The following is a 57,671-nucleotide window of genomic DNA, read 5'->3' on the forward strand; positions in this document are numbered from 1 at the left end:
CCTTTTACAGAAGGATTCCTTCGCAATCTATCAGATGCTACTCAGCAATTTGCCGATGCTATCCGCCATGCCATTCGGATCCGCACATTGCCCAGACTTAGTCCTGCTGCCATTTATATCAGTGGTGGTTTGGACTCGAGGCTGTTAGCCTTTGCTGCCACCAATCCAGAATCTGTGCTAGGTATTAACCTCTATGACGTACCGAATCGTGAAGCCAGATTGGCAAAGGAACTGTGCGAAGCCGCTCACGTGAAATATGTTGGCTTTGCTAGAGAGGCTGACTACTACCCAAAATGGATGAAGTTAGGAGTTAGCGTGTCAGGAGCTATGTGGTCGTTAGAAGATAACCATTTTCTCGGCACGCTGGATCTACTCGCTGAACGTGGAGTTCAGACCGTTTTCTCGGCCTGTGTTGCCGACTTGTTGTACAAAGGCGATGCTCTAGAGCGACAGCACTACAAGTTATTGGGCAAAGATTTACCGTTCTGGCACTATAAGTCGCAACGAGATGATTACCAACTTCCTTATTCCAATTTTCAGCCGCGCGATGCCCCTCCACAGTTTAGAGCGCAAATTGCGGAACGCTTTGAGCGCTGGTTTGCCAATACCCCAACTCAGCTACGCTCGGATCTCGATCGCTTGAGAGTAGAAGATCGTCGGGTGCGACCGCTTTGCTATCCTTCTGCTATGTCAGGACAAGCTATGTTCCGAGCCTTTCCTTACGACTCTTTTATGTCAGATCGATCGCTAGTCGATCTCTATAGCCGCATTCCCGCTGCTTGGAAACTGAATGGTCGGCTTTGGGGCAAGGTGGTTGCAGAAATTTGTGGGAATGAAATTGTTGATGCCAACTATGGATGGCGACCTGGAGCCTCTAATCCCGAAAAGTTCTTTGTTTTTGTCAGAAGTTGGGTGTTACGCCGACTAAACAAGACTGCCAAGGGGGGCGAGCAGCAGCTAGCAACAGAAGGCTCCTGGCCTAATCTTGGGTGGTATGTGTTGCACAGTCCCATCCTCAAGCAAATGTGGCATGATGCTCCGCATAGCGATCGCTCGCTGCTCGGCGAACTATGGGGTAGCGATCCCTGGCAAATTTCCCTAGAAGACTGGGCAAAGCAACCCTATGACTTTTTTCGGCTGGCTACACTGCTTACCCATTGGTCTGTTAGGCGTGAGAGCCGATATTGATATCTGTGCGATTCTCCATAATAGTTAGTCGTCCCTGAAAAAAGAAAAATCAAACGGAAGCAGGAGAGAAGTGGATAGGATTGTCGGCGAAGAATCGAAGGAGCTTGCGCAGGTTAAAACCGTACCAGCCAGTAAGGCATTAGCTACCCTAAAAACCTGTCCGGATCGCCCGTATTGAATTTTGGTCAGACGACGGTAAGCTTGAAAAGCGCTATAAGAGATCGATCGCAGCTTCAAACTCCTCTAAAGCCTGTACGCTCCCTACTTGCCAAGATCTTTCTACTGCAACAGGAATAAGCTGTGTAAGGGGAATGCCCGGAAAAGTGGGGCTAGTATCGGATTGAATATATTGCCCATCTTGAAGTAGATAGATTGCGAGCTTACCATTGCCATATATCCATACTTCCGGTACAGCGATCACCGCGTAGGTATCGATAGTCGTTTTGGAAGTGACATCGATTTCGATCGCGAGATCTGGAGGTGGATCGCCGTGTTCGAGGTGACGACGACCGATTATGCACTGATAATTGAGGATGTAGAAGCACGCATCTGGTTCTATCCCTGCCGTACGATCGCGCTTAAAAGTAGTGGAGCCAAACGGTTCGTACTTTTTTCCTGCCTTTCTTAGCAGGAGTTTGACTAGATCTGAGACTAAATCTTTTGGCTGGTTGACTGACAAATCTCTGTAAGGGCGGGTTTAGTAAGCAATCAAACGCTTTCAATACAAAGCTTTTCGGCAAAACCCGCCCCTACGATAATCTGGGCTTTTCAGGACTTTTGTCAGTCAACGAGATCTTTTGGTCTTTCATGTTCGGGGAGGGGAACCATAATTTCTAAATTACTCTGGTAGTAGGCAATGCGAGCGGCACGCTTTTCTCCTAACTCCTGTAGAATCGCTTCAAATTCTTCCCAACTGACATGGGGAATTGTAACGACACTCCCTGGTGCGAGGTGCATTTGACTAATTGGTTTAAAAACAGGAGTTGTCGGAGTCATTTTATTAATCGATTAGGGAAATAATACATAGTCAAGTTTATTGCGGATTATTGCGGTGCCCTGAGCAAATCAAATACTTGCTCGGCCATCAAGTCTAAAGAGATATCTGGTAGGGTAGGTAGGCGATCGCTCCCTTGACACAAGGTAACACGCAGATCGGGGAATAGCACCATAATTACCTGCTCGGACGAATCGATTAACCATCCAAGTTGCGTTCCCTCCCGCATACATGTTTGGATTTTAGCGATTAACTTGGTTGTGCTCTGCTCTGGAGACAGGATTTCGATTGTCCAGTCGGGTGCGCCCGCGATCGCTGTATTTTCTAAAGGAATGCGATCGCGGTGAACGATCGTAATGTCAGGGACGACTGAACTGTTGCTGAGAGTGCAGCGAAGTTCTGGAAATGCTTCATAGGGCGAATTTAGCCGATCTATCAGTGCAGTTAGGCGCTTTTGCAACATACTATGATGAAGTGTAGGCATAGTTTTTTGCTCGGCTTTTCCCTCTACAAATTCCCAGGCTGGCGATTCCTCAATCCTAGGAAGCCTCAGAAAATCTTGCAGTGTAAGTTGCTCTGTAGTAAGCATAGTGTAAGGGCATAGGCAATGAGGTGAATCTGGTTGACTGACCAATCTCTGTAAGGGCGGGTTTAGTAAGCAATCAAACGCTTTCAATACAAAGCTTTTCGGCAAAAACCGCCCCTACAATAATCTGGGCTTTTCAGGACTTTTGGCAGTCAATGAGGAGGTGAATGTATCCACCTCATTACTTAATGTTACACCGTAAATTTGTCGGCAATGCGCTGCATGGCTTCTTCCACGTTTTCGCGACTATTGAATGCTGAGATGCGGAAATAGCCTTCGCCCGCTGCTCCAAACCCAGAACCAGGCGTTCCCACCACATTACAACTGCTCAATAGCTTATCAAAGAAATCCCAACTAGATAGTCCATTGGGAGTTTTAACCCAGACGTAGGGGGCGTTAACACCGCCATAAACTGCTATGCCTGCGGCGGTTAACTTCTCGCGGATAATTCTGGCATTCTCCATGTAGAAGCCAATTAGTTCCTTCACCTGTACCTGACCTGCTTCAGAATATACGGCTTCGGCTCCGCGTTGAACGATATACGAAACACCGTTGAACTTGGTAGATTGACGGCGATTCCACAGATTCCACAATTCCACATCCGAACCGTCAGCAGCTTTTGCCGTTAGTTTTTTGGGTACGACCGTGAAGGCGCAGCGCGTGCCGGTAAAGCCAGCATTTTTGGAGAAGGAACGGAACTCGATCGCGCAATCCCTCGCTCCCTCTATTTCATAAATCGAATGGGGAAGATTGGGATCGGTTATGAATGCTTCGTAAGCGGTATCGAAGAAAATGATGGAGCCATGCGCTCTGGCATAGTCTACCCAGGCTTTGAGATGTTCCTTAGTGGCAGTAGCACCTGTAGGATTATTGGGAAAGCAGAGATAAATTAGATCCACTTTCTGACTGGGAATCTCGGCGGTGAAGTTATTGTCGGCAGTAATCGGCAAATATACCAAACCGCCGTATTCGCCGCGCTCGTTAGTATCGCCCGTATGTCCCGCCATCACATTGGTATCGACATAAACTGGGTAAACGGGATCGGTAACCGCGATCGCGTTATCATCCCCAAAAATATCAAGGATATTGCCGCAGTCGCACTTAGAGCCATCGGAGATAAAGATTTCTGAAGCATCCACATCGCAGCCCCGCGCTTGGAAGTCATGGGCAGCAATTTTTTCGCGCAACCAGGCATAGCCCTGTTCGGGGCCGTAACCCTTAAATGTATCGCGATTGCCCATATCGGCAATGGCTTGAATCATGGCATCGCGGCAAGCACTGGGTAACGGCTCCGTCACATCGCCAATCCCCAGTCGAATAATTTTGGCATCGGGGTGGGCAGCGGCAAAGGCATTAACCCGTCGGGCAATTTCAGGAAATAGGTAGCCAGCTTTGAGTTTGAGGTAGTTGTTGTTAATGGTTGCCATAATTGCAGAACGTTAAATATTAGGGAATTTTATCCGATATAGCCATAGACAGATCTGTTAGGACAGGGGGTGTGGGGGCGCAGCCCCCACGCAGGGGTGGAACCCCTGCACCCCGTCCTAAGCCTGTTGGCTATAGCTATACATTGCCTGGCGACTGAAGGCGCGGCTACACAAACAAAGTCCGCCTAAGCGGACTCAGGAAGCTTTTGGCAAAACGATGAGATACTTCATGGTACTTGCCAAGCCCTAGCATGATACGTATCGGGATCGGTATAGATATCTTGCCACATAATGCCTACATCGCCGTTGCTTTCGCGATCGTGCGAATGACCGGACTCGTGGCCTTCTCGATCTCGATGAGTATGGATATGCTCGTGGGAATGATGGGAATGCTCGCGATCGCCTTCTCGATCGTGGCTGTGTTCGTGGCTGTGTTCGTGACTGTGGTGATGAGCATGGGAATGGGATTCCCCATGATGGTGATGGTGATGACCCGAATCGCCATGACTGGATAGTGCTGCCAGTCGGAACTTGCACATCTCGCAGTTCATCTTGACTTCGCCCTGCTGCGCTTCGATTTCGCGATCGCGCAGAATTTCAAACAAAATCGGATCTATTCCAATCTCATCTAGATTTACAATCTCTAATAAATCTGAATGGGAAATATATTCCGATCGCATCCGCTCGCTGACTGCAAAAATCTTCTTCACCAGCGCGCCAGTAAACAGGAAGTATGGCAGCACGATAATGCGTTTGGGTTGGTAGAACATGGCGCGACGGAAGCCTTCTTCTAAGCGCGGATGGGTAATGCCTATAAAACAAACTTCTACTGTCTTATAGCCACTGCCTTCCCACAGAATCCGCGCCAATTTACATACATCGCTGTTGGCATCGGGATCGCTGGAGCCGCGCCCCACAAAGAGAATTACCGTATCCTCTCGACTGATGCGATCGGGATTGCGATCGCTGCGATCGAAGGTGGCGAGGCGATCGCGCCACAACTCGACGAGTAAAGGTGTAATTCCCAGATGCCTGCCGTAGCGATATTTAATTTCGGGGTGCTGTTGGCGGATGCGATCTAACTCGTTGGTAACGTCAAATTTGCTGTGACGGGCGGCAAACAACAGTAACGGTAGTGCTGTCATTTCCGTATAACCTGCTGCCAGGCATTGCTCCACGCCCTCGGCAATGCTCGGTTCGGTTAGCTCCAGGAAACAAGGAATAACTGGGCGACTGCGATCGAAGTCTTGGTAGGCCGAGGCAAAATCTAAAAACATCTGTCTACCGTCAGCATCCCTTGTGCCATGACCGATTAGCAGTAATGGCTGCGGTTGAATGACAGGGGTGTTAATAGAATTTAGCGGTAAAGTATTGACGGAACTTTCTAACATAAACTCAAAACTCCTTTCTCGTGCAACGCGAGAAATAGAGCGATCCAACAAGATCCTGCGAGCATTCCGACTATTACGGCTGCGGCACAGTGTTGGGGTTGCACCAAACTTTCCCCACAGGCTTGCAAATCACAGTGTGCTTATTGAGCATACACCGCTAAGTATGCAAAAACCTGAAATTAATCGTTAAGGTCATGCCAAGAAACGACTATCGACAGCTTGGTTAGAAGCCAGCAGGTGGTCGATCGCCTCACTTGGCAGTGGCTTGCTAAAATAATAGCCTTGACCGCGATCGCAGTTTAATTCCCGCAGGATGGCTAATTGATTGGCAGTTTCAATTCCCTCAGCTGTAATGCCCAGATTTAGGGCTTTAGCAAAAGCAATAATGGCATGAACGATGGCGGTGTCTTCGGGATTACTACCAAGTCCGTTTACAAAACCGCGATCGATCTTGAGGGTGTCTACGGGAAATTGCTTTAAGTAATTTAAGGCAGAAAAACCAGTACCAAAATCATCAATGGCCAATTGCACTCCCAGGTCGTTTAGTTTGCGGAGTAAGTCAAGATTGGCATCTGTATTTCTCAGGATCGCGCTTTCTGTGATTTCCAACTTCAAACTACCTGGCTCCAAATTCTGCTCTTGCAGGATCGCAGCAATTTTATCTTCTAATTGAGATTGCTGAAACTGTTTGGCTGAGAGATTCACGCCTACAACTAGAGGTGGGTCGCTGGGATATTGCAAATGCCAAACTCGCAACTGTTTGCAGGCTTGCTCTAAGATCCACTGTCCCAATGGCATAATTAGTCCCGTTTCCTCTGCCAAAGGGATAAAATCTAGAGGTGGCACTAAGCCGCGTAGCGGATGCTGCCAGCGCACCAGTGCTTCTACCTCAACAATCTTGCCAGTATCTAAATGTATTACTGGCTGGTAGTAAACCCTAAATTCCTGGCGTTCGAGCGCTCGACGCAGATCGGCTTCCAAGAGCAACTGCTGTCGTGCCTGGGATGCCATATTGAGATTGAAGACCTGATGGGTAGCTTTACCATTTTTCTTGGCTGCATACATTGCCGCATCGGCATCGCGGAGAAAGTCATCTGGACGACTGCGATCGCCCGTACTGATGGCTATGCCAATACTAGCCGAAATAAATATTTCATGGTCTTCTAAACTGAAAGGTAACTCCAGTTGTTTCGCAATCCTCCGGGCAACTGAGGTGGCATCCTCCATATCCTGGATGTTCTCAAGCAAAATCGTGAATTCATCACCTCCCAACCGTGCCAAGGTGTCCTCATCTCGCAAGCAGCTATCTAAGCGTTCGCTCACTAGCACGAGCAGGCGATCGCCTGCTTTATGGCCGAAACTATCGTTGATTAGTTTAAATCCATCCAGATCTAGAAATAGCACGGCGATCGTATTCGGACTGCGCTGAGCGCGTACTAATGCCCGACGCAAGCGATCCTCAAACAAAGGGCGATTGGGTAGGTTGGTGAGAGGATCGTGAAATGCTTGATACGTAAGCTTGGAAATCTGCACTTGCAACTGCTTTGCTAGATAGTTAATCGCTTTTCCCAGTTCCTGCAGTTCTTGAATATTGCTAGATGGTACCAGTCTGTTGTAGTTGCCGTGAATGATGTCCTGAGTAGTATCAACCATTGATTCTAGCGGCTGGGCAATGTCGCGAGCCAGCAGCAACTCAACCAGTAAAAGTACCATTAATAATCCCATCAATCCAAGTAGCTCGAGCGTTTTGCGCTGGTTGGCCGCCGAGACTAAATCTTGGGTAGAAATTAAAGCTAGCAGCAACCCACCATTATCTAGTTCTTGAGCAACAGCGTGGAAGTTATATTTAGATAAAATTTTATTAATGTCTTCTAGCTGGTTCAGAGTAAATTTGGACTGTTTTAGCAAGTTCATCACCTCTGGCTGAACAGAGGTAATATTGGCTAAACTGCCATCCTGAAATAATGCTAAATCGACAGGATCTTTCCCCTTATAAGATTCGAGGTCTTCGCCGTTTAATAGAGAGCCAATTATAACTACACCCGCGATCCCGTGCACTCCTTTGACTGGGGCTGAGGCAACTACTGCCAGTCCTTCCTTGCTGACAAAAGTACTGATTTTCGTTAGACCTGTTAAAGAATCATCAATTAAAGACGAAGGACTATTGTTGCCGCTATTGCTCAGGAGTAATAAATTACGCTGTTGGTCATCATATACTTTGACAAAGTCTATGCCTAGCTTAATTTTTAAGGGTAATAGAAGTTGAGTTAGTTGCCTCGTGTCTTTGTTTTCGATCGAGGTAGCAAGGTTGGGTTCTTCTGCTAGTAGCTCTACAAATAGTGCTTTAGCTTTCTTGCGATCTTGCAGGCGCTGCAATATGCCCTGCAGTACGAGCGAGCCTTTTTGTTCGGTCAGGAGTTTTATTTGCCAGTGAGTAGCAATGTCTTCGACCAGGCTGATGCCAACCGAGCCTGCTGCTACCAATACAATCACAGGCGCAAGCAACCTCGCGCGCAGCCGCCTAGGGCGTAGCTTTGCTATTAACGCCTGCATATCCATATTTCTCTACGATTTGTCTTCCTTCGGGACCGACAGCGAAATTAACAAAGCTTTGCAACTCTGGGGCTGGATTGCGTCGATGAACTAGTCCCAAGGTTAGATACCACGGGTACTTACCCCCAGCTACCGTATCGACGCTGGGTAACGTGCCATCTAGACTGAGAACCTCGACATGCTGCGGATCCAGGATTTGCATTAACCCTAAGGAAGAATACCCAAAAGCATAGGGGGTACTGTCGAGGGACTCCACCATATCCTTAGCTTTAGATAGAACAATGGTTTGTACCTGCACTGGACGGTTTTGCATAAATGGTAAAAGCCCTAATTTTCGTGCTGATTCGCCTGGGTCTCGATCCAGGACGATAATCGGGGCATTCTGACCGCCCAACTGCTGCCAGTTTGTCAACTTACCTGCATAAATATCCTGAATTTGGGTTGTGGAAAAATTTTTGGTTGGTACTGGTTTGTGCGCGACAAATGCGATCGCATCGCGAGCAAAGGGCTGGTAGACGATCGCTTCTTTGGACTCAGCTTTAGATAGCGGTCGATTGACAACTGCTAGATCCAGCTTTTCTTGAATCACCCCTTTAATGGCACCACCTGAGTTAGTCCCTGACTCAAACTGGAGTTGAGAATTGGGGTGTTTCTGGGTATAGACTTCGGCTAATTTCTTTACTATTGGTATAGCCGTACCCGAACCCGATACTCGAAATACGGTTATTTGTGAAGTTTTCGAGGGAGAATCAAATAATTGTTGGGATGTTTGCAAGCTTGGACTGGGCGTACAACTAACCAAACCCCACGTTAGAAATACTGCAAATATTGAAAGAGGTTTCAGCGATCGCGATTTCATTAGTAAATGTTGGCAAGTTGAATACAGCAGTAATCATTTATAGCTATAGCCAACAGGCTGAGGACGGGGTGCAGGGATTTCACCCCTGCGTGAGGGCGCAGCCCCCACACCCCCCTGTCCTAACAGATCTAGATCTGTCTATGGCTATAAGACGCTTAACGTGAGGTCTGGCGAACTGACGTAAGCTCGGGGTTCGTTTAGTAACGACACGCCCAGAAACGGGGTGTTTTTCCCGATTCCTAATTAAGATTACCCAGAAGTTACCGTTTGTTTAACCGCCAGTTGCCTCCCTATCCCTTCCCAAATAAGAAATCGCCCTAGCAAACCCAGAATGCGGTCGGCAGGGCAATTCGGAGAGATCGGATCTATCTGAATTTATTCGCGTTGTTGCTCGATCTCGGCAAAAGCTTGCTCGAAGTCCGTATGCGTAATGCGCAGATCCTTGATGTCGCCGTTGGGGGCGAGTTGATGGCGACGAATGGCAGAAATCGCGGCGCGATTGCTCAAAAATGCTAGATCTGCGCCGTTCCAATCTTCCGTACGCTCGGCCCATCGATCTAAATCTAGATCCTCTGCCAAAGGGCGATCGCGATTGTGTACCGACAGAATGCTGCGACGACCCTCGGCATTGGGCAGATCGACTTTCATGTGCAGTTCGATCCGTCCCGATCGCAAGAGTGCCGGATCGAGGGATTCCTTCCGGTTGGTTGCCGCTACTAAGAGGATGCCCTCAGAAGACTTCACGCCATCCAGTTCCGTCAGCAGTTGTCCGATCGTGCGATCGCTGACCCCACTGTCACCCTGATAGCTACCTCTAGCGGGGGCGAGGGTATCGATTTCGTCAATAAAAATAACGCAAGGGGAAGCTTGTCTGGCCTGGGCAAATAACTGTCTGATCGCCTGTTCCGATGCGCCTACCCATTTGGTGAGTAACTCTGGTCCGGCGATCGCGATAAAGTTGGCCTTGGCTTCGGTGGCGACTGCCTTTGCCAGTAGGGTTTTGCCAGTACCGGGTGGGCCGTAGAGCAGGATGCCTCTGGGCGCGCGGGCGCGCGTGTGGGCGTACAGTTCCGGCGACAATAATGCCCCTGCTACCGCCTCCTGCAGGGTTTGCTTCACCTGCTCTAAGCCACCGATTTCCGACCACTCCACTTGAGGTGACTGGATTTGTAGCGATCGCAGCACCGCTGGCTTCACTTGCGTGAGGGCATGGTCGAAGTCTTCCTTCGTTACCTGTAGATCGTCGGGAACTTGTGATAGATCGGGTACCTGTCGCTGGAGCGCTTTATAGGCCGCCACCTGACACAAGCCTTTAATATCCGCACCGACAAACCCCAACGCTCGATCTGATAGCTCGTCAATACTCACATCTGGGGCTAGCGGCATATTACGGGTATGAATTGCCAGAATCTCCTTTCTAGCTTGCCGATCTGGAACGGGGAAAAGGATCTCGCGATCGAAACGACCGGGACGGCGTAGGGCTGGATCGATGGCATCGGGACGGTTAGTTGCGGCCAGCACGATCGTGCCCTTGCTAGCGGAAAATCCATCCATTAACCCCAGCATCTGCGCCACCAGGCGTTTTTCTACCTCGCCTTCCACATTGGCGCGGTTGGGTACTAGTGCGTCGATTTCATCGATAAAAATCAAACAAGGCGCGGATTTTGCCGCTTTTTCAAATACCTGGCGCAGTTTGCCTTCGGCTTCGCCGTAGTACTTGCCAATAATTTCTGGCCCTACAATCGATATGTAGTTAACGCCCAGAACATTAGCTAGCGATCGCGCCGTCAGGGTTTTGCCCGTTCCCGGTGGCCCCATGAGGAGGATGCCCTTAGGCGGCTCAAGGCCGAGTTTTGCGAGGATATCGGGGCGTTTGAGCGGAATTTCGACTAGATCGCGCAGTTGAGCTAGCATGTTGCCCAATCCGCCTACGGTTTGTTCGAGGCTGACGGGAGGCGCTTTAGGATCGGGTGGAGTTACAGTGGGAGTGCTGCTGGTGGCTTCGCTGTCGTTGTTCGTATAGGCAGGGCGAGGCATATTGCCGCGACGGGGAATACTGCTGAGCGGACGGCTAGAAATATGGACGTTGGTTCTCACTTCACCTGACTCCGTTTTGGCATCGATCTTCTGCGCGAGGTCGATTAGCTGATCGAGATTCAATAGCTGTTTGACTTCGTCTACGATGGACTCTAGCCCTTTAACTTCAAATGAAATGTCCTTTTTGTCGTCGCTCATGATGCATTTCCCGCCAGAAAGTTAGTTTGCCTTAGTACTCATACTATCCTCTCAATCGGAATTTGGCACTAAGCAAGCGATCGCTTGGGTAAAACCGAGATCGAGAACGAAAAAGCAACTAAGCTAAGGTTTCATTGTTCGTTACAGCTAGAGACTGCAAGCACTGCATACCTTTTTGGTATGCGGTAGTAATTGCTAGCCTAAGACTAAAGCATTTAACTAATTTGTCAATCAATGATTTGACTTAGCATTTTTGTACGACTAACCTTAAAGAGAATTATCCAGAATTTCTCAAGCATCTTCGCAAAAGTTCAGATCGCCGCAATTGAGAAGTGCAACGAAATGATTTAGCTTGCCTGTCTTCTACGTGCAGTCCTCAAAAGATGATGAATTCTAAACCGTTAGGTTTATCCCTGTTATTCCAGCTTTTAATTGGTGCAATCGGGGCGATCGCGCCGACACATGCCGCTGAACAATGCCAAGCTTTCGAAGTAGTTGGGGGCAATGGCACTACTCAGATAAAAACTGTCACGCCGCCTAGCGTTCCGTTTATCCCGTTCGTACCCTTTGTCAGCTACGGTAACAACTGGAATACTGATTTTGCCGTTCCTGGCGGCAGATCCTTCAAACGCTATCTGGTAACCATAACACCCGAAAGCAATGTCACCTATGGCATTGAACTCAATCTAAAATACAGCAACAACACCTTCGACCAGTTTTACAAGCAAACGACTGATATCAAAGCTGGCGAAACGCTAAAACTTTCTGCTACTCCTCGTTCTAGCTCCCAACCGTACCAGGTAAATGCCTTAATTGGCGGCATAGACAATGCGATCGGTACTACCTACCAACTAACTGTTTATGGCTGTAATTAAGCTGGCGATCGCCGCGATCGAGAAGTGCGACGAGTAGCTCCGTATGGGGTAATCCCAAAAAGTTAAGCCTGCTACCTGCATGGAGTGGGCATCACCTATAATTATTAAATAAATGTATACAAACAACTATCCAGCAAATTCTATGCACTAAGCAGCGCGAGTTCTTAGTGTCAGTTTGCAGGCTCAATCCACAACATACCTGACAGCAAATTATTTAAGTGTCCTCACACATGCAACAACCTAACCAGAACTCCATAAATATCCCAGGGCCATCATGGCTTGTAGAAGAGCGCGATGCCTGTGGGGTTGGTTTTATTGCGGATAGAGGGGGTCGTGCCAGCCACGATCTCGTTGTCAAAGCCATCAAGGCGCTGACCTGTATGGAGCACCGTGGGGGGTGTAGCGCCGATCGCGATACTGGTGATGGTGCCGGTATTATGACGGGTATTCCCTGGGAGCTTTTACAGGCATCGATTCCAGGTATAGACCCAGCCATATGCGCGGTGGGCAATATATTTCTGCCGCAACAAGAGGATCGTGCTGCCATTTGTCGCGAAATTACCGAGCGCTGCGCTGCCGAAGAAGGTTTAACCGTCGTGGGTTGGCGGCAGGTGCCAGTGCAACCGCAGGTTTTAGGTTCCCAAGCACGGGAAACCTGTCCCCATATGGAGCAGGTGGTGTTTCAAGCCACAACTCTGCGCGGTGAAGCTTTAGAACGAGCGCTCTACATTACCCGTCGCCGCATTAAAATTGAGATCAGGCGACTGCATCCCACCTGGCACGCGACATTTTATATTTCGTCTCTCTCTAACCACACGATTATTTACAAGGGTTTAGTGCGATCGGCTGTGCTGGGAGAGTTTTACCAGGACTTGCTCGATCCCGCCTACGTCACAAATTTTACCCTTTACCACCGCCGCTTTAGCACCAACACGATGCCGAAGTGGCCGCTAGCTCAACCCATGCGCTTCCTGGGGCATAACGGCGAAATTAATACATTGCTCGGTAATATTAATTGGTTTATGGCGAGGGAAGGCGATCTAGCTCATCCTAACTGGGGCGATCGCATCCCAGATATCGTTCCCGTGCTCAAATCCAACGAAAGCGATTCCGCCGCTCTCGATCATATCTTCGAACTACTGATCGAAACCGGACGCAGTCCATTGGAAAGCTTGATGATTCTGGTGCCAGAAGCCTACGATCGGCAGCCGGATCTCGAAGGGCACCAGGAAATTGTTGATTTCTACGACTATTACAGCGGCTTGCAGGAAGCTTGGGATGGCCCCGCTCTTCTCGCATTCAGCGATGGCAAAGTTGTAGGCGCGGGTCTCGATCGCAATGGATTGCGTCCGGCTCGCTACACGATTACGTGCGATGGCATGGTGATTGTTGGCTCTGAAGCAGGTACGGTGGATATCCCTGAGTCGGAGATCGTCGAGAAGGGTAAACTCGGCCCCGGTCAAGCATTGGCGGTCGATCTGGTAAATCATGAGATTTTACGCAACTGGGATATCAAGCAACGAGTGGCGGCAGCTCGTCCCTATGGGGCATGGTTAAAAGAATATCGCCAGGAACTGGAACCTCAGCCTTTCTACGGCGAAACTGCGCTTGACGAGCAAAAACTGCTGACCTATCAGACTGCCTTTGGCTACACATCGGAAGATGTGGATATGGTCGTAGAAGCGATGGCACAGGATGGAAAAGAGCCGGTTTTCTGCATGGGCGATGATGCGCCTTTAGCCGTACTTTCTAACAGTCCCCATTTACTGTACGACTACTTCAAGCAGCGGTTCGCCCAGGTAACGAATCCTCCCATCGATCCTCTACGCGAGGGCATGGTGATGTCGCTGGCAATGAACTTGGGGTCGCGCGGCAATTTGCTGGAAGCAAGACCCGAGTACGCTCGACAGCTCAAAATTAATAGCCCTGTTTTGAATGAGAGCGAACTGGCAAAAATCCAGCAAATGGGATTTAAGGCACAAACTCTCGATATTGTTTTTCCCATTGCAGCGGGGCCAAGCGGTCTCAAAATTGCGATCGCTACTCTCTGCGATGCCGCGATCGCAGCGGTCAAGGATGGAGTCGAAATCTTAATCCTCAGCGATCGCGCCCTCGATGCCAATCGCGCCTTCGTGCCGCCCATTCTGGCCGTGGGAGCAGTCCACCACCACCTGATCGCGGCTGGTTTGCGCATGAAAGCTTCGATTGTGGTGGAAACGGCGCAATGCTGGAGCACGCATCATTTTGCTTGTCTGATTGGTTACGGAGCCAGTGCGATTTGTCCCTATCTAGCGCTCGAAACCACCAGGCAGTGGTGGGGCAAGCCTAAAACTCAAATGCAAATGCAGCAGGGCAAAATCAAACATCTCACAGTGGCGCAGGTGCAGGAAAAATATCGTCAGGCAGTGGAAGGGGGCTTGCTCAAGATTCTCTCGAAAATGGGAATTTCTTTGCTATCGAGTTACAATGGCGCGCAGATTTTTGAAGCGATCGGTATTGGCAGTGAAGTAGTCGATCTTTGCCTGCGCGGTACGACTTCGCGCGTCGGTGGAATGGAATTAGATGATATTGCTTCCGAAGTGATTAGCTTCCACAGTCGTGCTTTCCCAGAGTTACAGTCTAAGAAATTAGAAAACTTTGGCTTCGTGCAGTACCGCCCCGGTGGTGAATATCACATGAATAGCCCTGAAATGGCGAAGGCGCTGCATAAAGCCGTGGCGGGAGAAGACTACGATCACTACGAAATCTACAAGCAACAATTGCAAAATCGTCCTCCCACGGCGCTAAGGGATTTGTTGGAATTCAAGAGCGATCGCGCTCCTATCCCTATCGAACAAGTCGAACCCCTCACCGAAATTGTCAAGCGTTTCTGTACGGGAGCGATGTCCCTAGGGGCGCTCAGTCGGGAGGCACATGAAGTGCTGGCGATCGCCATGAATCGCGTGGGTGGCAAGTCTAACTGTGGCGAAGGTGGCGAGGATGCCATTCGCTATCTCAAACTCAACGATGTCGATCCGGAGACGGGGTTATCTCCCACATTCCCGCACCTGAAGGGATTGCAGAATGACGATACCGCTAACTCCGCGATCAAGCAGGTAGCATCGGGGCGATTTGGCGTTACGCCCGCCTACCTGGTGAGTTCCGATCAATTGGAAATCAAAGTCGCTCAGGGGGCAAAACCAGGCGAAGGCGGGCAACTGCCAGGGCCAAAGGTAAGTCCCTACATTGCGATGTTGCGCCATTCCAAGCCGGGCGTACCGCTGATTTCGCCACCGCCTCACCACGACATCTACTCGATTGAAGACCTAGCTCAACTAATCTTTGACCTGCATCAAATCAATCCCACTGCAAAAGTCTCAGTCAAACTAGTTGCTGAAATTGGGATCGGCACGATTGCGGCTGGAGTCGCCAAAGCCAATGCCGATATCATCCAAATTTCCGGTCACGACGGTGGCACGGGCGCTTCGCCACTGAGTTCGATCAAGCACGCTGGCGCGCCCTGGGAGTTGGGTCTCACCGAAGTTCATACGGTTTTGATGCAGAATCAACTGCGCGATCGCGTTCTGTTGCGCGTTGATGGCGGCTTTAAGACGGGTTGGGATGTCGCGATCGCAGCCTTACTGGGCGGTGAAGAGTACGGATTCGGTACCGCTGCCATGATTGCTGAAGGTTGCATTATGGCGCGGGTCTGCCATACGAATAAATGTCCGGTGGGCGTGACCTCTCAGATGGAAAATCTGCGCAAACGGTTCCCCGGCACGCCGGAACACGTAGTCAATTTCCTCTACTTCGTGGCGGAGGAAGTACGAACGATCCTGGCTAAGCTCGGCTATACCTCTTTGGATGAGATTATTGGGCGCTCCGATCTGCTGGTGCAAAGACAGGACGTGAAGCTAGCCAAACTCAAACACCTAAATCTCGATTGCCTGATGCAGTTACCGGATGCAAAAGCCGATCGCAGTTGGCTCCAGCACCCCGAAACAGCCCACGGTAATGGTGCAGTTTTAGACGATCGCATCCTTGCCGATCCAGAAATTCAGGCGGCGATCGCTAACCAAACCGATCTAAGTAAGTCTTATGCGATCGTGAATACCGATCGCTCCGTAGGGGCAAGGGTATCGGGCGCGATCGCGAAACTGTACGGCAACTCCGGTTTGGCGAGTCAGCTTAACCTGGAATTCACGGGTAGTGCGGGCCAGAGCTTCGGTGCGTTTAACTCGCCCGGCATGTACCTCAGCATTACGGGCGAAGCCAATGACTACGTGGGCAAGGGGATGCGTGGCGGTGAAATTGCGATTAAGCTCCTACCGACTGCGCTCTACGATCCTGCCGAGAACGTAATTTTGGGCAATACCTGTCTCTACGGTGCGACAGGTGGTTATCTGCTGGCAAATGGCAGGGCGGGCGAGCGCTTTGGCGTGCGCAACTCCGGCGCGAAGGCAGTAGTTGAGGGCGCTGGCGATCATTGCTGCGAATATATGACTGGCGGTGTCATCGTGGTATTGGGCAAAACCGGACGCAACGTCGGTGCGGGCATGACGGGCGGCATTGCCTACTTCCTCGACGAAGATGGCAGATTCACCGAACGGCTCAGCCAGGAAACGTTCAAGGTGCAGCGCGTCACTACCCAAGCGGGCGAACAGCAACTGAAGGAGTTGATTCAAGCCAGTTGCGATCGCACGGGTAGCGCTAAAGCCAAAGCGATTCTGTCTAACTGGTCGAACTACCTGCCCATGTTCTGGCAAATCGTGCCACCATCAGAGGAGAACAGTCCTGAAGCTAGCGATACAGTTGCAGTAGCTTCAGCCGTATAGTCGTACTACCGTAAATATGATGACTCAATCCGAACGACAAGTAGCGATCGCCGTGGTTCAGGCTGCCCTGAATGCTGATGTGGCTGCGAATGTTGCCAAAATTACGGATCTAGTAATTAAAGCGGCGGAGCAAGGCGCGCAGATAATTCTGCCGCCGGAGTTGTTTGAAGGGCCATACTTTTGTCGCGAAGAAAGGGATACGTTCTTTGACTGGGCGCGATCGGTGGAAAATCATCCCACAATCTTGCATTTTCAAGCACTTGCCCAAAAGCTCAATATCGTAATCCCAATATCCTTTTTTGAGCGCGCCGGACAGGCATACTATAACAGTCTGGCAATGGTGGATGCCGACGGGTCGTTACTTGGCGTTTATCGCAAGAGCCACATTCCTGATGGCCCAGGATATGAAGAAAAGTTCTATTTCCGTCCTGGCAATACGGGTTTCAAGGTGTGGTCAACTGCCTTTTGCCAGCTTGGTGTAGGCATCTGCTGGGATCAATGGTTTCCTGAGTGTGCCAGAGCCATGATGCTAATGGGAGCCGATCTGCTGCTGTATCCCACTGCCATTGGCACGGAGCCATTAGAGCCGGATTTATTTACCAAAGATCCCTGGCAGAGAGCGATGATCGGCCATGCGGTCAGTAATGTCGTGCCCGTGGCTGCGGCTAATCGCATTGGCGTGGAAGGCAACCAGACCTTTTACGGACACTCATTTATTGCTAACCATCGCGGTGATGTGGTCGCAGAACTGGGCGATCGCGAAGAAGGGATAATCCTGGCTCGATTCAATCTGGACCAAATTCGACGCAACCGCGCGTCATTCGGTTTCTTCCGCGATCGCCGTCCCGATCTGTACGATATCTTAACTACAGCCGACGGCAGAGCGTCAGTATAGCTGCGGGAATCGCTTTTGCTGGTAATGCCTGCGCTTGCCGTCAGAGCGATCGCAGGCATTACCCAGATCGGGATTGCCTAGGCAACTTTCTCAACGACTTCTGTCTTTGACTTTTGAGACTGCCTAGGTAACTCGTAGGGTTTTTCTGCTCCCTGCGCTAGGTATGCTGCCAACTGACTTTCGATTTGATCGCGCACAATTTGGCGATATTCCAAGAAATGTTCGTTATGGGCGCAAGCCGCCAGATAATGTTCGGTCACGCGGGGATTATGTTTGATAATACTAAACAAATGATGCCAAAACTTCCAACGGGTTTCGCGCTTGATGCCTTGTCGCCAAATTACCGTGAGGAATGCCTTCACAATTATCCACTCGGGCATTTTAGCTGGCGCTGTCCAACTAGGCCCGCCCATCATTAAAAAGCAGCGATAGGTGCGATCTAAATATTTGACGGGATCGTACAAAGCGCAAAACGCTTCAATATATTCCCTCGCAATGTCTTCGAGGGGTCGAGTGGCAATAAAGTTCATCAAAGTAGTCTGGTTGATGTTGCCATCTGTGTTTTCTCGCAAGCGACCCTCTTTGTGAAGGCGATGCCACAGGGCAGTGTTCGGTAAAGCCTGTAACATGGCGAATGTGGTGGAAGGAATGCCAGCTTGCTCGGCAAACCGGACAATGCGATCGCCTGCTCCTGCTTTTTCACCATCGAAGCCAATAATAAATCCAGCCATCGGACGCAATCCGGCTTTGATAATGCTTTGCACCGCATCGGTGAGGGAACTGCGGGTATTTTGGAACTTCTTCGTCAGTTGGAGACTGTCTTCATCAGGGGTTTCAATCCCCAGAAATACAGCGGCAAATCCACATTCCACCATTAACTCCATCAGTTCTGGATCTTGAGCCAAATCCACTGATGCTTCCGTATCAAAGCGGAAGGGATATTGATGCTCTTTCATCCAGGTTTTCAGTTCGTGCAGCAATAGCTTGACATTGCGCTTGTTCCCAATGAAGTTGTCATCGACCATAAAAATACCCCGTCGCCAGCCTAGCTCGTAGAGACAATCTAGTTCCGCTAGCAATTGTGCTGGAGTTTTGGTACGCGGTTTGCGCCCGTACAGGACGATGATGTCGCAGAACTCGCATTGGAACGGACATCCCCGTGAAAACTGGATCGACATCATATCATAGGCATCAAAATCTAATAAATCGAAGCGTGGGATGGGAGTGCTTGTCACATCTGGTTTTTCTGTAGCCCGAAAAATACCTGAAGTCTCGCCCCGTTGAATTGCCTCGACAAACATCGGTAGCGTAATTTCTCCCTCATCAAGAATGAGAAAATCTGTACCTACTCCTTGCACTTCATGGGGGACTGAAGTCGGATAAGGACCACCTACAGCGACCAACTTACCGCGACGTTTTGCCTCTTTGATTTGGTCGAGCAAATCTTCTTTTTGTACGATCATGGCAGAGAGAATGACTAAATCCGCCCATTCCCATTCTGATTCGGTTACCGCTCGAATATTCCGATCTACCAGCTTAAAATTCCATTCCTGCGGTAAGATTGCTGCAACTGTGACCAATCCTAAAGGCGGCAGCAGAACCTTACGATCTACTAATTCTAAAATCTTTTCATAGGACCAGAATGTTTTAGGAAATATTGGATAGATTAGTAATATATTCATCCGGCTTCCGTACTTATAGTTTGACTTTTAACTCGATTTTTATCAAAGCTAACTTAAGCATTATCACATTCCCACAAATAAAGCTACTTGCCAAGGTAGTATGGCAACATAGCAGTTATGGCAATTATTTCTTCTCACAAAAGCAATAGTAGTAAAGATGACTCCGAGCGGGGTATCGATCGCAAAGTTAACCGGAGCGATCGCAGCGCTCTGGGAACCGAGCTACTGCAAAGCGCTGCCAATCAAGAGGAGAAAATTGCCGAAGCAAGCCCCACATCGATTGAGACTAACATTCGCCCCCAAAGCCTTAGCGATTACATCGGGCAAAAAGATCTCAAAGAATTGCTCCAAATTGCGATCGCCGCCGCCAGATCGCGTCAGTCCGCCCTGGATCACGTGCTGTTTTACGGCTCGGCGGGCTTAGGTAAAACTTCGCTAGCGCTGATTATGGCAGCAGAAATGGGCGTGCAGTGCAAAATTACATCCGCCCCGGCGCTAGAACGCCCGCGCGATGTGGCAGGGTTACTAGTAAGTTTGCAACCCGGCGATATTTTATTCATTGACGAAATTCATCGCCTGCCCCACGTCACTGAGGAAATTCTTTACCCCGCCATGGAGGACTACCGCCTCGACATCACGATTGGTAAAGGGCAAGCAGCACGGATCCGCAGCGTGCAGTTGCAAAGGTTTACCCTGGTTGGAGCCACCACCAGAATTGGAGCATTATCCTCGCCCCTGCGCGATCGCTTTGGGTTCGTGCAGCACCTCCGCTTTTACGAGGTGGACGAACTGGCCGCGATTGTAGAGCGCAGTGCCAAAATTCTCGGCACGCCCCTCGATGAGGCTGGCGCGCTCGCGCTCGCCACCCGCGCTCGCGGTACGCCGCGCATCGCCAACCGCCTCCTGCGGCGGGTGCGCGACTACGCCGAGGTGAAGGCTAATGGCGCAATTACGGGGGCGATCGCCGAAGCTGCCCTAGAGCTATTTAATGTCGATCCGCGCGGTCTGGACTGGATCGATCGCAAGTTGTTGACCGTGATGATTGAAAATTTTAACGGCGGCCCCGTCGGCTTGGAAACGATGGCAGCAGCAACGGGTGAAGATACGCAAACCATAGAAGAAGTTTACGAACCATACCTGTTGCAAATTGGCTACCTCAACCGTACCCCAAGGGGGCGCGTTGCCACCGCTGCAGCCTGGCGGCACCTGGGCTACCCTTCGCAAACAGAATTTAAGTTACAGCCGTAGACAACAAGCTTAGGATGAGGTGCAGCAAGGATATAACCCTATCCGAGCGATCGACTTCAACACCCCTGTACTCACAGACTTGACAAAAACGTATAGCCGTATGCAGATCTGCATACGGCTATAAAACAAATGGCGGGGGACGGATTTGAACCATCGACCTTCGGGTTATGAGCCCGACGAGCTACCAGACTGCTCTACCCCGCGTCAGCTTAGCTAGCATAACACAATACCATCTGCTCTGTACATATTTTTGAAAAATTGTTGCAGTTCTGACTGAAATTGTCCAATGCACAACAAAATTAGAGTTGAAATTTTGTTAGGAGGAGGTGCGGGGGATGCGGCAGTGGTTCTAAAGGAAGCCCCCCAAGACTGCCCTGCCTCCCCTGCGTGGGGCGCAGCCCCCACACCCACCTTAAACCAGACCGCTTAGGGCTTATAGTTAGATTGTTAAAACTTATTTGAGATAGCAAGTATGCAACTGTGGGTGTTGCTATTTAATACAGATCCTGATAATCAGGGGATTTATGCCCGCTGGGAAGGCGGCCAGAATATCGTCCTTGCCTTTACCGATGAAGATGATGCCACGCGCTATAGCCTGATGCTGGAAGCTCAGGATTTTTTGTGCCCGCAGCCCGAACCGATAGACGAAGAGGAATTAAAGGCTTTTTGTGAAGAGGCGGGCTATAGATTAGAGATCGTCCGCGAGGACGACCTGGCACTACCACCCGAGCGCAATCTGGAAGAAACGGACTGGCAATCGCATTCTGAAGATCGAGACGTAAATTCTTTAAAATCTACGGCTCGAAATGATGAAGCCGATGAAATTGAAATTATGCGTCGTCGGTTAGAGGGGTTACTTTAGACCTATGGTAAAAATCCTTTCCCCATCTACCTATAATGGTTGGTTTCATTTTCCCGTGCGCGCGCAACCCCATAACACTGACTACGGTGGTGTAGTTTGGCATGGTGCTTACCTCAGTTGGATGGAATCTGCCAGGGTTGAGTGCTTGCAAGCTGCAGGTATCAGCTTTGCCGATCTAGTGGCTGAGGGGATCGATCTGCCAGTCGTTAATATGTACCTGCGGTATCATGTAGCCGTTAAAATGGGCGAAGCAGTTGATGTGATGACTAGATTAGCACCGCTGGAAAGGCTGCGACTAAACTGGGAATATGAAATTAGAACTACAGGTAAACTGTGCGTATCTGCCCAAGTTAGCCTCGTGGCGATCGATCGCGCTAAAGGTAAAGTCATGCGCTCCATGCCGCCTATCCTGGAAAAGGCACTAGAACGCATAGCGATCGCGCAGTCGAAACAACCCACCTAGCCTGGACGTTAAATCATTGGGGCAAATTTATGTTTGGTAGCTTATTTTCAAAGTCACGATCGGAGCATAGCGATCGCGTCCCACCCGGACAGCATCTCACCAATGGATTTCCCGTATTAACCTATGGCCCGACGCAAAGCGTCGATCCTCAGGCATGGCGATTGCGCGTTTGGGGATTGGCAAAGGAGAAGACTTTTACCTGGGATGACTTGATGAACATGCCCCAGCACGATTTTACGGCTGATTTCCATTGCGTTACCAGTTGGTCTAAACTCGACGTGCAGTGGTGGGGCATCAAAGTGACGGATTTTATGAAACACGTCGAACTCGATCCTAAAGCTTTGCACGTCATGCAGCACTCCTATGGTGGCTATACCACCAACGTTACGCTGGATGATTTCCAACGCGAGGAGAACTTTTTTGCCCACACCCTATTTGGCGAACCGCTACCCGCAGAGCACGGTGGCCCTATGCGCCTTGTCGTACCTCACCTTTATGCCTGGAAAAGTGCTAAATGGATCGAAGGTTTGGAGTTCGCAGATCGAGAAGAATTGGGATTTTGGGAAAGGAACGGGTACCACCGTCGCGGCGAGCCTTGGGCTGAAGAACGTTACAGTTTGTAGTTGGAGCGATCGTTACCTAGGGGAGAACAGATAGATGTTTCCCCTACACAAACAAAGTCCGCCTGCGCGGACTTCAAGTAAACAGGGGGTAACTAAACAGGATTTGGTTATTACTTAAACTTCTACCTCTTCTAACTCCTCTTCTGTTTCATCTACTTCTTCTATCTCTTCCATCTCTTCTTCCTCTTCCTCTTGCGCTAGGGCTTGACGGCGTGCTTCTTCTTCCCTAGCTTTGCGATCTTCCTCGGCATAGTCATACTTAGATGCATCTTTAATGTCAATCTTCCATCCGGTCAATCGCGCTGCTAAACGTACATTCTGACCTTCTTTCCCGATCGCCAGGCTCAATTGGTCGTCCGGCACGAGTACGTGTGCCTGGCGTTCCTCGGCATTAATCAATCTGACTTCTTGAATGCGGGCGGGGCTGAGGGCATTAGCTATATAGGTAGCGGGGTCGGGCGACCACCGGATCACGTCAATCTTCTCACCTCGTAACTCCGCTACCACGGATTGAATCCGCGCGCCCCTAGCACCAATACAAGCACCAACCGGATCGACATCGCGCTCTAGGGTGTCAACGGCAATTTTAGTGCGCGGCCCCACAGCGTAGGAAGCATAGGATGGGGGATTCGCTTCCCTTGCCACTGCCACGATCCTGACAACTTCATCCTCGATCTCCGGCACTTCGTTGGCGAACAGATAAACTACTAAGCCAGCATCCGCACGAGATACCATCAGTTGCGGCCCGCGTCGCGATCCTTCATAGACTTTCTTCAGGTAAACCTTGAGCGTGGAATTAGGACGATAGGGGCGCTCGTTGGGTAATTGTTCGCGCTTTGGTAGCTCTGCCTCTACTTCTGGCTGTCCAAAGCCGCTGCTTACTGCCATAACTACCGAACTATTCTCGAATCGCAGCACTCGCCCCTGGAGTACAGTCCCCTCTAGATCTTGGAATTCTTCTTGAATCAAGCGGCGCTGTTGATCGCGCAGTTTTTGAGCTAATACCTGTTTGGTTTGAATTGCCGCCATCCGACCAAAATCATTTTGTTCGGGCGTGACATCGACTACTACGGTACCGCCTGCCTGCGCTTCTGGCGCTACCTCGCGCACTTCCGCCAATGAAATTTGATGATCGGTGTTATCTACCTCTTCTAAAATTGTCTTCGTGGCCAGGACTCGAAATCCCTCATTTTCGATATCCAGTTCCACGTCAAAGTTCTCAAAATATTCCTCATCAAAGTTAATTTCTTCCGTTCGATAGGTTTTGCGAAATTTCTCGTAGCCCTTAAGCAGTGCTTCGCGCAGAGCATTTTGAACGGCATGTTTGGGCAGATTGCGTTCTTTACTAATCACCTCTACCATATTGCCCAGTCCTGGCAGCTTCAGCATTGACATATTATTTCTATCTCCTGATTAAACTTCTCGATTGATGTCATCAAACAAATATTGGGTAGATTGGGAAACCGTCGAGGTCTTCAACTAAGCTCGACCCCTGTTACCAGTTCCCACGGTATTTCGATTAACTTGCCTTTCTGGCTCAGGGTCAGTAGCTCGGCACTGCGACTTACTAGCTGACCCGTCCAACTTTGCTTGCCAGCGTGGGGCGCACGGGTGCTAGCAGTAACCGTGAATCCCCGAAAAGCCACAAACTCGCGATCGCTTTTGAGCTGCCGATCCGTACCCGGGCTAGATACTTCTAATACATAGGCATGGGGAATAATATCGGCTCGGTCGAGGGCAGGTTCGAGGGCGAGGCTCATGCGTTCGCAGTCTGATAAGCTGGTATCTCCTTCAGGGATGCGAATATCTACGCGCAGTACCGCCGGATTTTTATGCGTGTGGAACACCACATCCACCACTTCTAATCCTAGGGACGGCGCGATCGCTTCAGCGATCTGTAAAATTTGCGGAATCAACGGATGGCTCATATGTACTTGGTATGTACGTGAATGCAAATCAATCCGAGCTAAAAACAGAAAAAGTGGGCTTATTCCCACTTTTCCACAAAACTCCTGCGCAATCTAACTCACAATTAGCTCGATCGCTAGTCAGGGCGCAGATTAATCTCTAGCAGCATTAAGGCAATTGCGATCGCAATTGCTCTAGATATCTCTAGCTTGCTGCGTAGGGTTGATTCATGCTAGCACAACTGTCAATCGTGCATTTTTTGCAGTTCCGGTCTTTCTTCTGGTTCGATCGCGCCCTTAACGGGACAAACTTCCAGGCACACACCACAGTCAATGCAAGTATCGAAGTCGATCCAATACCAGGAAGTACCTTTAATATTAGTCCCTGGCCCTGGATGAATGCAGGCCACCGGACAGGCTGGCACGCAAGCCGCCACACCTTCGCAGATATCAGTTGCAATTGTATAAGCCATATGGTGGTTTGAACGGATGCAGGCAAATAGTTTTCTTAATATAACTTTACCAATTTTGCCGATCTTAAATATAGCCGTAGACAGATCTGTTAGGACAGGGGGTGTGGGGGCTGCGCCCCCACGCAGAGGTTCCACCCCTGCACCCTGTCCTAAGCCTATTGGCAGCTATAGCAAGATTCGCTGGCGATCGCAAATTCCGCCACAATATATATTGGTAATTGTCTAGCTAATCCACTGAGCCATTTGGTCAATAGGCAGAGGAACTTATGCCAAATACCCGCAAAGCTAAAAATATCAAGCAACAAATGCAACAGCAAATGCAGCAGAGTCTAGATGCGCTGAAAGCAGAAGCCCAACGCAAATACGACCAGTCCCTACACCACGCCGAACGAGAACTGAAAAAACAACAACATGCCGCCCGCGAACAACTCGATCGCGCCGACCAATGGGCGCTCGATCGGGTTAACGAAGCCCTGGATAAAGCTACCGCAGAGTTTAACCGCGCCAAAGACAAAGCCAAGCGTAGGTATGACAAAGCGATCGAAGAAGCCCAAGAAAGCTTACAAAAGCAACTAGAACAAACCAGCACCGAAGTCAGCAAACAGATTGGTAAAATGGGCTATCGACTCAAAAAAGCAGCCCGCTCCGCCTGGCACAAACTAATTGATTGATCGGCGCTAAACTTCATATAAGTAAACACAAAGTACCTATGCAGACTCTGCCTGTAAATACAACTAACTCAGCCAATAATGGCGCAACCTCATCTGAGAATGATTTATCGGGCGCGATCGTGCGTCGCAAAACCCGTCCTGTTAAGGTAGGCAGCGTGACAATTGGTGGTGGTTATCCAGTGGTCGTGCAGTCCATGATTAATGAGGATACCCTCGACATTGATGGCTCAGTGGCAGGAATTCGCCGTCTCCACGAAATTGGATGCGAAATTGTGCGCGTTACAGTGCCCAGTCTGGCTCACGCCCACGCTCTGGCAGAAATACGCCAAAAACTAATCGCTACCTATCAAAATGTGCCTTTAGTTGCCGACGTACATCACAATGGCATGAAAATTGCCTTAGAAGTTGCCAAACACGTGGATAAAGTCCGAATTAATCCGGGGCTGTATGTATTTGAGAAACCCAAGAGCGATCGCACCGAATATACAGCCGCCGAGTTTGAGGAAATCGGCGAAAAGATTAAGGAAACTCTCAAGCCATTGGTAATATCCCTACGAGACCAGGGAAAGGCCATGCGCATTGGTGTTAATCACGGTTCTCTAGCCGAACGGATGCTGTTTACCTACGGCGATACGCCGCAGGGCATGGTGGAATCTGCTCTGGAGTTTATTCGCATTTGCGAGGATCTGGATTTCCACAACCTGGTGATTTCCATGAAGGCATCCCGCGTACCTGTAATGATTTCTGCCTATAAGCTCATGGCACAGCGAATGGATGAATTGGGGATGGATTATCCCCTCCATCTCGGCGTAACGGAAGCAGGTGATGGCGAATACGGACGGATTAAATCTACGGCTGGAATTGGCACTCTCTTGGCCCAGGGTATTGGCGACACGATCCGCGTATCCCTCACAGAAGCTCCGGAGAAGGAAATTCCAGTCTGCTACAGTATTTTGCAAGCTTTGGGATTGCGCAAGACGATGGTGGAATACGTGGCTTGCCCATCCTGCGGTCGCACGTTATTTAATCTGGAAGAAGTGTTGCACAAAGTAAGAGAAGCAACGAAACACCTGACGGGTTTGGACATTGCTGTAATGGGCTGTATTGTCAATGGCCCTGGAGAGATGGCAGATGCTGACTATGGCTACGTGGGTAAGACACCTGGATATATTTCTCTCTATCGGGGCAGGGAAGAGATCGAGCGCGTACCCGAAGAGCGAGGCGTAGAAGCGTTAATTGCCCTGATTAAATCCGACGATCGCTGGGTCGATCCGTAGCGAAACGTTAGCCTGCTTCAGCGCTGGGTATAAGGAACTCAAACTCCTGTTGCTTCGCCGACTGTATAAAATTAGTCGTCGACCGCAAATATTTTGGCGATGGGTGAAGCGGAACGTTATTTTGCATTTTGTTAAATAAAACCCTAAATAAGGACGTTATCTAACAAAAGTGTGGATAATAACCCTGATAGTTGATTTATTTTGCAAATAGCAAGGTAACAACCCTCTAGAGGTATTTATCTAGAATTTTGCATAGTAATGTATAGTTATACGTACCGATATCGCCGAATGAGACCGTTGAGATTGTCTGAGTGCGATCGCAGTTAGGCAAGCAAGACGCATCGACTACGTTTTCCAGTACCGAAAACAGATCGGCGATCGCATAGATAAGCAGTTTGAGGTTAGGCAAGCATGACGGGTCTGTTTTCCGCTCAAGTTCGGACAGTGGATTGGGGCGATCGCTAAGGATAAATAATTGTGAAGCGATCGGGGTATAATCGGGTCGAGAAGGGTGTTTAGCCCTTCCCTCCCACACCACCCGGCATGCGGGTCCGCACCGGGCGGTTCATAATCGCCGCGCAAACAAACCTCAAGAAAATCAGGCATAACCCTGGACTTTCATCCAAAGTTCTCGCACTGAAAGCCAACCCTGTAACTGTAACCACTGATTCGTCATTCCCGTATGGGTTGCCAGAGTCTTTGACAAACGCCAATAGCCTTTGCGACTAATGCCGGTCAAAATCGCCTGTCGTTTACTAGTGCCTAGAGCCAGCAGATGTCGGATACGAGTGCGAGGTCTGCGCCACTGTTGACCGTAACACATACGAATTCGTCGCCGCAACCAACCATCCAACTGCTCAATTGGACTGTAATGCTGGGAAATGCCGTAGTAGTTCATCCAACCTCGTAAGTATCGGTTCAACCGTTCCATGCGGTACTCCATTGAAACACCCCAACTACGTGACGTTAAGCCCCGCAGTCGATGTATGAAATCCCGATAGGCTTGGTCTGACCACCAAATCCGAATTCCTCGGAACGTAAATCCCAGAAATTCTAATTTGTCAGTCCTGACCACACGACTTTTCTGCCGATTTACTTTGAGCTTCAGCTTTTGGCTCAGGTATCGGCTGATATTAGCCAACACCCTCTGCCCTGCCCGTCTACTTTTGACCAGAATTACCAAGTCATCCATATAGCGAGCAAAGCGATGTCCTCTTGCCTCTAACTCTTTGTCGAGGTCATCCAACAAGATGTTGGCGAGCAACGGTGACAGTGGCGACCCTTGTGGAGTGCCCCAATCCGTTGCCGCGAAAGTGTGACCGACCATAACTCCCGCTCGCAGATACCGTCCGATTAAACCCAGAAGTACCTTATCGGTTACTTTCCGAGCAATGCGGGACATCAGCATGTCGTGGTCTACATTGTCAAAGAATTTCTCCAAATCAATGTCTACCGCAACTTGATACCCTGCTTTGATGGCGGACTTTACCTGCCGAATTGCTCCGTGGGCAGATCGCTTGGGTCGACTGCCATAGCTTGAGTCCGAAAATCCTGGCTCAAACATTGGCGATAACACTTGTAGAATGGCTTGCTGGATTACCCGGTCTATGACACAAGGTATTCCTAGCTTTCTCTCGCCGCCTCTTGGCTTTGGTATTACTACCTGTCGCACTGGCTGCGGTTGATACGTACCATCCTTCAGGGAAGCGCGAATCTCTGTCCAATGCTCCCTTGCATAGTCGAGGAAATCTCCTATAGTCATACCGTCGATTCCGGCTGCTCCTTGGTTCGATTTCACCCTTCCCCATGCCTGTTGCACATTGTTGCGCTCTAATATTCGCGCCATCAGGTTGTCTAAGGCTGGCTTTATGTCAGCACGCCATCCGTCATCTCCCCCGGTCGGGTTCATCGATGCGTCTGAGTTGTTCATTGCTCCTCCTTATGGCAATTATGTTCTGTCCTTCGTCCTGGATTGGACTACTATGACTTCTGCTGACTTCTGCAAGGCTTGACACCAAGAGTTCCCTCTTAGTGGGCTGTCCTTTTTGCTTTAGGGTTCTGTGGCTTCCTAACCGTTTCCGGCTCTTACCTCATTCAGACTCCCTTTACTCTTAGAACCGCAACCTTACAGACCTCCCCAGATAAGAACGTGAACTGTCCCGCCGCAACCGTGTCATTTACTGTGCCCCTTGAACCAGAGGTTTTGTTGTGTTGTGCCAACTCACCCAGGGGTCTCAGCCTTCTATGACATTTCTGTTCGTCGGCTCGTCGGTTTGCTATCCGGCTTCCTTCAAACACTTCCTCGCGAAAGCATTCTTGCCTTAAGCTAGTAGTGGTCGTCACTCGGATCTGTAAATTGATCATTTGGACGCTGGTTCTCCTACAGGGGACTTTCACCCCATTAGTTCACGCCCATGCTGGGCGTACACAACGCTGTTGCAACGGATGGTATTCAAACTCTGGAAATGACTCGAAAACTTGTGCCGCCGCTGAACAGCAACGTTATTAGGCGATCGCCAGTACCTTGGCAAGATCGGATTCTTGTTGCTCGGCTGAGGCGATCGCGTCGGTGATAATTTGACGGGGGCTGAGACCGCTGCTATAGGCGGCTAACCAGCGCTGGGCATCGTTGCCCTGGGAGAGAATCTTCTGTAGCGGTGCGAGGAAGCAAGCAGTACCTGTTTGACTGGCGATCGCCTGCGACGATTCATACAGTGCGGCAATCCAATCGCGAGCCGCGATCTGTTCGCCCGTTTGCCAATGGACGAGAACCGCATCGAGGCTAGAGCGGGCAACTGCCGACTCGTTGCGATCGGTAATCTCGATCAGTTCCTCGGGCGTGAAGGGGCTGCTACCTGGTGCAATGGGATCGAGTGCGGTTGAGAAATCGCGATCGGACAACAGCGCGAGCAGGCGCATTTCCAATAGAGCGGTAATCGCCAACAATGCCGCAGGATCGAGGACTAAATCGCAAATGCGTAATTCTAAGCGATTGATGGAGTAGGGACGGCGATCGCCGTTGGGACGCACCGATGACCACAGGTGGCGCACGTTTTGCATCGTGCCCAGCCTTAGCTGCTCCTCCGTCCATGCAATAAAATCGTCGTGATTCCGAAACAGCGGCACGTAGGCAGGCGTTTTGGGAAACATTTGCCAGCGCGTGGAATGGAAGCCAGTAACTTTGCCGTTGAGAAAAGGCGATGAAGCGCTAAGCGCCAGGTAGAGCGGAGCTTCGACCCGCACCAAACGGCAAGCTTTAATCAGAGTTTCCGTATCGGGAATGCCGACGTTGATGTGAATGCTGGCGGTTACGACATCGGTACCGTAGGTTTGCTCGATATAACTGTGATAGGGATTGTTGGGATCGGAGCGCTCGAAGCGATCGCTGCCACCCAGTGCCAGCGTACTGCCCGGTGTAATCGTGAAATCGCCCAGCGATCGCAGGTATTTCCGCAAGCGCTGCCGAGGTTCGATCAACGCCAGAAACAAACGTTCGTATTGCGTAAATGGCGCGGTTGTATATTCAACATTGCGGTTGTCCGGTTCGCGCACGAATCCGTCCAGATGCGCCACAATGCGATCGGAAAATCCCCGGATATCTCCAGTCGGCGTGCAGGTATAAACTTCGACTTCAAATCCCTTTGATAAAAGCACGCTCTTTCCTCTATTACTATCAGGACTGATATCAAATCCTGGTTTGTTAACCCCTTTTCTTCGAGTCTGCGCGCGCAGACTTTGTTTGTGTAGCCGAGACTTCTAGTCGCCAGGCAATATTAGGGGTAATTAACGCTTTGGGTGCGTCCATCACCAGGAATCCAGATTCGTGCCGAATCTATTCTTCTTCCACAATCCCAAATACCTCTCTAAAGACTTTCTGCACTTTGTAACCCGAGTCGATCGATTCCAGCGGATCTTTACGGAGACGATGGCGCAGGCAGAGCGTAATCACGCGCTTGATGTCGTCAACCGTCACTTCTGTACGACCTTCGAGGGCGGCGATCGCCTTCGAGGCGCGGTTAGTGACAATGTCACCGCGCAGGCCGTCCACATCGAGATCGGCACAAACCTGAGAAATATTCAGGCGCAGATCCGTGGGGATAGTAACAGAATTAAGTAGCTCCTGTGCCCGCACGATTTGCTCTTGAATCTCTATTTGCTTATCGGAGTAGTGGCTGAGGAATTGCTGGGGATTGCGATCGAAGTCCGTGCGTTGCTCCACGATCTGGACGCGCAATTCGGGCGTTTTAACCGTGCGAATCTCAGCGTGCATGCCAAAGCGGTCTAATAATTGGGGACGCAGTTCGCCTTCTTCGGGGTTGCCGGAACCAACTAAGACAAATCTAGCGGGATGGCGGATCGAGATGCCTTCGCGCTCGACAGTATTCCATCCCGATGCTGCCGAGTCCAGCAATACATCTACGAGGTGATCGTCAAGTAGATTAACCTCATCGATGTAGAGGATGCCGCGATTGGCCTTAGCGAGCAATCCAGGTTCAAATGCCTTTACACCTTCAGAAAGGGCTTTTTCAATATCGATCGTGCCGCAGACGCGATCTTCCGTCGCACCTAACGGTAAATCCACCATCGGCACCTGTTTTTGGGCAATCGGCAAATTGTCGCCCTTCAACAGCCGCTGGCGCACTTCGTCGCTCTGCAGATCCGCATCCGTGGGGTGGCTGTTAAACGGATCGTCGGCAACGATATCAATCTCTGGCAACAGATCGGCGAGGGCGCGAATAGTCGTGGATTTACCCGTGCCGCGATCGCCCATGATCATGACACCACCGATCTTAGGATCGATGATATTGAGCATGAGCGCCAATTTCATTTCCTCTTGCCCCACGATCGCGCTGAAAGGGAACACCGGGCGCTTTTTGACTGATGGCTTAGCCTGAGTGATAGTCAAGGTTTTAATTTCTTCACAATTTTGCAACTAACAGCAATATAGCCTAAAACGCGATCGCCTTGTAGGGGCATCCCTTTGCGCCCACCTTTGCGTCTATTCATCCCAAATCCTGGTTTGTTATAGCCGTATGCAGATTCTGTTAGGACAGGGGGAGTGGGGGCACAGCCCCCACGCAGGGGTGTAACCCCTGCACCCCGTCCTAAGCCTGTTGACTACAGCTATAACTCCTTTTCTTAGAGTCCGCGCAGTCAGACTTTGTTTGTGTAGCCGCGACTTCCAGTCGCCAGACAAACAGGAATAATCGATCCAGATGTGGTATCGCTCCCGAGAGCAGATCGGCAGATCAGCGAATTAATCTTTGCAACAGGGCATCCTGTCCATCTCGAAACCCATCGATATCGCCGCCGCGATTGATAATCGCAAACCACACGCGACCGTGTCTGGATGTCGCGATCGCGCCGCCCAGAGCGCTGACATTAGCCAGGGTTCCGGTTTTAATTACGGAATTGCGGGGGATATAGCGATCGCGCGCCACACCAGGATCCTGTCCCGACACAAAAAACACATCGCCAACCGTCAGGCGTTGGGCTTGCAGGTAGCGATCGATTGCCATAAACATGGCGCAAATCGCGCGGGGCGAAATGCGATTTTCTTCGCCCAGGCCAGAACCGTTCGCAATTTGAACTTCCGCGCTCGGCACGCCTGTAATCTGCACTACCTTTTGGCGCACGGCTGAGGCACCACCCACTGCCCGTGCCAGCATCTCCGCCATGGCGTTATTGCTGTACATGTTCATTTTTTTCAGGATCGTCGCCAATGGCAGGGAAGGGTATTGCACGATTACTTGCATTTGGCCGGGCAGCCTGGACGCTACCTGGACGCTGCCGCGTATGACTACCTGCGATCGCGGCGTGCCACGGGGCAAAGTGTAGTACTGGGTTTCGACTTCCGACGACCAGAGCTGCGAGTCCAGCCCTTGTTTGAGCAAATTGCCAGCGGTGCGGGGATTGCTTTCAAAATTCATATAAAAGCGCCCCACAACAATCAAATTGCCATTTACTTGCCTAATTCCGGCCTGTTTGAGCGCATCGCCCAGCAAGATGGCGTTCTCCCACACAAAAAAGGGATCTTCGCTACCCTGCACGATCAGATCGCCTTGCAGCACGCCATTTTGTAACGTCCCCGTTTTACCAATTATGGTGACAAACTTGTGTTGCGCGCCAAAGGTCTGCAAAGCCGCCAGCGTTGTTGCCACTTTGGTCAAAGAGGCGGCGGGTAATGGTGTAGTGCCCTGATGTCCCGCCAGATAGTTGGTATCGGTTTGCAACCATACGCCTTGACTGCCGCTACCATAGCCTTGCGCTGCCAGGGAACCAACGTATTGCTGCACGATCGCGCTGTAAGCAGAATCTGGATTACCTGCCACTAATACGGGAATATCTACACGATCCTGTTGGAGATCGCTTTGCAATTTATCGTGAGCCTCCTGCCCCGATTTGGTACTAACAGCAGACTCAGCCGCCACCGACGTAACTTTATTGGGCGTGACTAACGAGCAACCAGAAATTGCCGCGATCGCAGCCAGCAAAGTTACGGTTAAGCAAGAGTTGCGCATCACGATCTTGAAGTTAATAGCAAAGGCGATCGCATTGTAATGTCATGTGCCAGTTTTTGCTACCCAGGAAGCTTATAAGCTATTTGGATTTTTATAGCAGAAATGTTATACTGAAATCGCCCATTCACCCCAAGACCGAATTCATGGCATAAAACTAGTTCTAAATACTCGATTCACGATAGTTGGAGGGGTGAGTGCGTTTTCGCTTTAAAGACAAAAAACTGGAAGCCCTTTACACCGAAGAGAAAGATGCTCGCAAATACCCAAATGTAGTTGATGATTTCTTTGAGGTTATGGCGATCGTTGATGCGGCGTTGGACGAACGAGACTTGTATGCCCAGAAGGGATTGCATTTTGAGAAGCTCGCCGGACAACGTGGGAAAAAGGGAGAGCGATCGCTGCGTTTGAATAAGCAGTGGCGGTTAATTGTCACCTTGGAAAAAGACGATGCAGGCTCGTACCTCCAGATCGTCGCTATTGAAGACTATCACTAAATGAGAGAGCTAAGGAAGTGGCAACAATGATTCAAGCATTAACACCAGCAAGAGTTCCGCCCCCAGGAAGGATTTTGAGCCGCGAGTTGGAAGCTCGTGGCTGGACGCAGAAGGATCTAGCTGAAATTACAGGTCGTCCAATTCAAACAATCAATGAGATCGTTCAGGCAAAGAAACAAATTACACCTGATACAGCGTTGGATTTGGGCGAAGCTTTTGGAACTTCTGCCGAGTTTTGGACAAATTTGGAAACGAAATATCGGCTATATCTAGCACGGAAAGACGATCGAGAACGAGAAATTGCCCGTAAAAGCCAGCTTTATAGCTTAGCTCCAATTTCGGAGTTAATTAAGCGAGACTGGATTCAAGCGACGGATAGCCTTGACGATCTGGAAAGGCAAGTCTGCAAATTTTTTGGCATTGATTCGATCGATCGACCTCCTAAACTGGCAATTAATTTTCGCTGTTCGCAAGAGCGCAGTCCTGAAGCGATCGCCCAACTTGCATGGGCGAAGCAAGTTGAGAATCTAGCAAAGCAGCAAACGGTAGGGAATTTCGATCGCAAGCGCTTACAAGCAGCGATTCCGAAGATTCTGGCATGTGCAGAGCATCCAGAAGACTTAGCAAAAGTACCTGACTTATTGCGATCGCTAGGCATCTATTTTGTTATTGTGCCGCATCTCAGTAAGACTTATCTAGATGGCGCTGCGTTCTATTTAGCAAAGCATCCTGTGATAGCGCTGACATTGCGATATGACCGCATAGATTCGTTTTGGTTTACCCTCATGCATGAGTTAGGACATATTGTGGCGGGGCATCAGGGCAGCTATCTAGACGATCTGGGCAATCTTGCCCCAACGGATGAAGAAACGGAAGCCAACCAACTTGCTGCCAACTGGCTAATCGATCCACTTGCATTTCAGGATTTTGTGCGTAAGAACCAACCTCGTTTCTCTCGCAGGGTGATCGAGCAATTTGCCCATAGCCAAAAGCGACATCCTGGCATTATTTTAGGACGCTTGCACAACGACCAACTAGTTCCTCACAAAAACTTGAGAGCATTGCTAGTTAAAATTAGTCTATTGCTAGTTGCAATAGATGGCATACCGTAAGGAATGCATCCATAAAATGAGAGAGTAAGTAAACAAGTTTAAAGGTATATTTCAAACAATTTAGTTCACATTGAGAAGACTTATGGATCTAGCATGGGTAAAGTTCACGTGGTATAAACGCTTAGAATCTTCGACTCTCAAGACATCGGGGAAAGTTATTGCCTTGGCAATAAAATAGAATGCAATCTATAGCGCAGCATAAATAATAGATGGATGCTTAAAGTAACTCCTAATGTGGGCAGGCAATCTCTGCAATTTCTGCAGTTGAGATAGCACTCTATGTTTTAATTGACTCAGGTTTCGCGTCAAAGGTTTGGCATGAACTCGCTGTTTAACATCACCATTGAGGTACTCTACTGGATTCAACTGCGGTGAATAGGAAGGTAAATAAAATAACTCGATCTCCTGGGAGTGCTGCTCTAACCATTGCTGGACGGGGCGCTCTCGGTGGACGGGATGACGATCCACGATCCAAAACAGTTTGGCTGAGCGCTTGTCAATCAACCGTTGCAGAAATTCAATAAATACTGGAGCCGTCAAGGTACAGGTGTAAAGCATAAATTGAATCGTACCTTGATGGCTGATGCTAGCAATGAAATTCAACCTTGTCCGTTCGCGTTTACTGGGACGAAGAGACTGATCAGAATTTTGTGTAAGCGGTCTAGAATCACAAAAACCAAGGAGACCGCAACATGTTAAGAGGCAAACAAGCAACTAATCGTACAGATGAACTACTAGACGAGTTGGTGTCAGAGTGCCATAGCCCCGAGGACATTCTAGGAGAATCGGGCTTACTGAAGCAACTGAGTCAACGACTAATCGAGCGAGCGCTCACGGGAGAGCTGAGCCATCACCTCAAATCAAGCACGCCTAAGGGAGAGGAAGCGGTAGAAGACGAAGTTGTGCGACGCAACAGCCGCAATGGCTACTCGCAGAAGACGGTGCAGTCGCAACAGGGCGAAATGGAGTTGTCGATACCGCGAGACCGTAACGGCGAGTTTGACCCCGTGCTGGTACCGAAACACCAAAGGCGAATAGCAGGACTCGATGAGAAAATCCTGGCTATGTATGCACGGGGATTAAGCACCCGAGACATTAGTGCTCAACTCGAAGAACTCTATGGTGCCAAGATCTCCGCCGCACTCATCAGTGAGGTCACTGATGCAGTTAGCGACGAGGTCAAGGCTTGGCAGTGCCGTCCCCTGGAACCTGTATATCCCATCATTTACCTCGATGCCCTCTACGTGAATATCAAGGTGTCGGGTCGGGTGAGCAAGCGAGCGGTCTATGTCGTCTTGGGTATTACGGTTGAGGGCAACAAAGAATTGCTTGGGCTGTGGATTGGGGAGGTGGAATCCGAAGGCGCTAAGTTCTGGCTCAAGGTGCTGACTGACCTCAAAAACCGTGGGGTCAAGGACATTCTGATTGCCTGTTGCGATGGCTTAGTGGGATTCCCCAGGCGATTGAGGCTGTTTTCCCGCAAACCCAGGTGCAACTATGTATTGTGCATCTGATCCGCAACTGTTTGCGTCATGTGCCCTGGAAAGACGCTAAAGCTGTTGTGGCTGACCTCAAGCCCATTTATCATGCTGCCACTTTGGCAGAAGCCGAAGCTGCGCTTGAGGCTTTTGCCGCCAAGTGGGATCGCCTATACCCCGCGATTAGCCAAATCTGGCTGCGCCATTGGCAGAACATTATCCCCATCTTTGACTATCCCATGGACATCCGCAAAGTCATCTACACTACCAATGCCATTGAATCCCTCAATCGCTCCCTGCGCAAGGTGATTAAAACCAAGGCTGTCTTCCCCGATGAGGAATCTGTCTTCAAGCTCATGTTCTTGGCCATGCATAACATTGCCAAGCGTTGGACTCGCCCCCTTAAAGATTGGAAGGCAGCGTTGTCATATTTTGCTATCCTATTCCCAGGACGTTTAAATTACTGACCTTATTTCTCGCTTACACAAAAATCTGAGCACTCTCGGGACGAATTTCAGGCGGATGTCCCTTGGGGGCGTAGCCTCGCCCCCCATACTCATCAGAACTGAGTCCCGATTCATCTCCCCACTCGATGTCGGCACCTTCTGCTTGCGCTTGGCGCTCAATCGCGGGATATTCTTCCTGTAACCAGCGTTTCACGGCGGCGGGGTCTTGCTCGTAAGCACGTTCGATGGGCTTCTGAGGGCTGTAGCCCCATCGTTGGAGATATTCCCCCACTGTGCGTATCGGCATCTCCACTCCTAATTCTTGCTCGATTAGTGTTTGCACGGCTCGTCTAGTCCACAAGGCGCTCTCGATCTGGTAATCCTCTGGACTATGCCCCTGCAGCATCGCCGCAATGGTTGCTTCCTCTGCCGCACTTAAAGTTCGCCCTTCCCCCACCTCTCGTCCTCGTCTCTGCTGAAACAGGGCTGCTTCTCCATAATCTTGATACGCCCACCACCACTCGCTAATCGTGTTACGATGAATCCCCAGGTACTCACTAGACCTCTTGCAGATTAGGTTGAGGTTGAGTTGCCAAAGAACCCCAAGATAGGAAAATATCAGGACATAGCAATAACGAAAAAGCGTCCTGATGATGAACTATATAATAGCGCAAACCCTACCTGCTGCACACTTTAAGCGTCGATTTGGTATCGAGACTAATACGTTCAAAGCAATTGTGAAAGTGCTTAAACCAGAGTGGCGAGCAACGCCAACACCTGGAGCCAAGCCTAAACTCGGACTAGAAGACCGCATATTGGTTGCCTTCGAGTATTGGCGGGAATATCGCACCTACTTTCACATCGCCACTAGTTGGGGCATCAGCGAGTCTACAGTTTGTCGAATAGTGCATTGGGTAGAGGAGACTTTAATCCGCTCACGTCGCTTTCGACTACCTGGGAAGCGCCAGTTGGTGCGGGGCTTTGGGATACCTACAGTCGCGACGTTGATGTGACTGAAACTCGCATTGAGCGTCCTAAGCGGCACCAACGTGCCTTTTATAGCGGCAAACAGAAAGGGCACACGCTCAAATGTCAACTCATAATTGACGCTCTTACTGGGCAGATTATCTGTACGTTTTTCGGCAAGGGGCGACGGCATGATTTCAAGCTGTTCAAAGCTTCTGGCATCCATTTCCATCCTCAAACCGAGAGTTTGCAGGACAAGGGTTATCAAGGCATCCAGAAACTGCATCTCTACTGCCGCTTACCCCACAAGAAACCGAAAGGTGGTCAGCTTACGCCTGAGCAGAAAGCGTTCAACCGCCAACTTGCGCGCCAACGGGTTGGCATTGAGCATGTTAATCGCCGCTTGAAGATCTTCCGCATCTTATCTGGACGCTATCGCAATCGTCGTCACCGCTTTGGTTTGCGTTGCAATCTAATTGCTGGTCTCTACAATTTTGAACGCTCTCAAGGCTCCTCAGTTGGCTAATTTGCAAGAGGTCTACTGATATCACATACTCGTTTCCCTTGCTCTCGCAGTCGGATCGCTTGCTGACGAAGGTAATTTTGCGTCTCTATCGATAGGTGTCGGCCATCGGGTTTATCCATGTCAAACCTCCTTGTGCCTTTACTTCTATTATCCTATGCTTTCTTTTTCATTGCCGAAGCAATATAGCAATTGTTGGGCCGAATGAAGCAGGGAAGAGTTCAATCCTCAAAGCTCTAGAACATCTAAACCATAACGATTCTTTTTCGCAAAGTGATTTAACTCGTGGTAAAGAGATCCAAGAAAATGATGTAGTAATTGAAGCCTGCTTTCTTCTTGAAGATTGCGATCGTGAAGTACTTTCAGGTTTATATGAAGGTGCCAACATTAGGCAATTTAGGGTTCGCAAGTTGTCTAATGGGCATAGAGAATATGACACTATACCCTCAATACAGCGAGATCCCTCACATCGACATCATTTATTGAGTTGTTTGAAAACAGCTTTAGATAGCACAGAACTCAGCGGGCTAGATATTAACAATAATGAAGAATTCCTTGCAGAGGAAGTAGAAAAGCTGATTTATGAATTAGAAAATACTGATAAAGATCTTGATGGGAATACATTGCAGAAATTAAATGAATTGAAATCTGCTCTTACCTTAGAAAATGAGGAAAAAGGATCGCAAATTCTTAATGACTTATGTTCTGCTATAGATTCTTTAATTGCTAGTGAACAGGACATAGAACCAAATAAAAGGGCACAGGAAATGTTAATTTCGCGAGTTCCCAAAATACTGCTTTTTAGCGAGGATCAGCGTAAATTAGAGTCTACATATAATTTGTCTCACTCTGATTTTTCCCTATCCCCTGCACTCCAAAACCTGACAAATTTAGCAAATTTAGATTTAGCCAACCTTAAAAGTGCTATTTCCAAAAATGACCAAGCTAGGATTGGAACTATTTTAAATAAAGCAAACGATCAAATAACTAGAGTTGTTCAAGGCAAGTGGTCACAGTCAGGAGTTAAAGTCACTTTATCAATCAGTAACAATTATACATTAAATGTTCTTATTGAAGATGAGCGAAGAGACTGTACTAACCTGTACGATCGCAGTGATGGGTTACGCCAATTTGTAGCATTAATAAACTTCCTCGAAGCAGAACATGCCGATCAAAAACCAATCTTGTTAATTGATGAGGCAGAAACTCACCTGCACTATGATGCACAAGCAGATTTAATGAATATGTTTGCGACGCAACAACTAGCATCAAAAATCATATACACAACGCATTCGGCAGGCTGTTTACCTGAAGATTGAAGTGGCCCCAATCGCCTGAACAACTTTGAGGGATCTCTAAGCTCTGAGAAATTGAGATCTCTAATTTCCTCATCAAGTGGTTTTAGGAAATGATTCTCCAGTGGAGACACTACCTGAAAGCCTTTCCCAGTAAACAAGTTCTGGGGTGCGATAATTCAATGCTTGATGCGGACGCTCTTGATTATACCAATTAAACCATTTTCGTACTTCCTTATTCAAATGAATACCATCTTCGAAAGCGATTAAGTAAATCAACTCGTATTTCAGCGATCGCCACAACCGTTCGATGAAAATGTTGTCGTAAAACCGTCCACGCCCATCCATGCTGATTTGCACTCCAGAGGCTTTCAGACATCCTGTAAAGGCATTTGCGGTAAACTGACTGCCTCGATCCGAGTTAAAAATCTCAGGACTGCCATACTGAGCAATTGCCTCCTGCAAGGCTTCAATGCAAAACCTTACTTCTAAGGTGTTTGAAATCCGCCAAGACAAGACTTTCCGACTGTACCAGTCCATCATTGCCACGAGATAGAAATGCCCTTTCAGTACTGGCAAATAGGTGATATCAGTACACCAGACCTGATTGGCGTCGGTAATAGCTAATCCACGCAGCAGATAGGGATATACCTGATGCTCTGGATGTGCCTGGCTTAAACGGGGCTTGGGATAAATCGCTGCTATCCCCAACTGACGCATCAACCGTTGTACCCGTTTGCGATTCACCTCATGACCTTGTTGGCGCAGCACTACGGTCATGCGACGACTACCATAAAATGGTGTTTCTAAGTATTGCTGGTCAATCAGCTTTAACAATCTCAACTCTTCCTCTGTGGGTGCTTGCGGTTGATAGTAGAAGCTGGAACGAGCAATCCCTAGCAATTGGCATTGCCGCACCATACTCAGTTCACAATGGTCAGACACTACCAGGGCTTTGCGTTCTTCAACCCCAACTGTGCTGACCTGTTGGCTAAAAAATCCCGTTCTACCTTCAACTGTCCGATCTGACGATATAACTCGTCAATCTCGGCTTGTTGGCTCTCATCAGCTTTATGCGCCCCACTACTTTTCTCAAACAGGCTAATGGCTTCATCCAGCAACTGTCGTTTCCAGTTGTTAATCAGCGTTGCATGAACTTCATACTGACTTACCAATTCCGAGATGGTCTTCTCGCCCCGAATCGCTTCCAGGGCAACTTTCGCTTTGAATTGCGGATTGTACTGCTTGCGTTTGTTACTCATGAACTACTCCTATCATTATTTTGTGTGGTTCAGAGCTTAACCCCCTGTCCAGTTTTTGGGGTCCACCTCAAGAAAAAGGCGTGGTGTCAGACAAAGAAGTAAAGTTGAGGGACTGCGCCCGATGAATTTAGAGTCCATAGTAAACGAGCAGTCCAAGCACCTAAACGTTAGCGTCCTGTTTTTCGGCTAGACTCCAGCCCAAAGGAGCGGCTACTTTCTCAGCCAGTTCTATGGCATCAAATGGTTTAGAGATGGCAGCCATAATACCCAGGGCGGCATAGTATTCCAGATCGGATTCCTGCACTCTACCCGTCAGCAGGATGACGGGAATCTCCTTAGTGGCAGGGTCATTCTGTAAATATTGAAAGGTGGTCAATCCATCCATACCTGGCATCATTACATCTAATAAAATTACATCAGGTTTTTCTGCCCCCGCGATCGCCAGACCCTCCTGCCCCGAGCTGGCAGTAATGACTTCCCAGCCTGCCACTGTTTCCAAGCAAATCTGTGCCACTTCGCGAATATACTCTTCGTTATCAATTACTAAAACGCGCTTAACCTTTTTGTCCAACATACAATTCCCTCTCCTCAGATTCTTTCTTTGGTTCCGTATTTGTTGGGGATATGCGATCGCGCCCTGCTTTTTTGGCTTGATAGAGAGCCAGATCGGCAGCGAGATATAGAGACTGTAAGTCTAAACCGTCTTCAGGATATTGAGCCACACCAGCACTAAAAGTTACTTGAAACCGATCGCCGCTTGGAGCAGTAAACTTCTCGCTACGCAATGAATTTAGTATAGTAGTTAATCTTTGCACGCCATCCTGTTTAGTCATGCCATACATACCGATCGCAAATTCCTCTCCCCCCCAACGCGCTACTGAATCTTCGCTGCGGAGCGATCGATTTAATAGCTGCCCCACATGACACAATACTAAATCCCCAGCCGCATGACCGTAGAGATCGTTAACCTGTTTGAAGCAGTCCAGATCGAGGATAGCAAAGCATACCGGCTGTTGGTTGCGTTGCGCCAAATGCAAGTACTCTTCCAATGTTTGGGTTGACGTGTGCCGATTCGCGACCTTAGTGAGCGGGTCAATTTCAGCCATGCGTTTGATAAGCTTGATGCGATCCAGGCGATTGATAATGCGGGTAACTAGCTCTGGCCCGACAATCGGCTTGCAGACAAAATCATCGGCACCCACAGCAAATACGGTATTTACGATCTGCGGATCGGTATGGGCAGTCAGGAAGAGAATTGGTAAGCTACTCCAACGCGAGTCGTTCCGCACGATCTGGCATAACTCAATTCCATTTAAATTCGGCATTTCAATATCTAGAATTAGTAGATCTGGGACGTAAGCGTCCAGCAATTCTAATAGTTGGGTGGGATCGCTCAGTGTCACTAACTTCAGCCCCCAAGGCTCCAGGAGAGTTCGCAAAACTGCCAGTACTTTCGGATCGTCATCTACCGCTACAACCCTGGCAGTTAACGATTCCATGCGTCTAAGGATTTGCGAAACGGCATCCAGCACCTGAGCGGGTTGGGCAGGCTTGCGTAGAAAAGTGCGCCCACCTAGCTTTGCTACCTCCAGTCTTTCTGATATATTGCCGCGATCGCTAAACACCAGTACGGGTATGGGAGGAGTACGCTGGCTCAAACTAGAGAGAAGGGACAAACTATCTGCGATCGAGTCGGAAACCGACAGATCTAACAGCACGACACTGGGAGTTTGTCGTTCGATCTTATCCAGAGCGATCGCCAGATTAGTGGCAATATCAACCCTTATTCCCCAAGAGTTACTCTCAAGCGATAATTCCTGCACCGACTGTAAGTCTCGGTCAATTACTAGTAACAAAGGAAGATCGCGATCGCTGAGAGTACTGCCATCGAGAGATGGGTTAACGGAGTCTAACCTATGTTCTGGAGGTAGATCTCGACCGATCTCTAGTCTTAGAGCAGCTACCAGGTTTTGTAACTCTGCTGTTTCGCGCGAGGTAAATATCTTTTTTTTCGTTAAAATTTGTTCGATTTGTCGGGATAGGCGGGAACCTTCATGAAATCCAAACGTCGCCAGCGAACCTGCTAGGGTATGACTTTCCGCGATCGCGCTGGCTAAAACATCCTCAAAATTCCGCGCGCGTTGCTCTAGACCGGCTGCGGCCTTCTCAATGGTCTCGACCTGCTCGCTGACCCTATGTTTAAAGCGCGCCCAAATACTAGATAGACCTGCTTGGATCTGCTGACGTGTAGAGCGATCGGGATTGCTGTCTGTAGCATGTTCGTTAGGGTGTTCCTGGGACTCAAACCCTGCCTGGTTGTCTGCCCCTGCAATGGGTTTGAGGCGATAGCCGATCCCGTAAACTGTTTCGATCAGCTCTCGATCCGCTCCTACTGCTTTTAGCTTGTGGCGCAGTCCTTTAATCTGGGTACGGACTGCCTCTTCGCTGGGGGGTTTCTTATACGACCAAATGTGATCTAGAAGGGCACTACAACTAAAAACACGATGATGGTTGCGCAGAAACACCTCCAGGAGCGAATATTCCTTAGGTGTAAGTTGCAAAGGCCGATCGCCATAGCTTGCAGTACACGTACTGGGATCTAATTTGAGCTCGCCCCACACCAAAACGGGCATTACCGCAGCCCCACCCCGACGCAGTAAAGCCCGAATGCGCGCCACTAATTCCTCAGGATCGAATGGCTTCACAATATAGTCATCGGCACCTGCATCTAAGCCCATTGCCTTATCATGACCGCTGTCGCGACTCGTCAGAAGAACTATTGGCATTCGGTATCCTAGCGATCGCAACTGACGACAAAGATTGATGCCGTCTAGTTTGGGAAGTACGTAGTCCATCAAAACTAGATCGTAGTCAAATGCTTCTACTAGCTCTCTACCAGATTGTCCGTCTACAGCAACTTCTACAGCATAGTTTTGTCTGGAGAGGATAGTTTTGAGCATACTCGCAGTAAATTCGTCATCCTCTACAACCAGAATCTTCATGGACTTTACCAGTAACCTATATGGTCTTTGTAAATGGTACTACTGCTGCCCCATTCACAAAGTAGATCAATAACCAGTTTAAGCCATTTTTATTAAGATCTCGCGGTATGCATAAAACTCAGTGACTCATTGACTGACAAAAGTTTTGAGCAGCCAAGCTCGTCGTAGGGGCGTTTTTTGCCTAAAAGCTCTGTATGCAATCGTTTGCTTACTTGCTAAACCCCCCTTACAGGATTTGCCAGGCAACCAGGCAACCAGGCTATAACAAATTCAAGCACCACGGAATATCCAAAGGCCTTTTAATATATATGCTTCCCGGTGCACTGACTCGGAAAACATAGCAGCCGTTTCTTGATACTTATCTTTGCGAGCCACACTAGAACTGGTGGCAGTAAAAGGGGTTGTGAATAAGGGACAAGCATCCCATTTACTTTCAACTAGAGAATTCAGTTGTCCGCAATAACCACCGCGCCGTCCTTGTGGTGCGTAATGAGCGCATAAACTGCAATTGGATGCCAAAAAATCGATATCACTCATAAAACTACTACTAAGTATTTATCTCCATCCCATTCACTGCTTCCTTATACATGTAGCTAAAAGTAGCTATCAGCAGCTCCTCCCCCTTAAAATAGCTAACGGCTGGGCTTACGATCGCTAGCAATTGAGCATTCACACTTACTTGGCAGGCAGGCTCACCAGCTCTTACATAGTTTAGACATAAACTTTGAGGAAATTGTGAGGAATCTAACCGATCGGTGCAAAACTTTCATAGATGCCTAAGCGGGTGTCAATAATACTTAAAACACTTAAGAAGCGTTATGCCAACTTTACGTGCGCGGCTCGATCGCCTTGGGGAAGTATTTACTCCCCCCCAATGGGCATGTTGGCTGATCGATCGGTTCCAAATTCTAGACGAATGGTATTCGGGTGCATCTGTCGCAGACCCTACGGCAGGCAATGGATCCTTTGCGATCGCGCTTTGCTGCGAAGCTGTCAAACGAGGTTACAGCCTTAACCATCAGAATATTTCAAGGCTATTTCTTGCCGAACGCCAAGCAACGCTAATTGAGGAGTTTAAGCAGAAGTTTTACAACCTGTTCGGTTTATATTTCCCCGAAAAAAACATAGTTTGTACCGATGTAGTACTTTCTCCCCCTTGTTTTACTGTAGATATACTGATAGGTAACCCCCCCTGGATCAATTTTGCCGACCTACCAACAGATTACAAGGAGATCCTGAAACCATACTTTGTAGCAGAAGGTCTGGTGCCGGATAAACGCCAAGTATTGCTAGGGGCATCCAGGATGGATTTGTCAGCGCTGATCTTGAAAGTATGTTTGTCAAGACTTTTAAACAGGAATGGCAAAGGGTTCTTCTTTATCCCATCATCATTATTTTTTGGCGACGACGCGCACCGTGGGTTTCGCTCCTATCTAGCTGGCACGCGCAGCTTTCGGATCGAACAGATCTGGGATTTTGTGGGGGTAAGAGTATTTGATTCCGTCTCAACCGCCTACTGCGCTGCCAGTTTTTATCTCGATCGCGCCCCAAATTTCCCAATTGCATATTTTCGCGGTGACGGCTTAGTGTGGGAGCAATATCATGCAGTTCCCCTCAGCCACCCTAGCGATCCGCTGAGAATATTACAAGTATCCCAGCCATTAGGGTACCCAAAATTATCGCTCTCAAAGTCGAAAGTAGATATCCCTAAAGAACAACAACCTCGTCAGGGAGCTAACACCTGTGGCGCAAATGCAATTTATATCTTTGCGGACAAACCTGCTTTTCTACCTGATGAATTCCTATATCCTTTAGCGACTAAAGAGTTGTTTCATCGATCGCCCGATCGCGCGTATATTGAAGCTCAAAAATGGATATTAATTCCATATAACAGAGCTACTGGGAAGCCACTAACTGCATCTGAGGTGCAGGCATGTGCGGACTTGTGGAGTTATCTGCTAAAGCATCGTTTGCAACTACAGTCTCGTAAAGGAGCCTTACTGGGAGCGCAGATCGCACGAGGTTACTGGTGGTCATTATTGGGTGTGGGAGTCTACTCATTCCTTCCCTACAAAGTTATGTGGGAATCATATGGCGAGAGGATTTTTAACCCTACAATAATTTCTACCTGCGATGGGAAACCGTGGCAGGGGAACCAGGCCATGCATGCCTTTATACCCTGTCGCGATCGCGCACAAGCGGAGGAAATTTTAGCGCAGTTGCAATCTACTGAATTTCAAACAACTTTAACCGAATTAAACGGAGCTGGCAAACGTAACTGGGCGCAACCCGGCAAAATAAAAAAGTTACTTTCTCTCTACTGTTCGCGATCGTAGCGATCCCGTAATAATTTCAAAATCAGGATGTCTGGTATAAACGATTGATTATTGTAAGGAGAATAGATGCTAGAGTTGCCAAAATTTCAAAATAGAAATCTGCTCTTACAGGCTCTTACCCATCGCTCGTACAGTAACGAGTCGCCAGAGAGCGAAGACGATAATCAAAGATTAGAGTTTCTTGGTGATTGCGTCCTTGGTTTTTTAGTAGGAGCAATGCTATACGAATATTTCCCCGATCTACCAGAAGGAGAATTAACGCGAAGGCGCTCTGCTCTGGTTGACGAACTCAATTTGACCCATTTAGCCAGGGAGTTAGAACTTGGGAGCAAACTCCGCATAGGTAAAGGCACAGAACGAGATGGAGGAAGAGATGCGCCATCGCTTCTTAGCGATGCCTTTGAAGCCATAATTGGGGCATATTTCCTAGATTCTGGCATTGATGCGGTCAAGTTATATGTGGAACAAGTTTTTACCCCATTAATTAGAAATGCACCTCAATATCGATCGCCGATCGATGCTAAATCTCAGCTACAAGAATGGGTTCAATCTAATTTTAATGGCTCGTTACCAGAGTATCGTACTGTCAGTGCATCGGGACAGGATCATGCCAAAGTTTTTACTGTGGAAGTATGGATAGGAGATAAATGCTATGGTACTGGAACCGGACGTAGTAAGAAGAATGCGGAAAAACAGGCTGCTACTGATGCATTGAGTCGCCTGTCTTAATTGACAGATTGACAGACAGTAATAGAGGAGAAACCATGAGCCAGTTTAGTTCTAGTTATATAAGATTCTATGTAATTACGATCGCCTTTGTAGTTGCACTTTTCAGCACAGTCACGTCCTATGGGGAAAAAAACTTACTACCTCCACCCAAGGTTAGCGGCTCGTACAAAATCGAACCCCTAAGTCTGCCCAATTGCTTAAAAGATAAACCACTAGAGCTTGAAATTGCGCAATCAGGTATTTATCTCAGCGGTTCGTTGCGATCGATCGCCCCCGATCGCGCTCGACGCAGATCGACACCACAGGAAAACTTACCTCTAACAGGTATGTGGACGGATAATAAACTATCGCTGGTGGGGACAATTACGCATGTGGAAGGGTGCGATCGCCATCAAAATCTATCGATTGTCGCAACGCAAATGGCAAAGAAATTAGAGGGTCAGATTTCGTTTGCTGGCAGTACATCCAACTTCAGTGCCGAGCGCCAGGAAGAAACCAAGCGCAAGAAAGAAGAATAAAGATATAGCGGTTTTCACTTGAGAACGGGTTTTATTTTTGGGGTGAAGGGGTGGAACACGGCAGTGGCTCTAGCGGGGAACCCCCAAGACCGCCCTGCCTCCCCTTCTTGGGGGCAACGCCCCCAAACCCCCTTCTCGTTTTCATCTGAAAACCGCTATAACACGCACTTTAAATTGGCATAACTTAAAAAAGTCGAATCGCTACAGCAATTGCAATAATTCAGGTTCGGATATACAAGTAATGCCAAGAGCCTGAGCCTTTTGTAATTTAGAACCAGCCTCCTCGCCAACAACAACATAGTCAGTTTTTTTACTCACGGAATCAGTTACCTTTCCACCTGCTTGTTGGATCAGTGCCTTTGCCTCATCTCGTTTCAAAGTGGGCAGGGTGCCGGTAATAACGAAGGTTTTGCCTGCAAGCGCTAAATTCCCCTTTGTTGCTGCTGGGGCGATCGCACCTTGAAATTGCAAGCCCGTTGCTTGCAGTCTTTGCAACAGCGCCTGATTATCTGACGATTGGAACCACTGATGCACAGATTGGGCAATTTCCGCACCAATACCGTAGACCGAAGCGATCGCCTCCGGTGTAGATTCTGCCAGTGCTTGCAAACTTGGGAAATGCTCTGCTAGCAGTTGCGCGTTACTACTACCAACATGGCGGATACCTAAACCATAGAGGACGCGCGCCCAGTTTTTTTCTTTGGATAGGGCGATCGCCGCTAGCAGCTTTTCGGCAGACTTTTGACCCATGCGCTCTAAACCGAGCAATTGCTCTAGGGTGAGATCGTACAGATCCGCCACCGATTGCACTAAGTTTGCCTCCACCAACTGCCGTACTAATTTCTCCCCGATACCGTTAATATCCAACGCATCCCGACTGCCCCAATGCTCGAGCGCCCCTCTGACAATCGCAGGACAGGTGGGATTGACACAGCGCGTCACGGCTTCATCAACAGGCTTCACTACGGGGGAATTGCACTCTGGGCAATGGGTGGGCATCTGAAAACGTACAGCGCCAGCAGGACGGAGATCCGCGAGGATGCGCACCACTTCGGGAATAATTTCCCCCGCCTTGCGCACGATCGCCGTATCGCCAACGTGCAAATCCAACTCAGCGATGCGATCGCTATTATGCAGAGTTGCCCGCGATACGGTAGTACCTGCGAGTTGAACTGGTGATAGTTCTGCCACGGGTGTAAGCGCTCCCGTACGCCCGACCTGGACGGTAACGGCATTAACTACCGTGGGCACTTCTTCAGCGGGATATTTCCAAGCGATCGCCCAGCGAGGAAACTTATGTGTAAAGCCCAGTTCGGTTTGCAAAGTTAAGGAGTTGATTTTAACCACCATGCCATCGGTCATGTAGGGCAGGTTGTGGCGTTCTGTAGACCAGCGATCGTAAAAGGCTTGCACCGCGCTCAAGTCCCGGCAAAGCTGGCGATGGGGATTGACCTTAAATCCGATTTGATGCAGAAACTCTAGGGATTGCCATTGCTGTGTGGGGAAAGACAAGTTCAGATTACCAGGAACGTCTTCGATATGTAAGGTGTAAGCAAAGAAATCCAATTTGCGCCTAGCCACGATGCGGGAGTCTAACTGGCGCAACGTTCCCGCTGCCGCATTACGGGGATTGGCAAATAGTGGCTCGCCCTGTTGCGATCGCGATCGGTTGATTTGCTCGAAACTGCCGAGCGGTAATAAGGCCTCGCCGCGTATCTCCAGGCGAGGGGGTGGATTGTCCAATTGGAGTCGGAGGGGAATGGAACGAATGGCTTTCACGTTTTGCGTAATATCTTCCCCTGCAATGCCGTCGCCCCTGGTCGCACCGCGCACCAATATTCCATGTTCGTAGGTTAGTGCGATCGCCGAACCATCAATTTTGAGTTCGCATACATATTCGGCATTGGCATCGGGCATCACCTTTTGCCAGCGTTCTTGCCAGGTTTGCATATCATCGCTACTAAAAGCGTTTTCCAAACTATAGAGCGGAATATGATGCCGTACCGACACGAATTGCGAGGCAGGTTTCTCGCCAACCCGTTGCGTGGGGCTATCGGGGGTAATTAGCTCTGGGTACTGGCCTTCAAGGTCTTGCAGCTCTCGATACAAGCGATCGTAGACGCTATCCTCCATGTTAGGTGCATCGAGGACGTAATACGCATAGCTAGCCTCCTGGAGCATCTTTTGCAGATCCTGGACTCGCTGTTGGGGGTTGGGGGTTGGGGGTATTTCTTGTCCCATAGCACATCCTCTTTGCTTGTTTGCCCGTGCCTATTCCAATTTAAATTGTTGAGGTTACGGATGGAGTGTGTGGGGGCATTGTCCCCACGAAGTGTCAGCTTGCGCCATTTTGATATTTAATCTTGAGCGCTAGAATTATTGAGGCAAGTATTAGAGTCACCACATTAGCTGCAATGATGGGAATATCTTGGATTGAGAAGCCATAAACCAGCCACAGCACAATGCCGATACAGAGTACGATCAACATGCTCCAGGAGAGATCTTGCGCCGATTTAGATTTCCAAGTTTTAATCACCTGAGGCAAATAGGCAAGAGTAGTGAGGACTCCTGCTACTAAACCTAGAGTAGTTATGTAGTTAAATTCCATCATGTCAAACCAGATCGCGTAGAGCTATAATACCAATTCTCTAAAGTAAATTAGACAGACGCGAGAAATCCCCACCGCACCTTTCATGAAAAAACGCAATGGGGGATTTATTAGGTTGAAACTTTGTGGTTGGGAGCAGACTTAACTTACACGGTGATAAAACTCGTTCCAGTCACCAGGAAAGCTTGCGTATTAACCAACACCATCAAATCTTCGCCGCTAGAGTTTAGCCTGAGTACGGTGTCGTTACCGCTTTGGAAAATTGAAATGTCTCCAAACTGCAATCCACCTGTTAGCGCCAAGAGGTCTTCGCTCACAGTAAAGTCTGCCACATAGTCGGTTTGTTTACCTGCCTGAATTGCGAATCTGTCCGAGCCACCCGCGCCAGCTAAGACATCAACACCGATATCACCAGCAAGGAAATCATTACCATCATTGCCATAGATGGTGTCGTTCCCCTGACCGCCGTAGAGAATATCATCTCCCTCTCCACCAAAGAGGTTGTCATTTCCCTTATTGCCAAACAGAAAATCGTTATCGTCGTTGCCAAACAATACGTCCTGATCCTGGCCGCCATATAACGTGTCATTCCCAAATAACCCAGTCAACGAGTCATTTCCCTTGCCGCCATAGAGCGTATCGTTCCCACCCGTACCGACAACTTCGTTATTACCATCAACAAACGTTGGGAAGAACGGGGCTTCTGGCCCAAATGTGGGGTTAGATCCAGGCGGCACAGTCGCGCCTTGCCCGCTATCATTGTCTAGGATATTGATAACTACAGACCGCGTTCCAGCTCCTGAAGCTCCATTAATACTTATGATGTCTAAGACAAAACTCTCGGTAATTTCTGCATCCGTATCGTCGATGATTGGGATCGTAACAGGGATGCTCCTAGGATCGGGATCTTGAGGAAAGCTTATTGATGACTCTCTGGCAATTGCCAGATAATCTTGTCCTTCAGTGGCAGCATTTGTATTAGTCCCGTTTCTCGTACCGTAGGTAATGGTTACTTTTGCAGTATTCCCCTGGTCGTCTACTGCTGGGAACAGATCGCCACTGTAGAGAATGGGAATAGTAACTGAACCAACGTTCTCGTCTACGTTTATAACGACGGTATTACCAAAACCTATAGTTCCCATAAAGCTTCACTCCTCAACACACAATTTGTCTAAACCTAAATCTGTCAGTTAAAAATTCTTACAGAAGTGACTAGAATACTACCCTAAAAACAGTAGTTTTAGTCATCACGAAAATGATGATTTTTCTGCATATTACATCTTGTTAAATCCGACTTTAACTGCAAAGTTAATTGCATTTTCCGGCAATATTAATTGCCAGTTGTAGAATATCTGACTCAAGTTTCCTACAGTTTCTTTGCTGCTTCTAGCTTTTGACAACCACCCCAAACTGCTAGGATCGATTCAAGCGTTTTTTTGAGCAAAACTATGATTGCAGTTACTCAATTACAACAAGACCTAAATTTTGAGCAATTTTTGGCGCAATGTCCTGAAGATGGTCGCTACGAACTTGTGGATGGCAAGATGGTAAGAATTTTAGCAACAAGAAGACATTATGATGTCGCTGGGTTAATTCAAAAAAGCTTCGATCGCGAGATCGATCGCCTGGGGATGAATTACGTAGTCAATAATGCGATCGTACTGCTTACCACCAATAAACAAGGTAAAGAGCAAGGCAGAAATCCTGATGTGAGTGTAATCGATCGCAATGTTTGGCGCTCTGAACGCCTGAATCATCGAGGTATACGAGAACCAATTCAAATTGCGGTTGAGGTGGTTTCAACCAATTGGGAAGATGATTATATTGACAAACTTGATGAATATGAACGCTTAGGTATTTGCGAATATTGGATTGTTGATTATTTAGCTCTGGGCAGTCGAACTTACCTGGGCAACCCCAAAGAACCTTCCGTTTTGGTCTTTACCCTGGATGCCGAAAGAAAGTATCAGTTTACTCGGTTTCAAAATAGCGATCGCATTGTATCTCCGACCTTTCCAGAACTAGCACTCACAGTTGAGCAAATTCTTAAAGCTTAGGGAATTGTCAACAAATAATGTCCCAACCGTAGGGCGTATTAGGCGCTAGCCGTAACGCGCCGCTGGTATTTTATTTCTGAGCAAATCCCTTAACTGGTGCTGCGAACTCAATGCTATCCTAGGCAGCGATAGGCCGGTAAATCTAGATCGTATGAAAAGCTTAGGCAATTGGTTTGTCAAACTCATCCAGACTTTTTTTCTGTTCGGACAGGTAATCTTTCACGTTCTGATCGAGCGGCGACTGCACTGGCGTAACAGCGTAGAACAGATGTCGGTGGTTGGGACGGAATCGCTGATAATTACGCTAATCACCGCTAGTTTTGTGGGTGGCGTGTTTACGATTCAAGTGGCGAAAGAGTTTATTAATTTTGGGGCACAGCAGGCGATTGGGGGTGTCCTGGCGATCGCCCTTACCCGAGAACTAGCGCCGACGCTTACCGCTGTGGTGATTGCGGGTCGGGTTGGGTCGGCATTTGCAGCGGAAATTGGTACGATGCAGGTAACCGAGCAAATCGATGCGCTCTACATGCTGCGAACTAATCCCATTGACTATCTGGTGACACCTCGCATTGTAGCTTGCGTGTTGATGATGCCAGTGTTGACAATTCTATCGCTGATTACAGGTATGACCGGAGGTTTATTTATCTCTGAGGCTCTGTATGGCATTCCACAATCGGTATTTTTAGATTCGGTTCAGACCTTTCTCAAAACCTGGGATGTAATTACGGCGATCGTCAAAGCGGGAGTATTTGGAGTTTTAATTGCTACGATTGGAACTAACTGGGGGCTAACTACGACGGGTGGCGCTAAGGGTGTAGGTGAATCGACTACCACAGCAGTCGTAACGGCATTATTAGCGATTTTTGCCTCTAATTTCTTTATGTCCTGGATTCTCTACAGTGACGCACTCTCATCGGTAGCAGGCGCGGTCAATTAAGAACATTTTAGACATCGATTACCTGATTCGTCCTGGCGGCTTTTTCCGCAGCACAGGCAACTGCTAGGGCATGTAAGGCGCTGGCAGGCGTGACGTAGAGGGGCGTGCCGTTAAATAGATGTGACAAGACATTTTCGGTATCTTTTTTAAATAATCCTCGACTAGGCCCTGCTGGCAAGGTTTCTTCCCCGTTAGCGGCAATCAATTTTCCGGTTTCCGCCTCAAAAATTATTGCTCCTTGGCTGCCCTGAATTTCCAGAGAGCGCTCGGGCTTCCAGACATGTTCGCCTTTACTGTAGCCGACATCAGCAATCAAACCGCTATCGAACTGTAGTTGAGCATTACAAACGCAGGCAGTGAATTGCTTGGGTAAATTTCCCCCTTCGTAGCGCAGTTGGCATGAAACAGAGCGCACTTGCCCGAACATGGCGGTAAGTCGATGAATGCGCGATACGGCTGCGATGAGAGGAAATCCAAATAAATCCGGCATGTAAGTCCATTTTTCAGGGGCAGGCGTTTGCGGGTTTTGGGTGGCATAGCGCGCATAAAAAGGCTTGCCAATTCTAGGTAGTGCTTCTACAGCCGCCTGGTGGACTCCGCCAAGCAGTTCGATATGCTCGACATGCAGCATGAGTTGCTTTTGCTGGGCTAACTGCACCAGTTCCGTTGCCTCTGCCAGACTAAAAGAGAGGGGATATTCGACAATTACGTGTTTGCCGCTTAGCAATGCTTTGGATACTACGGTGCTGTGCTCGCGATTGATCGTGGCGACAACGATCGCTTCGAGATCGGGTCGGACAACCAGGTCAGACCAATACTCGTGGGCATCCATACCAAACATTTGCCCCAGTTCTTGGGCTTTAGTGAAGTTGCCAGCGATCGCTTTGAGTTGTACCCTTTCATCCTGTGAAAAAATCTCTGCGCGGAGCTTTGCCACGAAACCCGTACCAACAATACCAATTCTCAATTGTAGTTATTCCTAAAGTTCAAGGGTATAAATGTTCAGTAGGGGGCAGGTTTGGCTGAAAGCCTTACAGTGAGCTAATAACGGCTCTACTAAACCTGCCAGATCCAATCAGTCAACCAGATTGAGTGCTCTGATGCGTTACGCTGGCACTAACGGCATCCTACGGGGAGATGACATTTGTGCCAATCCCTAGCCTTCTAAAGCCGATTCAACTTAGAAGGGGGCAGGCGCTTGACTTTTACTTTGACGCGAAAAATGCGCTTGCCTGTAATTGTATTTGCCCAAACTGCAATCTTATTCCAGGTCATTTCCGAAATGTAGCGATTGCATACGCTTGCCAGGGCTATAACAGTAGCGATCGGGAAAATCGTATCCAAGGAGTTACCATCGCGGCTGCCGACTAGCAGACAGACAACGGAGGCAACAAGCGATGAAATCAGAAAGAACTGGAACTTAGTCATAGTTTAGATAATTAATCAGAAATCTCTGAACAAAAAAGTTAGCTGTTGGCTGTTAGCTATTAGCTGTTAGCTAGCTTATAGAGTAATCATAGCAAGCCTTAGAGACTCGTGTAAGTTGTACCTTGCTTAGCTATACTCAGGCATTTTTTAGTTGCTTTAACGCCAACCTGCCCCCAGGCTTTAACCATAGATTCGGCGATCGCTTCAATCTGTCCCGCACTGCCCAAAGCCAATAGGGTCGGCCCCGCACCACTGATGACAACGCCATGCGCTCCGGCGGCGATCGCGGCGGCTTGCACTGCTTCCATGCCAGGAATTAAACTCTGGCGGTAGGGCTGATGTAGTTTATCCTGGAGGGCAGACTGCAACCAGGAGGGATTAGCACTGGTTAAGGCTTGCACGAGGAGGGCGAGATGAGAGGCGTTAAAAATGGCATCCTTAAGCGCAACTTCCTTGGGTACTACCTGACGAGCTTTGGCTGTAGGTAGCTCGAAGTCAGGAATTGCCACCGCGATCGCAATATCTTTGTGCCACGGCAACGCGCAAAATTCCCAGCCGCCGCACTTAGCAGAGGCAATCAACTGACAGCCACCCAACATGGCTGGAGTGACGTTATCGGGATGCCCCTCCATATCGATCGCCAGTTGCAATAATTCCTTTTGACTGAGGGGCGAGCCAGCCAACAAATTTCCCCCAATAATTCCAGCCACGATTGCGGTAGCAGAACTACCTAACCCCCTTGCGAGGGGAACCTGCAAATCGACATGAAGCGAGATGACGGGCTTGGGTTTGCCAATGCGTTCGTAAAACTGTTCCAGGCTTTGGTAGACCAGATTCGTTTTGTTCTTGGCAATTTTGTCAGCGGCTGCACCGGAGGCGGTAATCCGAAATTCATCGGACAGGGCGATTTCAAATTTGTTGAACAGGGTGAGAGCCGCACCCAAACAATCATAGCCAGGTCCAAGATTTGCCGTAGTTGCTGGCACTGCGATCGCATAAGAGGACATGCTTGTGTGAAGAGTAAAAAGAACTGATCTAAGATTATTCCACGCCTGTCAATTACTGCTTTTATTAATTTTCATGTCAGATTTGCGATCGGATCCATCATTAAAAGATCGATTACCAACTCAACCCACTCCAGATTTCCTCAATTTAGCTCGCGATCGCATTGCTAAATACCTCGATCGCTACGCGGGCGATCTGGATAGTTCCGAAATAGAGAAGCTCAAAGAACTAGAACTCAAGCTGGCAGAACACCAGGTGGAAATAGCTGTTTTTGGTTTGGTGTCGCGGGGTAAAACTGCGGTAATTAATGCTTTGCTGGGCAGAAAAGTTGGTATAACAGGTGCAACGCACGGCACTACGCAGACCCCCACGGGCGTGCAATTCGATCTCAGTCGGTCTAGCAATAATACAGAGCAATTACCAATTGATGCGCCTGCGCCAGCCAGGAAAGTTCAACTCAAACTGATCGATACGCCTGGATTAGATGAGATCGACGGCGAAGATAAAGGTGAAATGGCGAAAGCGATCGCTAAGCAAGCCGACCTGATTTTGTTTGTAGTTGCAGGGGACATGACCCGCCTGGAGTTGGAGACACTATCCGAGTTGCGATCGGCCTCTAAACCAATCCTGTTGGTTTTTAACAAAGTAGATCTCTATCCCGAAAGCGATCGCGCTGCCATCCATGCTGCACTACAAAACAAGCAATTGCAACACCTGATTTCACCCGATGAAATTATCTTGACGGCAGCGGAACCGCTACCAACAAAGGTGAGAGTGCAATATGCCGGAATGCATGGGTCGCAAAATCCTGCAAGTATTGCAGAGACGTGGGAACCGCAGCCGCCACAGATACAAGCGCTCAAGCAAAAAATTCTCGATCTGCTCAACCAGGAGGGCAAGGCTCTATTAGCGATCGATGCACTGAGAACCCTAGCTCAGATACAGGATACTGCCAGCGATCGCCGTATTCAGAAATTACCGCGCCTGCGTAGTGTTGCGTCTCTGGTATTTGCAATTAAAGCGATCGCCTCGATCCTGTCACCTTCATTCTGGCTAGATGCAATTATTAGTGCTGGCATCGATCTGCCTGTAGCATTGGTATGGACGCGATCGGGGCAAGCATTACCAGGAGCGAGCCTGCCGCTGTGGTTGGGGGCAATTTTGCTGAATGCTGCGGTTACATCCGCCTGGGGACTGGAAGCCCAGATTACTCAAATTGGCTGGTTGGGCATCACCACCCCATTCCTACTCCAGAGCTTGCAGGCCGCCATGCACCGCCATAGTGGTTGGGGTAAAACTGGAGCCAGGACGCTCGCGCAAGAAATCCTGCAACAAGTACCTACAAATTCCATCCTCAGCCGTATTTCTCCAGAATTAGAACCAGCATCAATTGCTCGAGTTATGGGTAACTGACTCCGCAGTGTCAAGAATACTTTCAGGGGGCATTAATGGAATTACTCTTTAAGATTTCTTTCTTACTTCTTTCCTCTCTTTTTACTGGAATCGTAATATTTCTTTCCACAGTCCTTAGAGGAACATTTAACGCATTAACAGAAGCACAGTATTACTCTTTTTATTCAGAAATCATCGTAAGAGGAAGAAAATCGGTTGTTATTAACACAATTGTGTCGGTACCAATTCTGATATTTGCAGCATATCTTCTTTATGGCTTCAGGAACTCGTTCTTTATCACTGGCTCGTTGTTATACATATCAGGTTCTTTTGTAGCGTCAATAATAATCAATGAACCTGCATATGCACAATTACTCAAAATGGATATAAACGATCGCGCAGAAATAATTAAGATTCGTGGCTTACTAAACAAAGGTAATATCACCAGAGCCGTTTTATCTCTGTTTGGTATACTCTTAGTCGGAATATCAATCTCAGGTTATTGATGTTTCGCCCAATATCGGGATTCGCTATGAATT

Annotated in this window: 51 protein-coding genes, 1 tRNA gene, 2 pseudogenes and 1 riboswitch (2 of these 55 cut by a window edge); of the genes and pseudogenes, 23 read left to right on the forward strand and 31 right to left on the reverse strand. The window is 48.8% G+C overall.

The genetic code is table 11. The features are described from left to right. Positions 1 to 1,188, forward strand: partial view of an asparagine synthetase B family protein gene (locus PSE6802_RS0102750; RefSeq protein WP_019498540.1) — the 3' portion only. Its footprint begins 663 nt before the window's first position; 1,188 of the gene's 1,851 nt are visible here — the last part of the coding sequence; its start codon lies beyond the left edge, outside the window; the stop codon is at positions 1,186 to 1,188. Between the two features lie 211 nt (positions 1,189 to 1,399). Here the strand turns inward: PSE6802_RS0102750 and PSE6802_RS27475 are convergent. The 8 genes and pseudogenes from PSE6802_RS27475 to PSE6802_RS0102785 all read right to left on the reverse strand — a co-directional run. Then, positions 1,400 to 1,852: pseudogene (locus tag PSE6802_RS27475) on the reverse strand (Uma2 family endonuclease); the annotation flags it as partial. Between the two features lie 116 nt (positions 1,853 to 1,968). After that, positions 1,969 to 2,184 (reverse strand): hypothetical protein, encoded by a 216-nt coding sequence (locus PSE6802_RS33070; protein ID WP_202950668.1) that lies wholly within the window; start codon positions 2,182 to 2,184, stop codon positions 1,969 to 1,971. A 47-nt stretch (positions 2,185 to 2,231) separates the two neighbouring features. Beyond that, a complete protein-coding gene (locus PSE6802_RS0102760; RefSeq protein WP_019498541.1) occupies positions 2,232 to 2,771 on the reverse strand; it encodes a Uma2 family endonuclease in 540 nt (179 codons plus the stop codon). 188 nt (positions 2,772 to 2,959) lie between these two features. Then, entirely contained in the window at positions 2,960 to 4,195 is a 1,236-nt protein-coding gene (locus tag PSE6802_RS0102765) for an LL-diaminopimelate aminotransferase (RefSeq protein ID WP_019498542.1), read from the reverse strand. Positions 4,196 to 4,422: 227 nt separating this feature from the next. Continuing rightward, positions 4,423 to 5,586 carry a sirohydrochlorin chelatase gene (locus tag PSE6802_RS0102770; RefSeq protein WP_019498543.1) on the reverse strand — a complete coding sequence of 388 codons (1,164 nt, stop codon included), beginning with the start codon at positions 5,584 to 5,586 and terminating at the stop codon, positions 4,423 to 4,425. 51 nt (positions 5,587 to 5,637) lie between these two features. Further along, positions 5,638 to 5,717, reverse strand: a riboswitch (adenosylcobalamin-variant (AdoCbl-variant) riboswitch). 61 nt (positions 5,718 to 5,778) lie between these two features. Beyond that, the gene (locus PSE6802_RS30705; RefSeq protein ID WP_162139192.1) at positions 5,779 to 8,079 is read right to left on the reverse strand and encodes a bifunctional diguanylate cyclase/phosphodiesterase; all 2,301 of its coding nucleotides are present in this window, start codon (positions 8,077 to 8,079) and stop codon (positions 5,779 to 5,781) included. A 28-nt stretch (positions 8,080 to 8,107) separates the two neighbouring features. Next, the gene (locus PSE6802_RS0102780) at positions 8,108 to 8,998 is read right to left on the reverse strand and encodes a substrate-binding domain-containing protein (protein WP_019498545.1); all 891 of its coding nucleotides are present in this window, start codon (positions 8,996 to 8,998) and stop codon (positions 8,108 to 8,110) included. Positions 8,999 to 9,373: 375 nt separating this feature from the next. After that, a complete protein-coding gene (locus PSE6802_RS0102785) occupies positions 9,374 to 11,233 on the reverse strand; it encodes an AAA family ATPase (protein WP_019498546.1) in 1,860 nt (619 codons plus the stop codon). 383 nt (positions 11,234 to 11,616) lie between these two features. On the opposite strand from PSE6802_RS0102785, the gene PSE6802_RS0102790 reads away from it, so the two are divergent. The 3 genes from PSE6802_RS0102790 (at position 11,617) to aguB (ending at position 17,817) form a co-directional block, all read left to right on the forward strand. Next, positions 11,617 to 12,108, forward strand: a complete 492-nt coding sequence (locus PSE6802_RS0102790; RefSeq protein ID WP_225902631.1) for a hypothetical protein — start codon at positions 11,617 to 11,619, stop codon at positions 12,106 to 12,108. Between the two features lie 230 nt (positions 12,109 to 12,338). Continuing rightward, a complete protein-coding gene (locus PSE6802_RS0102795) occupies positions 12,339 to 16,922 on the forward strand; it encodes a glutamate synthase-related protein (RefSeq protein WP_019498548.1) in 4,584 nt (1,527 codons plus the stop codon). 16 nt (positions 16,923 to 16,938) lie between these two features. Beyond that, positions 16,939 to 17,817 (forward strand): N-carbamoylputrescine amidase, encoded by an 879-nt coding sequence (gene aguB, locus PSE6802_RS0102800; RefSeq protein WP_019498549.1) that lies wholly within the window; start codon positions 16,939 to 16,941, stop codon positions 17,815 to 17,817. Between the two features lie 77 nt (positions 17,818 to 17,894). Here aguB and PSE6802_RS0102805 read toward each other — a convergent pair whose 3' ends face one another. Next, on the reverse strand, positions 17,895 to 19,499 hold the full coding sequence (locus tag PSE6802_RS0102805) for a B12-binding domain-containing radical SAM protein (RefSeq protein WP_019498550.1): 1,605 nt from the start codon (positions 19,497 to 19,499) through the stop codon (positions 17,895 to 17,897). A 117-nt stretch (positions 19,500 to 19,616) separates the two neighbouring features. Here PSE6802_RS0102805 and ruvB point away from each other — a divergent pair, with 117 nt between their 5' ends. After that, positions 19,617 to 20,747 carry a Holliday junction branch migration DNA helicase RuvB gene (gene ruvB, locus PSE6802_RS0102810; protein WP_019498551.1) on the forward strand — a complete coding sequence of 377 codons (1,131 nt, stop codon included), beginning with the start codon at positions 19,617 to 19,619 and terminating at the stop codon, positions 20,745 to 20,747. A gap of 130 nt (positions 20,748 to 20,877) precedes the next feature. On the opposite strand, the gene PSE6802_RS0102815 is transcribed toward ruvB, so the two are convergent. Continuing rightward, a tRNA-Met gene (locus PSE6802_RS0102815) sits at positions 20,878 to 20,951 on the reverse strand. A gap of 268 nt (positions 20,952 to 21,219) precedes the next feature. Here PSE6802_RS0102815 and PSE6802_RS0102820 point away from each other — a divergent pair. From PSE6802_RS0102820 to PSE6802_RS0102830, 3 genes are read left to right on the forward strand one after another with little or no spacing between them, the layout of a single operon-like run. Continuing rightward, positions 21,220 to 21,609, forward strand: a complete 390-nt coding sequence (locus tag PSE6802_RS0102820; RefSeq protein ID WP_019498552.1) for a DUF3110 domain-containing protein — start codon at positions 21,220 to 21,222, stop codon at positions 21,607 to 21,609. A 4-nt stretch (positions 21,610 to 21,613) separates the two neighbouring features. After that, a complete protein-coding gene (locus PSE6802_RS0102825) occupies positions 21,614 to 22,072 on the forward strand; it encodes an acyl-CoA thioesterase (protein WP_019498553.1) in 459 nt (152 codons plus the stop codon). A gap of 29 nt (positions 22,073 to 22,101) precedes the next feature. Next, the gene (locus tag PSE6802_RS0102830; RefSeq protein WP_019498554.1) at positions 22,102 to 22,695 is read left to right on the forward strand and encodes a sulfite oxidase-like oxidoreductase; all 594 of its coding nucleotides are present in this window, start codon (positions 22,102 to 22,104) and stop codon (positions 22,693 to 22,695) included. Between the two features lie 114 nt (positions 22,696 to 22,809). Here the strand turns inward: PSE6802_RS0102830 and nusA are convergent, their stop codons facing one another. The 3 genes from nusA to PSE6802_RS0102845 all read right to left on the reverse strand — a co-directional run bounded on the left by nusA (position 22,810) and on the right by PSE6802_RS0102845 (position 25,075). Continuing rightward, entirely contained in the window at positions 22,810 to 24,090 is a 1,281-nt protein-coding gene (gene nusA / locus PSE6802_RS0102835; protein WP_036945127.1) for a transcription termination factor NusA, read from the reverse strand. A gap of 80 nt (positions 24,091 to 24,170) precedes the next feature. Then, positions 24,171 to 24,623 (reverse strand): ribosome maturation factor RimP, encoded by a 453-nt coding sequence (gene rimP, locus PSE6802_RS0102840; protein ID WP_019498556.1) that lies wholly within the window; start codon positions 24,621 to 24,623, stop codon positions 24,171 to 24,173. A 224-nt stretch (positions 24,624 to 24,847) separates the two neighbouring features. Continuing rightward, positions 24,848 to 25,075 (reverse strand): indolepyruvate ferredoxin oxidoreductase subunit alpha, encoded by a 228-nt coding sequence (locus PSE6802_RS0102845; RefSeq protein ID WP_026103012.1) that lies wholly within the window; start codon positions 25,073 to 25,075, stop codon positions 24,848 to 24,850. A gap of 266 nt (positions 25,076 to 25,341) precedes the next feature. Here PSE6802_RS0102845 and PSE6802_RS0102850 point away from each other — a divergent pair, with 266 nt between their 5' ends. Together PSE6802_RS0102850 and ispG are read left to right on the forward strand one after the other, a co-directional pair. After that, entirely contained in the window at positions 25,342 to 25,746 is a 405-nt protein-coding gene (locus tag PSE6802_RS0102850) for an ATP synthase subunit B family protein (protein WP_019498558.1), read from the forward strand. Between the two features lie 38 nt (positions 25,747 to 25,784). Next, positions 25,785 to 27,023 (forward strand): (E)-4-hydroxy-3-methylbut-2-enyl-diphosphate synthase, encoded by a 1,239-nt coding sequence (gene ispG, locus PSE6802_RS0102855; RefSeq protein WP_019498559.1) that lies wholly within the window; start codon positions 25,785 to 25,787, stop codon positions 27,021 to 27,023. Between the two features lie 226 nt (positions 27,024 to 27,249). Here the strand turns inward: ispG and PSE6802_RS34615 are convergent, their stop codons facing one another. From PSE6802_RS34615 to PSE6802_RS0102885, 6 genes are all read right to left on the reverse strand, one after another. Beyond that, a complete protein-coding gene (locus PSE6802_RS34615) occupies positions 27,250 to 27,432 on the reverse strand; it encodes a hypothetical protein (protein WP_225902632.1) in 183 nt (60 codons plus the stop codon). A gap of 189 nt (positions 27,433 to 27,621) precedes the next feature. After that, positions 27,622 to 28,932: a group II intron reverse transcriptase/maturase gene (gene ltrA, locus PSE6802_RS0102860; RefSeq protein WP_019498560.1), complete on the reverse strand. Its 1,311-nt coding sequence runs from the start codon at positions 28,930 to 28,932 to the stop codon at positions 27,622 to 27,624. 185 nt (positions 28,933 to 29,117) lie between these two features. Then, positions 29,118 to 29,387 (reverse strand): hypothetical protein, encoded by a 270-nt coding sequence (locus PSE6802_RS0102865; RefSeq protein WP_019498561.1) that lies wholly within the window; start codon positions 29,385 to 29,387, stop codon positions 29,118 to 29,120. A gap of 141 nt (positions 29,388 to 29,528) precedes the next feature. Continuing rightward, entirely contained in the window at positions 29,529 to 30,677 is a 1,149-nt protein-coding gene (gene gshA / locus PSE6802_RS0102870) for a glutamate--cysteine ligase (RefSeq protein WP_019498562.1), read from the reverse strand. Between the two features lie 178 nt (positions 30,678 to 30,855). After that, a complete protein-coding gene (gene bchI, locus PSE6802_RS0102875) occupies positions 30,856 to 31,929 on the reverse strand; it encodes a magnesium chelatase ATPase subunit I (RefSeq protein WP_019498563.1) in 1,074 nt (357 codons plus the stop codon). A gap of 343 nt (positions 31,930 to 32,272) precedes the next feature. Further along, positions 32,273 to 33,544 (reverse strand): D-alanyl-D-alanine carboxypeptidase, encoded by a 1,272-nt coding sequence (locus PSE6802_RS0102885; protein WP_019498565.1) that lies wholly within the window; start codon positions 33,542 to 33,544, stop codon positions 32,273 to 32,275. Positions 33,545 to 33,738: 194 nt separating this feature from the next. Here PSE6802_RS0102885 and PSE6802_RS0102890 point away from each other — a divergent pair, with 194 nt between their 5' ends. Both PSE6802_RS0102890 and PSE6802_RS0102895 read left to right on the forward strand, forming a co-directional pair. Further along, on the forward strand, positions 33,739 to 34,038 hold the full coding sequence (locus tag PSE6802_RS0102890) for a type II toxin-antitoxin system RelE/ParE family toxin (protein ID WP_019498566.1): 300 nt from the start codon (positions 33,739 to 33,741) through the stop codon (positions 34,036 to 34,038). A gap of 26 nt (positions 34,039 to 34,064) precedes the next feature. Continuing rightward, the gene (locus PSE6802_RS0102895) at positions 34,065 to 35,150 is read left to right on the forward strand and encodes a HigA family addiction module antitoxin (RefSeq protein WP_019498567.1); all 1,086 of its coding nucleotides are present in this window, start codon (positions 34,065 to 34,067) and stop codon (positions 35,148 to 35,150) included. Between the two features lie 186 nt (positions 35,151 to 35,336). On the opposite strand, the gene PSE6802_RS27485 is transcribed toward PSE6802_RS0102895, so the two are convergent. Further along, on the reverse strand, positions 35,337 to 35,864 hold the full coding sequence (locus PSE6802_RS27485) for a transposase (RefSeq protein WP_225902633.1): 528 nt from the start codon (positions 35,862 to 35,864) through the stop codon (positions 35,337 to 35,339). On the opposite strand from PSE6802_RS27485, the pseudogene PSE6802_RS27490 reads away from it, so the two are divergent. Then, positions 35,843 to 37,095 (forward strand): annotated as a pseudogene (locus PSE6802_RS27490) (IS256 family transposase). The gene PSE6802_RS27485 and the pseudogene PSE6802_RS27490 overlap by 22 nt on opposite strands. A gap of 13 nt (positions 37,096 to 37,108) precedes the next feature. Here PSE6802_RS27490 and PSE6802_RS27495 read toward each other — a convergent pair. Next, complete coding sequence (locus PSE6802_RS27495; RefSeq protein WP_318655531.1) at positions 37,109 to 37,729, reverse strand: IS630 family transposase; 621 nt, start codon at positions 37,727 to 37,729, stop codon at positions 37,109 to 37,111. Between PSE6802_RS27495 and PSE6802_RS27500 the strand changes: the two genes are divergently transcribed. Together PSE6802_RS27500 and PSE6802_RS30710 are read left to right on the forward strand one after the other, a co-directional pair. After that, a protein-coding gene (locus PSE6802_RS27500; protein ID WP_156815411.1) for an IS5 family transposase occupies positions 37,728 to 38,566 on the forward strand; the annotation gives its coding sequence in 2 pieces (ribosomal slippage) (positions 37,728 to 38,076 and positions 38,076 to 38,566; 840 coding nt in all). The two genes, PSE6802_RS27495 and PSE6802_RS27500, sit on opposite strands and share 2 nt — an antisense overlap. Before the next feature lie 95 nt (positions 38,567 to 38,661). After that, on the forward strand, positions 38,662 to 39,882 hold the full coding sequence (locus PSE6802_RS30710; protein ID WP_019498570.1) for an AAA family ATPase: 1,221 nt from the start codon (positions 38,662 to 38,664) through the stop codon (positions 39,880 to 39,882). 72 nt (positions 39,883 to 39,954) lie between these two features. Here the strand turns inward: PSE6802_RS30710 and PSE6802_RS0102925 are convergent. The 4 genes from PSE6802_RS0102925 to PSE6802_RS33075 all read right to left on the reverse strand — a co-directional run bounded on the left by PSE6802_RS0102925 (position 39,955) and on the right by PSE6802_RS33075 (position 44,659). Continuing rightward, a protein-coding gene (locus PSE6802_RS0102925; protein WP_156815385.1) for an IS3 family transposase occupies positions 39,955 to 41,120 on the reverse strand; the annotation gives its coding sequence in 2 pieces (ribosomal slippage) (positions 39,955 to 40,850 and positions 40,850 to 41,120; 1,167 coding nt in all). 160 nt (positions 41,121 to 41,280) lie between these two features. Continuing rightward, a complete protein-coding gene (locus PSE6802_RS0102935; RefSeq protein WP_019498571.1) occupies positions 41,281 to 41,694 on the reverse strand; it encodes a response regulator in 414 nt (137 codons plus the stop codon). Next, complete coding sequence (locus tag PSE6802_RS0102940) at positions 41,675 to 44,122, reverse strand: response regulator (RefSeq protein WP_019498572.1); 2,448 nt, start codon at positions 44,120 to 44,122, stop codon at positions 41,675 to 41,677. The genes PSE6802_RS0102935 and PSE6802_RS0102940 overlap by 20 nt, the downstream gene beginning before the upstream one ends. A 270-nt stretch (positions 44,123 to 44,392) precedes the next feature. Next, positions 44,393 to 44,659, reverse strand: coding sequence for a hypothetical protein (locus PSE6802_RS33075; RefSeq protein WP_156815387.1), 267 nt, complete (start codon positions 44,657 to 44,659; stop codon positions 44,393 to 44,395). 281 nt (positions 44,660 to 44,940) lie between these two features. On the opposite strand from PSE6802_RS33075, the gene PSE6802_RS0102950 reads away from it, so the two are divergent. The 3 genes from PSE6802_RS0102950 (at position 44,941) to PSE6802_RS30715 (ending at position 47,705) form a co-directional block, all read left to right on the forward strand. Then, positions 44,941 to 46,458 (forward strand): Eco57I restriction-modification methylase domain-containing protein, encoded by a 1,518-nt coding sequence (locus PSE6802_RS0102950; protein WP_019498573.1) that lies wholly within the window; start codon positions 44,941 to 44,943, stop codon positions 46,456 to 46,458. A 66-nt stretch (positions 46,459 to 46,524) separates the two neighbouring features. Continuing rightward, positions 46,525 to 47,187: a ribonuclease III gene (gene rnc / locus PSE6802_RS0102955; protein ID WP_019498574.1), complete on the forward strand. Its 663-nt coding sequence runs from the start codon at positions 46,525 to 46,527 to the stop codon at positions 47,185 to 47,187. A gap of 35 nt (positions 47,188 to 47,222) precedes the next feature. Continuing rightward, entirely contained in the window at positions 47,223 to 47,705 is a 483-nt protein-coding gene (locus PSE6802_RS30715) for a hypothetical protein (RefSeq protein ID WP_019498575.1), read from the forward strand. A gap of 201 nt (positions 47,706 to 47,906) precedes the next feature. On the opposite strand, the gene ligA is transcribed toward PSE6802_RS30715, so the two are convergent. From ligA to PSE6802_RS30720, 3 genes are all read right to left on the reverse strand, one after another. After that, positions 47,907 to 49,946 (reverse strand): NAD-dependent DNA ligase LigA, encoded by a 2,040-nt coding sequence (gene ligA / locus PSE6802_RS0102965; RefSeq protein ID WP_019498576.1) that lies wholly within the window; start codon positions 49,944 to 49,946, stop codon positions 47,907 to 47,909. 94 nt (positions 49,947 to 50,040) lie between these two features. Beyond that, positions 50,041 to 50,313, reverse strand: a complete 273-nt coding sequence (locus PSE6802_RS0102970; RefSeq protein ID WP_019498577.1) for a SemiSWEET transporter — start codon at positions 50,311 to 50,313, stop codon at positions 50,041 to 50,043. Positions 50,314 to 50,459: 146 nt separating this feature from the next. Then, positions 50,460 to 51,455 carry a Calx-beta domain-containing protein gene (locus PSE6802_RS30720; RefSeq protein WP_019498578.1) on the reverse strand — a complete coding sequence of 332 codons (996 nt, stop codon included), beginning with the start codon at positions 51,453 to 51,455 and terminating at the stop codon, positions 50,460 to 50,462. A gap of 306 nt (positions 51,456 to 51,761) precedes the next feature. Here PSE6802_RS30720 and PSE6802_RS0102980 point away from each other — a divergent pair, with 306 nt between their 5' ends. Together PSE6802_RS0102980 and PSE6802_RS0102985 are read left to right on the forward strand one after the other, a co-directional pair. After that, positions 51,762 to 52,370 carry a Uma2 family endonuclease gene (locus PSE6802_RS0102980; protein ID WP_019498579.1) on the forward strand — a complete coding sequence of 203 codons (609 nt, stop codon included), beginning with the start codon at positions 51,762 to 51,764 and terminating at the stop codon, positions 52,368 to 52,370. 151 nt (positions 52,371 to 52,521) lie between these two features. After that, complete coding sequence (locus PSE6802_RS0102985) at positions 52,522 to 53,307, forward strand: MlaE family lipid ABC transporter permease subunit (RefSeq protein ID WP_019498580.1); 786 nt, start codon at positions 52,522 to 52,524, stop codon at positions 53,305 to 53,307. A gap of 7 nt (positions 53,308 to 53,314) precedes the next feature. Here the strand turns inward: PSE6802_RS0102985 and PSE6802_RS0102990 are convergent, their stop codons facing one another. The 3 genes from PSE6802_RS0102990 to thrB all read right to left on the reverse strand — a co-directional run bounded on the left by PSE6802_RS0102990 (position 53,315) and on the right by thrB (position 55,742). Continuing rightward, positions 53,315 to 54,274, reverse strand: coding sequence for a Gfo/Idh/MocA family protein (locus tag PSE6802_RS0102990; RefSeq protein WP_019498581.1), 960 nt, complete (start codon positions 54,272 to 54,274; stop codon positions 53,315 to 53,317). A gap of 197 nt (positions 54,275 to 54,471) precedes the next feature. Then, complete coding sequence (locus tag PSE6802_RS0102995) at positions 54,472 to 54,735, reverse strand: hypothetical protein (protein ID WP_019498582.1); 264 nt, start codon at positions 54,733 to 54,735, stop codon at positions 54,472 to 54,474. A 98-nt stretch (positions 54,736 to 54,833) separates the two neighbouring features. Then, positions 54,834 to 55,742: a homoserine kinase gene (gene thrB, locus PSE6802_RS0103000; RefSeq protein ID WP_019498583.1), complete on the reverse strand. Its 909-nt coding sequence runs from the start codon at positions 55,740 to 55,742 to the stop codon at positions 54,834 to 54,836. Between the two features lie 73 nt (positions 55,743 to 55,815). On the opposite strand from thrB, the gene PSE6802_RS0103005 reads away from it, so the two are divergent. The 3 genes in view from PSE6802_RS0103005 to PSE6802_RS0103015 are tightly spaced (at most 35 nt apart) and all read left to right on the forward strand, a layout consistent with a single transcriptional unit that may run on beyond the window. Then, positions 55,816 to 57,153, forward strand: coding sequence for an Era-like GTP-binding protein (locus tag PSE6802_RS0103005; protein ID WP_019498584.1), 1,338 nt, complete (start codon positions 55,816 to 55,818; stop codon positions 57,151 to 57,153). 35 nt (positions 57,154 to 57,188) lie between these two features. Next, positions 57,189 to 57,638 carry a hypothetical protein gene (locus tag PSE6802_RS0103010; protein ID WP_019498585.1) on the forward strand — a complete coding sequence of 150 codons (450 nt, stop codon included), beginning with the start codon at positions 57,189 to 57,191 and terminating at the stop codon, positions 57,636 to 57,638. Positions 57,639 to 57,664: 26 nt separating this feature from the next. Then, a protein-coding gene (locus PSE6802_RS0103015) for a hypothetical protein (RefSeq protein ID WP_026103015.1) crosses the window boundary here: on the forward strand, positions 57,665 to 57,671 show its start. It continues 392 nt past the right edge of the window; 7 of the gene's 399 nt are visible here — the first part of the coding sequence; the start codon lies at positions 57,665 to 57,667; its stop codon lies beyond the right edge, outside the window.

It is taken from the genome of Pseudanabaena sp. PCC 6802, from assembly GCF_000332175.1.
GTDB lineage: Bacteria > Cyanobacteriota > Cyanobacteriia > Pseudanabaenales > Pseudanabaenaceae > PCC-6802.

Coding starts and splice junctions, on each gene's coding strand:
- PSE6802_RS33070 (WP_202950668.1), bottom strand. CDS start 2,184: ATGACTCCGACAACTCCTGTTTTTAAACCAATTAGTCAAATGCACCTC.
- PSE6802_RS0102760 (WP_019498541.1), bottom strand. CDS start 2,771: ATGCTTACTACAGAGCAACTTACACTGCAAGATTTTCTGAGGCTTCCT.
- PSE6802_RS0102765 (WP_019498542.1), bottom strand. CDS start 4,195: ATGGCAACCATTAACAACAACTACCTCAAACTCAAAGCTGGCTACCTA.
- PSE6802_RS0102770 (WP_019498543.1), bottom strand. CDS start 5,586: ATGTTAGAAAGTTCCGTCAATACTTTACCGCTAAATTCTATTAACACC.
- PSE6802_RS0102780 (WP_019498545.1), bottom strand. CDS start 8,998: ATGAAATCGCGATCGCTGAAACCTCTTTCAATATTTGCAGTATTTCTA.
- PSE6802_RS0102785 (WP_019498546.1), bottom strand. CDS start 11,233: ATGAGCGACGACAAAAAGGACATTTCATTTGAAGTTAAAGGGCTAGAG.
- PSE6802_RS0102790 (WP_225902631.1), top strand. CDS start 11,617: ATGATGAATTCTAAACCGTTAGGTTTATCCCTGTTATTCCAGCTTTTA.
- PSE6802_RS0102795 (WP_019498548.1), top strand. CDS start 12,339: ATGCAACAACCTAACCAGAACTCCATAAATATCCCAGGGCCATCATGG.
- aguB (WP_019498549.1), top strand. CDS start 16,939: ATGATGACTCAATCCGAACGACAAGTAGCGATCGCCGTGGTTCAGGCT.
- PSE6802_RS0102805 (WP_019498550.1), bottom strand. CDS start 19,499: ATGAATATATTACTAATCTATCCAATATTTCCTAAAACATTCTGGTCC.
- ruvB (WP_019498551.1), top strand. CDS start 19,617: ATGGCAATTATTTCTTCTCACAAAAGCAATAGTAGTAAAGATGACTCC.
- PSE6802_RS0102820 (WP_019498552.1), top strand. CDS start 21,220: ATGCAACTGTGGGTGTTGCTATTTAATACAGATCCTGATAATCAGGGG.
- PSE6802_RS0102825 (WP_019498553.1), top strand. CDS start 21,614: ATGGTAAAAATCCTTTCCCCATCTACCTATAATGGTTGGTTTCATTTT.
- PSE6802_RS0102830 (WP_019498554.1), top strand. CDS start 22,102: ATGTTTGGTAGCTTATTTTCAAAGTCACGATCGGAGCATAGCGATCGC.
- nusA (WP_036945127.1), bottom strand. CDS start 24,090: ATGTCAATGCTGAAGCTGCCAGGACTGGGCAATATGGTAGAGGTGATT.
- rimP (WP_019498556.1), bottom strand. CDS start 24,623: ATGAGCCATCCGTTGATTCCGCAAATTTTACAGATCGCTGAAGCGATC.
- PSE6802_RS0102845 (WP_026103012.1), bottom strand. CDS start 25,075: ATGGCTTATACAATTGCAACTGATATCTGCGAAGGTGTGGCGGCTTGC.
- PSE6802_RS0102850 (WP_019498558.1), top strand. CDS start 25,342: ATGCCAAATACCCGCAAAGCTAAAAATATCAAGCAACAAATGCAACAG.
- ispG (WP_019498559.1), top strand. CDS start 25,785: ATGCAGACTCTGCCTGTAAATACAACTAACTCAGCCAATAATGGCGCA.
- ltrA (WP_019498560.1), bottom strand. CDS start 28,932: ATGAACCCGACCGGGGGAGATGACGGATGGCGTGCTGACATAAAGCCA.
- PSE6802_RS0102865 (WP_019498561.1), bottom strand. CDS start 29,387: ATGATCAATTTACAGATCCGAGTGACGACCACTACTAGCTTAAGGCAA.
- PSE6802_RS0102885 (WP_019498565.1), bottom strand. CDS start 33,544: ATGCGCAACTCTTGCTTAACCGTAACTTTGCTGGCTGCGATCGCGGCA.
- PSE6802_RS0102895 (WP_019498567.1), top strand. CDS start 34,065: ATGATTCAAGCATTAACACCAGCAAGAGTTCCGCCCCCAGGAAGGATT.
- PSE6802_RS0102935 (WP_019498571.1), bottom strand. CDS start 41,694: ATGTTGGACAAAAAGGTTAAGCGCGTTTTAGTAATTGATAACGAAGAG.
- PSE6802_RS0102940 (WP_019498572.1), bottom strand. CDS start 44,122: ATGAAGATTCTGGTTGTAGAGGATGACGAATTTACTGCGAGTATGCTC.
- PSE6802_RS33075 (WP_156815387.1), bottom strand. CDS start 44,659: ATGAGTGATATCGATTTTTTGGCATCCAATTGCAGTTTATGCGCTCAT.
- PSE6802_RS0102950 (WP_019498573.1), top strand. CDS start 44,941: ATGCCAACTTTACGTGCGCGGCTCGATCGCCTTGGGGAAGTATTTACT.
- rnc (WP_019498574.1), top strand. CDS start 46,525: ATGCTAGAGTTGCCAAAATTTCAAAATAGAAATCTGCTCTTACAGGCT.
- PSE6802_RS30715 (WP_019498575.1), top strand. CDS start 47,223: ATGAGCCAGTTTAGTTCTAGTTATATAAGATTCTATGTAATTACGATC.
- ligA (WP_019498576.1), bottom strand. CDS start 49,946: ATGGGACAAGAAATACCCCCAACCCCCAACCCCCAACAGCGAGTCCAG.
- PSE6802_RS0102970 (WP_019498577.1), bottom strand. CDS start 50,313: ATGGAATTTAACTACATAACTACTCTAGGTTTAGTAGCAGGAGTCCTC.
- PSE6802_RS30720 (WP_019498578.1), bottom strand. CDS start 51,455: ATGGGAACTATAGGTTTTGGTAATACCGTCGTTATAAACGTAGACGAG.
- PSE6802_RS0102980 (WP_019498579.1), top strand. CDS start 51,762: ATGATTGCAGTTACTCAATTACAACAAGACCTAAATTTTGAGCAATTT.
- PSE6802_RS0102985 (WP_019498580.1), top strand. CDS start 52,522: ATGAAAAGCTTAGGCAATTGGTTTGTCAAACTCATCCAGACTTTTTTT.
- PSE6802_RS0102995 (WP_019498582.1), bottom strand. CDS start 54,735: ATGACTAAGTTCCAGTTCTTTCTGATTTCATCGCTTGTTGCCTCCGTT.
- thrB (WP_019498583.1), bottom strand. CDS start 55,742: ATGTCCTCTTATGCGATCGCAGTGCCAGCAACTACGGCAAATCTTGGA.
- PSE6802_RS0103005 (WP_019498584.1), top strand. CDS start 55,816: ATGTCAGATTTGCGATCGGATCCATCATTAAAAGATCGATTACCAACT.
- PSE6802_RS0103010 (WP_019498585.1), top strand. CDS start 57,189: ATGGAATTACTCTTTAAGATTTCTTTCTTACTTCTTTCCTCTCTTTTT.